General features: G+C 62.4%; 51 protein-coding genes, 1 tRNA gene and 1 pseudogene (2 of these 53 only partly in view). 17 read left to right on the forward strand and 36 right to left on the reverse strand.

Annotated elements, in window-relative coordinates; all coding sequences use genetic code 11:
• From ACVWYQ_RS13040 to ACVWYQ_RS13095, 12 genes and pseudogenes are all read right to left on the reverse strand, one after another.
• Positions 1 to 893, reverse strand: partial view of an MFS transporter gene (locus ACVWYQ_RS13040; RefSeq protein ID WP_275502663.1) — the 5' portion only. It extends 355 nt beyond the left edge of the window; only the first 893 of its 1248 coding nucleotides appear in the window; it begins with the start codon at positions 891 to 893; its stop codon lies off the left edge, out of view.
• A gap of 45 nt (positions 894 to 938) precedes the next feature.
• On the reverse strand, positions 939 to 1568 hold the full coding sequence (locus ACVWYQ_RS13045; RefSeq protein ID WP_271543848.1) for an NADPH-dependent FMN reductase: 630 nt from the start codon (positions 1566 to 1568) through the stop codon (positions 939 to 941).
• A 299-nt stretch (positions 1569 to 1867) separates the two neighbouring features.
• Complete coding sequence (locus ACVWYQ_RS13050) at positions 1868 to 2803, reverse strand: helix-turn-helix transcriptional regulator (protein ID WP_271543846.1); 936 nt, start codon at positions 2801 to 2803, stop codon at positions 1868 to 1870.
• Positions 2804 to 2819: 16 nt separating this feature from the next.
• The gene (locus tag ACVWYQ_RS13055; RefSeq protein WP_271543844.1) at positions 2820 to 3680 is read right to left on the reverse strand and encodes a helix-turn-helix domain-containing protein; all 861 of its coding nucleotides are present in this window, start codon (positions 3678 to 3680) and stop codon (positions 2820 to 2822) included.
• 247 nt (positions 3681 to 3927) lie between these two features.
• Positions 3928 to 5112: an FAD-dependent oxidoreductase gene (locus ACVWYQ_RS13060; protein WP_456725687.1), complete on the reverse strand. Its 1185-nt coding sequence runs from the start codon at positions 5110 to 5112 to the stop codon at positions 3928 to 3930.
• A 293-nt stretch (positions 5113 to 5405) separates the two neighbouring features.
• Positions 5406 to 6849, reverse strand: a pseudogene (locus ACVWYQ_RS13065) (aldehyde dehydrogenase).
• A gap of 33 nt (positions 6850 to 6882) precedes the next feature.
• A complete protein-coding gene (locus tag ACVWYQ_RS13070; protein WP_456725688.1) occupies positions 6883 to 7671 on the reverse strand; it encodes an SDR family NAD(P)-dependent oxidoreductase in 789 nt (262 codons plus the stop codon).
• A 31-nt stretch (positions 7672 to 7702) separates the two neighbouring features.
• Entirely contained in the window at positions 7703 to 8503 is an 801-nt protein-coding gene (locus ACVWYQ_RS13075; protein WP_456725689.1) for an SDR family NAD(P)-dependent oxidoreductase, read from the reverse strand.
• Positions 8500 to 9021 (reverse strand): VOC family protein, encoded by a 522-nt coding sequence (locus ACVWYQ_RS13080; RefSeq protein WP_271543834.1) that lies wholly within the window; start codon positions 9019 to 9021, stop codon positions 8500 to 8502. The genes ACVWYQ_RS13075 and ACVWYQ_RS13080 overlap by 4 nt, the downstream gene beginning before the upstream one ends.
• Before the next feature lie 35 nt (positions 9022 to 9056).
• A complete protein-coding gene (locus ACVWYQ_RS13085) occupies positions 9057 to 10751 on the reverse strand; it encodes a thiamine pyrophosphate-binding protein (RefSeq protein WP_271543832.1) in 1695 nt (564 codons plus the stop codon).
• Between the two features lie 66 nt (positions 10752 to 10817).
• Positions 10818 to 12026: an ABC transporter substrate-binding protein gene (locus ACVWYQ_RS13090; RefSeq protein WP_456725690.1), complete on the reverse strand. Its 1209-nt coding sequence runs from the start codon at positions 12024 to 12026 to the stop codon at positions 10818 to 10820.
• A 180-nt stretch (positions 12027 to 12206) separates the two neighbouring features.
• Positions 12207 to 12905 (reverse strand): GntR family transcriptional regulator, encoded by a 699-nt coding sequence (locus tag ACVWYQ_RS13095; RefSeq protein WP_271543828.1) that lies wholly within the window; start codon positions 12903 to 12905, stop codon positions 12207 to 12209.
• Positions 12906 to 13171: 266 nt separating this feature from the next.
• Here ACVWYQ_RS13095 and ACVWYQ_RS13100 point away from each other — a divergent pair, with 266 nt between their 5' ends.
• From ACVWYQ_RS13100 to ACVWYQ_RS13115, 4 genes are all read left to right on the forward strand, one after another.
• Positions 13172 to 13402, forward strand: a complete 231-nt coding sequence (locus tag ACVWYQ_RS13100; protein WP_271543826.1) for an alpha/beta fold hydrolase — start codon at positions 13172 to 13174, stop codon at positions 13400 to 13402.
• Between the two features lie 278 nt (positions 13403 to 13680).
• Positions 13681 to 14703 (forward strand): TRAP transporter substrate-binding protein, encoded by a 1023-nt coding sequence (locus ACVWYQ_RS13105; protein ID WP_404655538.1) that lies wholly within the window; start codon positions 13681 to 13683, stop codon positions 14701 to 14703.
• A gap of 10 nt (positions 14704 to 14713) precedes the next feature.
• Positions 14714 to 15187: a TRAP transporter small permease gene (locus tag ACVWYQ_RS13110; protein WP_271543822.1), complete on the forward strand. Its 474-nt coding sequence runs from the start codon at positions 14714 to 14716 to the stop codon at positions 15185 to 15187.
• Positions 15188 to 16492, forward strand: a complete 1305-nt coding sequence (locus ACVWYQ_RS13115; RefSeq protein ID WP_271543820.1) for a TRAP transporter large permease — start codon at positions 15188 to 15190, stop codon at positions 16490 to 16492.
• Positions 16493 to 17522: 1030 nt separating this feature from the next.
• On the opposite strand, the gene ACVWYQ_RS13120 is transcribed toward ACVWYQ_RS13115, so the two are convergent.
• Positions 17523 to 18323: a molybdopterin-dependent oxidoreductase gene (locus ACVWYQ_RS13120; protein WP_271543817.1), complete on the reverse strand. Its 801-nt coding sequence runs from the start codon at positions 18321 to 18323 to the stop codon at positions 17523 to 17525.
• A gap of 633 nt (positions 18324 to 18956) precedes the next feature.
• On the opposite strand from ACVWYQ_RS13120, the gene ACVWYQ_RS13125 reads away from it, so the two are divergent.
• Together ACVWYQ_RS13125 and ACVWYQ_RS13130 are read left to right on the forward strand one after the other, a co-directional pair.
• Positions 18957 to 19235, forward strand: a complete 279-nt coding sequence (locus tag ACVWYQ_RS13125; RefSeq protein ID WP_404655536.1) for a hypothetical protein — start codon at positions 18957 to 18959, stop codon at positions 19233 to 19235.
• Between the two features lie 7 nt (positions 19236 to 19242).
• Positions 19243 to 20166: a tyrosine-type recombinase/integrase gene (locus ACVWYQ_RS13130; protein WP_456725691.1), complete on the forward strand. Its 924-nt coding sequence runs from the start codon at positions 19243 to 19245 to the stop codon at positions 20164 to 20166.
• A 295-nt stretch (positions 20167 to 20461) separates the two neighbouring features.
• Here ACVWYQ_RS13130 and ACVWYQ_RS13135 read toward each other — a convergent pair.
• The 5 genes from ACVWYQ_RS13135 to ACVWYQ_RS13155 form a co-directional block, all read right to left on the reverse strand.
• A tRNA-Lys gene (locus ACVWYQ_RS13135) sits at positions 20462 to 20537 on the reverse strand.
• Positions 20538 to 20703: 166 nt separating this feature from the next.
• Positions 20704 to 21300: a Spy/CpxP family protein refolding chaperone gene (locus ACVWYQ_RS13140; protein ID WP_157284152.1), complete on the reverse strand. Its 597-nt coding sequence runs from the start codon at positions 21298 to 21300 to the stop codon at positions 20704 to 20706.
• A 198-nt stretch (positions 21301 to 21498) separates the two neighbouring features.
• Positions 21499 to 22503, reverse strand: coding sequence for a TRAP transporter substrate-binding protein (locus ACVWYQ_RS13145; RefSeq protein WP_271543753.1), 1005 nt, complete (start codon positions 22501 to 22503; stop codon positions 21499 to 21501).
• 290 nt (positions 22504 to 22793) lie between these two features.
• Positions 22794 to 24356 (reverse strand): 2-isopropylmalate synthase, encoded by a 1563-nt coding sequence (locus ACVWYQ_RS13150; protein ID WP_036037552.1) that lies wholly within the window; start codon positions 24354 to 24356, stop codon positions 22794 to 22796.
• A gap of 390 nt (positions 24357 to 24746) precedes the next feature.
• Positions 24747 to 25010 carry a hypothetical protein gene (locus tag ACVWYQ_RS13155; protein WP_271544286.1) on the reverse strand — a complete coding sequence of 88 codons (264 nt, stop codon included), beginning with the start codon at positions 25008 to 25010 and terminating at the stop codon, positions 24747 to 24749.
• Between the two features lie 179 nt (positions 25011 to 25189).
• Here ACVWYQ_RS13155 and ACVWYQ_RS13160 point away from each other — a divergent pair, with 179 nt between their 5' ends.
• The 4 genes from ACVWYQ_RS13160 (at position 25190) to ACVWYQ_RS13175 (ending at position 29821) form a co-directional block, all read left to right on the forward strand.
• Entirely contained in the window at positions 25190 to 26422 is a 1233-nt protein-coding gene (locus ACVWYQ_RS13160; RefSeq protein ID WP_036006753.1) for an SMP-30/gluconolactonase/LRE family protein, read from the forward strand.
• A 278-nt stretch (positions 26423 to 26700) separates the two neighbouring features.
• Entirely contained in the window at positions 26701 to 27804 is a 1104-nt protein-coding gene (locus ACVWYQ_RS13165; protein WP_404543298.1) for an NAD(P)/FAD-dependent oxidoreductase, read from the forward strand.
• 141 nt (positions 27805 to 27945) lie between these two features.
• Positions 27946 to 28362, forward strand: coding sequence for a P-loop NTPase family protein (locus ACVWYQ_RS13170; protein WP_404543299.1), 417 nt, complete (start codon positions 27946 to 27948; stop codon positions 28360 to 28362).
• Between the two features lie 148 nt (positions 28363 to 28510).
• The gene (locus tag ACVWYQ_RS13175) at positions 28511 to 29821 is read left to right on the forward strand and encodes an ABC transporter substrate-binding protein (protein ID WP_157284164.1); all 1311 of its coding nucleotides are present in this window, start codon (positions 28511 to 28513) and stop codon (positions 29819 to 29821) included.
• Between the two features lie 45 nt (positions 29822 to 29866).
• Here ACVWYQ_RS13175 and ACVWYQ_RS13180 read toward each other — a convergent pair whose 3' ends face one another.
• The 3 genes from ACVWYQ_RS13180 to ACVWYQ_RS13190 all read right to left on the reverse strand — a co-directional run bounded on the left by ACVWYQ_RS13180 (position 29867) and on the right by ACVWYQ_RS13190 (position 33086).
• A complete protein-coding gene (locus tag ACVWYQ_RS13180) occupies positions 29867 to 31036 on the reverse strand; it encodes a Gfo/Idh/MocA family protein (protein WP_404543300.1) in 1170 nt (389 codons plus the stop codon).
• A 116-nt stretch (positions 31037 to 31152) separates the two neighbouring features.
• Positions 31153 to 31998 (reverse strand): CmcJ/NvfI family oxidoreductase, encoded by an 846-nt coding sequence (locus tag ACVWYQ_RS13185; RefSeq protein WP_456725692.1) that lies wholly within the window; start codon positions 31996 to 31998, stop codon positions 31153 to 31155.
• 632 nt (positions 31999 to 32630) lie between these two features.
• Positions 32631 to 33086, reverse strand: a complete 456-nt coding sequence (locus ACVWYQ_RS13190; RefSeq protein ID WP_271543741.1) for a hypothetical protein — start codon at positions 33084 to 33086, stop codon at positions 32631 to 32633.
• A 340-nt stretch (positions 33087 to 33426) separates the two neighbouring features.
• Between ACVWYQ_RS13190 and glgC the strand changes: the two genes are divergently transcribed.
• Genes glgC through ACVWYQ_RS13205 form a run of 3 tightly spaced genes read left to right on the forward strand, consistent with a single transcriptional unit; the run spans position 33427 to position 36433 of the window.
• Complete coding sequence (gene glgC, locus ACVWYQ_RS13195; protein WP_157284691.1) at positions 33427 to 34689, forward strand: glucose-1-phosphate adenylyltransferase; 1263 nt, start codon at positions 33427 to 33429, stop codon at positions 34687 to 34689.
• Positions 34686 to 36140, forward strand: a complete 1455-nt coding sequence (gene glgA, locus ACVWYQ_RS13200; protein WP_271543738.1) for a glycogen synthase GlgA — start codon at positions 34686 to 34688, stop codon at positions 36138 to 36140. Before glgC ends, glgA begins: the two co-directional genes overlap by 4 nt.
• A 32-nt stretch (positions 36141 to 36172) precedes the next feature.
• Positions 36173 to 36433, forward strand: coding sequence for a SemiSWEET transporter (locus tag ACVWYQ_RS13205; RefSeq protein ID WP_036006700.1), 261 nt, complete (start codon positions 36173 to 36175; stop codon positions 36431 to 36433).
• 48 nt (positions 36434 to 36481) lie between these two features.
• Here ACVWYQ_RS13205 and ACVWYQ_RS13210 read toward each other — a convergent pair whose 3' ends face one another.
• A complete protein-coding gene (locus tag ACVWYQ_RS13210; RefSeq protein ID WP_404543302.1) occupies positions 36482 to 37276 on the reverse strand; it encodes a DODA-type extradiol aromatic ring-opening family dioxygenase in 795 nt (264 codons plus the stop codon).
• A gap of 154 nt (positions 37277 to 37430) precedes the next feature.
• Between ACVWYQ_RS13210 and ACVWYQ_RS13215 the strand changes: the two genes are divergently transcribed.
• Positions 37431 to 37610, forward strand: coding sequence for a hypothetical protein (locus ACVWYQ_RS13215; protein ID WP_036006694.1), 180 nt, complete (start codon positions 37431 to 37433; stop codon positions 37608 to 37610).
• A 7-nt stretch (positions 37611 to 37617) separates the two neighbouring features.
• On the opposite strand, the gene ACVWYQ_RS13220 is transcribed toward ACVWYQ_RS13215, so the two are convergent.
• Both ACVWYQ_RS13220 and ACVWYQ_RS13225 read right to left on the reverse strand, forming a co-directional pair.
• Positions 37618 to 39102, reverse strand: a complete 1485-nt coding sequence (locus tag ACVWYQ_RS13220; RefSeq protein WP_456725693.1) for a carboxylesterase/lipase family protein — start codon at positions 39100 to 39102, stop codon at positions 37618 to 37620.
• A 77-nt stretch (positions 39103 to 39179) separates the two neighbouring features.
• On the reverse strand, positions 39180 to 39428 hold the full coding sequence (locus tag ACVWYQ_RS13225; RefSeq protein WP_036025032.1) for a hypothetical protein: 249 nt from the start codon (positions 39426 to 39428) through the stop codon (positions 39180 to 39182).
• 191 nt (positions 39429 to 39619) lie between these two features.
• Here ACVWYQ_RS13225 and ACVWYQ_RS13230 point away from each other — a divergent pair, with 191 nt between their 5' ends.
• The 3 genes from ACVWYQ_RS13230 (at position 39620) to ACVWYQ_RS13240 (ending at position 43116) form a co-directional block, all read left to right on the forward strand.
• The gene (locus tag ACVWYQ_RS13230; RefSeq protein WP_271543731.1) at positions 39620 to 42304 is read left to right on the forward strand and encodes a flavin-containing monooxygenase; all 2685 of its coding nucleotides are present in this window, start codon (positions 39620 to 39622) and stop codon (positions 42302 to 42304) included.
• Between the two features lie 134 nt (positions 42305 to 42438).
• Positions 42439 to 42711 carry a hypothetical protein gene (locus ACVWYQ_RS13235; RefSeq protein ID WP_271543725.1) on the forward strand — a complete coding sequence of 91 codons (273 nt, stop codon included), beginning with the start codon at positions 42439 to 42441 and terminating at the stop codon, positions 42709 to 42711.
• Positions 42712 to 42795: 84 nt separating this feature from the next.
• Positions 42796 to 43116 (forward strand): hypothetical protein, encoded by a 321-nt coding sequence (locus ACVWYQ_RS13240; protein WP_271543723.1) that lies wholly within the window; start codon positions 42796 to 42798, stop codon positions 43114 to 43116.
• 301 nt (positions 43117 to 43417) lie between these two features.
• Here ACVWYQ_RS13240 and ACVWYQ_RS13245 read toward each other — a convergent pair whose 3' ends face one another.
• The 12 genes from ACVWYQ_RS13245 to ACVWYQ_RS13300 all read right to left on the reverse strand — a co-directional run.
• Entirely contained in the window at positions 43418 to 43573 is a 156-nt protein-coding gene (locus tag ACVWYQ_RS13245; protein ID WP_172787410.1) for a hypothetical protein, read from the reverse strand.
• A gap of 103 nt (positions 43574 to 43676) precedes the next feature.
• Positions 43677 to 44195 carry a septal ring lytic transglycosylase RlpA family protein gene (locus tag ACVWYQ_RS13250; RefSeq protein WP_456725694.1) on the reverse strand — a complete coding sequence of 173 codons (519 nt, stop codon included), beginning with the start codon at positions 44193 to 44195 and terminating at the stop codon, positions 43677 to 43679.
• Between the two features lie 388 nt (positions 44196 to 44583).
• The gene (locus tag ACVWYQ_RS13255) at positions 44584 to 46236 is read right to left on the reverse strand and encodes an NAD-dependent malic enzyme (RefSeq protein ID WP_456725695.1); all 1653 of its coding nucleotides are present in this window, start codon (positions 46234 to 46236) and stop codon (positions 44584 to 44586) included.
• A gap of 355 nt (positions 46237 to 46591) precedes the next feature.
• A complete protein-coding gene (locus ACVWYQ_RS13260) occupies positions 46592 to 48916 on the reverse strand; it encodes a mechanosensitive ion channel domain-containing protein (protein WP_456725696.1) in 2325 nt (774 codons plus the stop codon).
• Between the two features lie 766 nt (positions 48917 to 49682).
• A complete protein-coding gene (locus tag ACVWYQ_RS13265) occupies positions 49683 to 50720 on the reverse strand; it encodes a patatin-like phospholipase family protein (RefSeq protein ID WP_338122693.1) in 1038 nt (345 codons plus the stop codon).
• Entirely contained in the window at positions 50717 to 51646 is a 930-nt protein-coding gene (locus tag ACVWYQ_RS13270; RefSeq protein ID WP_404543307.1) for a polyphosphate kinase 2 family protein, read from the reverse strand. Before ACVWYQ_RS13270 ends, ACVWYQ_RS13265 begins: the two co-directional genes overlap by 4 nt.
• A complete protein-coding gene (locus ACVWYQ_RS13275) occupies positions 51606 to 52625 on the reverse strand; it encodes a branched-chain amino acid ABC transporter permease (RefSeq protein ID WP_404543308.1) in 1020 nt (339 codons plus the stop codon). The genes ACVWYQ_RS13270 and ACVWYQ_RS13275 overlap by 41 nt, the downstream gene beginning before the upstream one ends.
• Positions 52622 to 53503: a branched-chain amino acid ABC transporter permease gene (locus tag ACVWYQ_RS13280; protein ID WP_036006719.1), complete on the reverse strand. Its 882-nt coding sequence runs from the start codon at positions 53501 to 53503 to the stop codon at positions 52622 to 52624. Before ACVWYQ_RS13280 ends, ACVWYQ_RS13275 begins: the two co-directional genes overlap by 4 nt.
• 5 nt (positions 53504 to 53508) lie before the next feature.
• Positions 53509 to 54213, reverse strand: a complete 705-nt coding sequence (locus ACVWYQ_RS13285; protein ID WP_271543708.1) for an ABC transporter ATP-binding protein — start codon at positions 54211 to 54213, stop codon at positions 53509 to 53511.
• Positions 54214 to 54216: 3 nt separating this feature from the next.
• Positions 54217 to 54984, reverse strand: a complete 768-nt coding sequence (locus tag ACVWYQ_RS13290; protein ID WP_036037489.1) for an ABC transporter ATP-binding protein — start codon at positions 54982 to 54984, stop codon at positions 54217 to 54219.
• Between the two features lie 12 nt (positions 54985 to 54996).
• Positions 54997 to 56319: an ABC transporter substrate-binding protein gene (locus tag ACVWYQ_RS13295; protein WP_157284701.1), complete on the reverse strand. Its 1323-nt coding sequence runs from the start codon at positions 56317 to 56319 to the stop codon at positions 54997 to 54999.
• Between the two features lie 93 nt (positions 56320 to 56412).
• Positions 56413 to 57000 carry the 3' portion of an NUDIX hydrolase gene (locus tag ACVWYQ_RS13300; RefSeq protein ID WP_271543706.1) on the reverse strand. Its footprint extends 117 nt past the window's final position, so 588 of the gene's 705 nt are visible here — the last part of the coding sequence; its start codon lies off the right edge, out of view; its stop codon occupies positions 56413 to 56415.

The raw sequence follows: 57000 nt of genomic DNA on the forward strand, positions 1-57000 counted from the left end.
GGGGCAATCACGCCAACGAAGCCTGACAAGATGAGGATCGGACGGCGGCCAAATCGATCCGACAGCGCCGGTACGATGATCGAAGACGCGGCCGTTGCGATACCGGTCGCGGCCAGGGCAACGCTCATCGCGCTGGGCGACAGACCGCGGACCTGCACCAGGTAGATCGGGAGGAACGTTATCTGGATCAGGAGCCAAGCCACCATTAGGCAGCTCACGATCGCGCAAACCCAGATGTTGCGATGTTTCAGCATCGTCGAAAGCGGGATCGTGTTGCGCGCAGAAGCAGTCGATATCGGAGCGCCCCCCGACGAAGGTTCACGGATAAACGCGACAATCAGGGCGGCTACCACGAAGCCAGGCACCGCTGCAATGTAGAAAGCGCTTCTCCAGCCGTAGATCTGCGCAATTGCGACGAGCAGCAGAGGAGCGGCAAAATTACTCAGGAGCGCGCTGAAGAAATTCTGCAGAACGCCCATGTTGAAGCCGCGACGGTGCTCCGACGATTCCGCCGCCATGATCGATTGCGCGATCGGAAGTACAGGCCCTTCCGCAAATCCCATGACGAGGCGCGCGGCAAGCAGCGTCAGAAACGAATTGGCGAGACCGGATCCTACCGAGCACATCGAGAAGATCACTATCGCGCAGACCAGGAGCGTCTTACGATTCTGAAAATAGTCCGAAAGAGTGCCGACCGCATAGCCGGCGATTGCCCAGGTCAGAGCCAGGCCAGCCGAGAGGGCACCCAGCTGGGTGTTGTTCAGTTGGAGCTCAGGCATCAGAAACGGAGATAGAAAATTCAGCGCAAGACGGTCGAAGAATACGAAGCCAAACGCTGACCCCATCAAGACGACAACGAGATTTTCATAACTAAGGATGCGATTCCTGCTCATGACCCCTCCCTATTGTTTCCCGTTATGGTCGTTTGCGGCCGCGTTCTAGGCGCATTGCGCCGGCGCGGCTTCTGATATTTCTTGAGGCGCCAGCCCATTGCGCCGGCTCTCGTATAGCCGCCGCATCTTCGCGAACTCGACGACCTGCTCGGCCACGAATGCAAGCTGTTGCGCTATGATCGGATCACTGCACGCACCATCTGCAGAAAATGGCCTCTGCGCGGTGTTGATCACCGCTGAAAATGGAGTCGGCCAACCCCGTAGCGCGTGAACGATGGTCCGCAGAGTTCCGAGCGTCGCTCCCATGGCTTGGGCTCCGCCCGCGCATACGATGGCGCCGACAGCGCGTCCGGCAAGATAGCTGCGCGCGTCCGCGCGGAGATCCTCGGTATAGTCTATTGCGTTCTTGACCAGGCCGGAGATCGAGCCATGATAGCTTGGGGTGGCTATGATGATGCCGTCTGCGGTGCGCAGCGCTTCGACCAACGACGTCGCACGCTCCGTACGTTCAATGCTGTCGTAGTGCGGGAGATTCAACGATTGCCCGGCGAAAATCTGCGTTCTCGCACCGAGCCGCGCGGCTTCCGTCAAAGCCAGGCGCAGCGCCCTCTCCGAGGTTGATCCGTCGCGCAACGTTCCGCCAATCCCGACGACGAGCGGAGACCAGCCCTTCATCGCAGCGGCCCACTTTCCTGCGCAGCAAGATCACCCGAGGTCCAGGGCTCCCCAAGCGAATGCTGGCCAATTCGGATATGCGAGCACCCTCGCCCGGCATCGAACAATGCCATGCGCGTCTCTCCCTATCGTCGGCGCCTTGATTGCGTCTGGCGCCTCTACGTGAGGTGAAAGTAGGACATGCCGGGTGGCTAAGCCTGCACAAACCGGACCGATTTGCAGGAAACTGACACAAACTGTCCGCTTCGTTTACAGGAAACGAACGAGCGTTCAGATCGAAAAGGCAGATCTTGGAGTCCTTAATTCATTGCCCGTCGATAAGCGCCTGGCGACAAACCCGTCATACGACGGAACGTGTTTGTGAAATGCTGCTGGTGCGCAAACCCGCACTGCCTCGCAATTTCCGCAAGGCCAATGTTTGGATCCGTCAGGAGCAGTTTCGCATGATGAATTCGCACCCCCACAACGTAGCGGTGAGGAGACACGCCCAGCGAAGACTTGAACACCCTTATGAAATACTCGGGACTTACGCCGCAGATCGCAGCCAAATCGTCCAGCTTGATGCAATCCGCGAGATTAGCTTCGACAAAATCACGAATCGAGCGGACGCTACGTGTACTCAGCTGGCGTTCCACAGCACACGGTGCTTTTCGCTCCCGTGCATTGAGGACGAAAAGGCGATTGGCTATTGCATGCGCAATCGAATCGGCCAGAAGGGAACACGAGGTATCGCCCTCACGCACCATTTCTTCCACCACGGCCAGGAGATTGCCGGTTAGGGGCTCCGGCTCACCCAACAAGGGCAAGAGGCCAAAATCGGAGTTCTGCGCTTTATCTTCAGAGCCAGAAAACAGTTCAGGACGCAGGTACACATGGATCGAATTCAACGGCGTATTTAGCGTCACCTCACAGTCGCGGCGCGGCGGTAGGAAAAAGATCCCCTTCTCCTGCAAGTGCCTGGATACGACACGCCCATCGATCCGATAGGTAACATCGACTGGTCCACCAGCTGCAGTCACCAGCAGGGCGTTGGCATTGGCTTCGAAGCGGCCCCTGAACGGCTCTTCCCGCTGAACCGATGCGAACATCGTCGACCAGCCGAGCCCCGCACTCGACAGTTGGCCTTTCACGGCGAAGTGTCGCAGTACGGAATGGAAATCGCCTCCGTCGAAAGGCCGCGCGGTATGCTTATTTTGCGCTGCGGCTGGCGATGGTGGATCGGAGCGTTTCTGCATTGGCCCTAGCTGCTTGTCAGTTGACACTGCGACGGTACCGACCGGGCGTTTGACCCGTCAGCCTGCGGAAGGCACGCGTCAAGTGTTCCTGATGGGAGAAGCCACAGCGGAGTGCTATCTCAGCGAGGCCTTCCTGGTCTTGCTCGATCAATCGCTTGGCCCGTTCGACCCGTGCCGCGATCACATATTGGTATGGTGATTTGCCGGTTGTTGCCGCAAAAGCTCGACCGAACGACTTTGTGCCGATGCCGCACGCGCTGGCCATCGCAGCAAGGGTGATCTCACCCTCGAGATTGGCTTCTATGAAATCCTTAACGCGCCGAAGTTCGTAGTCCGGCAGCCCAACCGTCTGAACCCGCCACGGTTCGCTGCTCCTGCTGATCGCGGAGACCCTATTCGCAAGCGCCCGTGCTATCGGATCGATGAAGAGATCTGAATTCGAGACCTTTTCGCAAACCGCCTGCTCAACCGCCTGCGCCAGATGCTGTATAACCACGTCCCGTTCCACCAGCAACGGTGTAACATTGTTGACAGAAACCAGGTTTGCGCGGAGATAAATGTGGAGAGTGTCCAGCGCCCCATGCAATCCCACCTCGCACGCATGACCTGCTGGCAAAAAAAAGATGCTTCCTTTTGGAATGCGACGTGAAGTGACGTGCCCGCCGGATGCAAAGGTCGTCTGCACGGGGCCGCTACGGTGCAAAACAATGAGGTCGTCAGCGATCGCTTCGAACCGCCCCTCGAAGGGATTCTCCCTTTGGATCGACGCGTAGATCGAAGACCACCCATGCCCCTCACTTGTTGCACGGATGTCGGCCCCAAACCGTTGCAGAACACCGTGAGTATCGGAGCCTCTGAACTCGCGCTTGGCTTCCATCTCCTGCTCCGCGTGTAGTCTGACGGGGCCCGCTGCAGCGCAATATGCGCCTCGTGGTGATGAAGAATAATTCGTTATAACAATAATGCTCTGAGCACGCTATGTCTTCGTTTGGCCACCCAAGAGGAAGCTGCCGTCGATCTGCTCGCCAACGAGCCGGAACGAGCCGCCTGCCTCGAAGCCGAACCCGTTGAAGAGGCGCGTTATCTACACTTCAGGCGTCGAACAGAGGCTTGGCCTTCAGACGCTACTGAGGTCTCGCCTCGCTGCGCATTTGCACCGTCAGCATAAGCCGGTCGAGCAGCACCTCCTTGTCCGTCAGACGGCGCAAGCGGATGAGATTGGCCTCGTGCTGCTCCGGATCTGTCGTGTCGAAGATGATCCGCTTGTTGTCGACCGCCGCGGGTGAGACGACCTCGAGGAAGATGCGGCGGCGCTCCTCGGCGTAGCAATCGAGGATAGCGTCGTCGACATCGCCGCGAACGACAGCAGCCAGCGCCTCGTACAGCGCAAATGCGTCGAACAATCCCGATGTGAGCCCGTAGGCGCCGCTGGGATTCGTTGCATGCGCTGCGTCGCCGGCCATCAACACTCTGCCAACACGGAACCGCTCGGCTGCCCGCTGATGCATGCGATAAGGCGCAAATGCAACGACCTCAATGTCGCGCGCTCCCGGAAGGATGACATCGAAGTACGCGGTCATACGCTCGGCGATGCTCTCCTCGGGTAGATCGAGCGGCTCGCTGTAGGTGCAGCGCCACAGATCGTCTCTATCGAGCTTTACGATGATTGCACCATGGGTCGGGTGAATCAGAAAGGTGGTGCGCGCGTAGCCGTGCTTCGAAAAATCGTGCCGGACGTTGGCCGCGATGAACCGCTTCGGCCATGTGATACCCTCGAACTCCAGATGCAAGGCCCTTCGAACGTTGCTCGTCGCGCCGTCGGCGCCGATAACCCATCCGGCACGGAGTTCGGAAGGGCCCTCAGGGCCGTCAACCGAGAGAGTGACCCCGCTGCCATCTTGCATCAGATCGCGCATTGTCACACCCCAGCGAACCTCGGCATGCGGAAACTGCTGGAGTCGGCGCAACGCAATTCCGGCAAGTAGATTCTGGCCGAGATGGAGATTGAAAGGGAACGGTGTCCGTCCGTCGAGAACGTCCAGGCTGTAGTTGATTTTCTCGCCGGTCGCGAAATCCAAGTAGGTATAGTCCTGCTTGGCGAACCCGACGTCTAGCGCCTCTTCAAGCAAGCCAAGTCGGTCGAGGCCCTCAAGTACAGACCAATGATAAACTATCGCGCGCGGCGAAGCGATGATTTCCGATGCACGCTCGATGACGACAACCGGGATGCCCGCCTGGGCGAGCCCAAGAGCGCTTAGCAAACCAACCGGGCCGGCGCCCACGATGGCGACTCTTGCTTCAACGGACATAATCCCTCTTCTATTTCCTACAGGCGTGACTGCCTTCTTGTTGCGATTGAGGCCTAGCCACATCATGCTTCGCTCAAGCCCCAGGGGCTGCCTTCGGCGCACCCTCGCGGAATGGCTGCAGAAGTCGATAGGTGAGACTATGCAGCGGCGTTGCTAAGCCATGCTTGTGCCCCAACCGGTCGATCTCGCCGCTCTGAGGAGCGATCTACAGTTGATGTTTTGTGCAGGCGGTCCAGCACCCGGATATTGTCGAGAGCTTTGCCGATGAACATGCTGGACCTCCTGGTCTTTCCTTAGAACGGGTAGTGCTGCGGACCTTCGATCGTTATCCAACGAAGCTCGGTGAATTCGTTGATGACGGCCTTTCCGCCGAAGCGGCCGTACCCGCTGGCCTTTGTGCCGCCGAACTGGCATCTGAGCCTCATCGGCGACGGTCGGCCCATTGATGTGGCAGATACCGCTCTGGATACGTTTCGCAATCGTCAGGGCACGGGAGACATCGCGGCCAAAAATCGCAGCGGACAGACCGTATTCAGTGTCGTTGGCGATGCGCACGGCCTCATCGACACCGGCGACACGAATGATCGATTTCACGGGTCCGAACGATTCCTCGTTGTAGATTTTCATTTCCGACGTCACGTGGTCGAGCAAGGTGGCTTCGACGACCGTTCCGTTGCGCTTGCCGCCCGCGACGATCTTCGCTCCCTTTCCGGTGGCATCCTTGATGAGCGCATCCATGCGCTCGGCGGGCGCCAGATCGACCAATGATCCCAGGACGACATGCTCACGCGGATCGCCAGCCGGCAATGTCGAGGCTTTGGCCGCGAGTCTGGCGACGAACGCGTCGGCGATCTTCTGATCCACAATAATGCGCTCCGTGGACATGCAGATCTGCCCCTGATTCATGAAAGCGCCGAAGGCCGCAGCATCGACCGCTTGGTCCAGATCGGCGTCATCCAGAACGACCAAAGGCGCCTTGCCGCCAAGTTCCAGCAGGACAGGCTTGAGATGCTCCGCCGCGAGCTTGGCGATGACGCGACCGACTTTGGTTGAGCCTGTGAAATTGACCCGGCGTATGGCAGGACTGGAAATCAACGCCTCAACGATCTTGGGCGCATCCGAAGGTGCATTCGACAGGACGTTGACGACTCCTTTGGGGAAGCCAGCATCATTCAGAACTTGGCCGATAAGATGATGCGTTCCGGGACAGGTTTCTGACGAACGCAAGATGACCGTGTTGCCGCAGGCGAGCGCCGCCGCGATTGCCCGCGTGCCGAGGATGACCGGGGCGTTCCACGGCGCCATGCCGAGGACGACGCCGGCCGGCTGGCGTACCGCCATCGACCAGATACCGGGCTTATCGGATGGGATGACTTCGCCGGTGATTTGGGTGGTGAGAGCTGCAGCTTCGCGCAAGATGCCGGCGGCGAGATGGACATTGAAGCCAGCCCAAGGCGCCGTTGCCCCGGTCTCCTCGAGCATCAGCTTGATAAAGTCGTTGGTACGGCTCTCCATAAGGTCAGCCGCCTTCAGAAGGAGGCCGCGACGCAGCGAGGGCCCTGTCCCTGACCAGGTCTCGAACGCTTTGGCCGCAGCAGCGACGACCTTCTCGACGTCTGCGAGCGTCGCAGCCGGCGCGCGTGTCGCGACCTTACCGGTCATGGGATCCTTGCGCTCGAAAGTGCCCCCTCCCTCGGCCGCAACCGCACCACCGTCAACGATAAATCCGATATCCATCGATACTCTCCTGATTTTCCAAGTATGCGGCCCTCAGGCCTGCGTTCCGCCGTCGATCGGAATGATCGCACCGGTCATGTATGTGGAAGCCGGCGATGCCAACAGCAGCGCGAGCCCCTTGATCTCATCCAGTTCGGCAAGCCGCCCTAAGGGTACGGTATCTGCGAACGCCGCGGCACCTTCGGGCGTATGCATCCGGCCATTGGCGATATTCGTCCGAAAAGGACCTGGCGCGATGGCATTGACACGCACATTGTGAGGACCGAGCTCGAGAGCCGCGACGCGCACCACCTGTGCAATGCCGGCCTTTGCCGCGTGGTAGCCGTAACTCGGTAGCGCCGACGCCCGCAGCGCCGCGACGGAACACGTCACGACGATCGATCCGTGCCGCCGTGGCTTCATATGCTTTGCCGCCACGCGAATTGTCCGAAAAGCGCCATCAAGATTGACCCGAAGGCAGGCGTCCCAAAGCTCCATGGACGCCGACTTGAGCTCGCCTTCGGGCTTGCCGTATCCGGGGCCACCGCTCACGCCTGCGTTCGCAAACACACAATCGAGCCGGCCATATCTTTCGACGTAAGCATCCACGACAGCTTCGACGCTGCCCGCCTCGGCTATGTCGATGCAGAAAGTGTCAACGGCTCCACCGGCTTCGTCGATGGCAGCCGCCGCCTGCATCAATTTGCCCTCGTCGATGTCAAGCATTGCGACCCGCCCTCCATTGGCTGCGATCACTTGCGCAATCGCGAGTCCAAGGCCAGACGCAGCGCCTGTAACGACGGCGATATGTCCGGACAGGTCAAACAGTTCAGCGGCTTTCATCGTGTCTCTCGTGGCCTAACGTTCGATCAGTTCAGTCAGCGCGACCAAGCAAGGCACCGCCATCGATGACGATATGGGTCCCGGTGATGTAGCTAGACGCTGGTGAAGCCAGGAAAAGCGCCAGCCCCTGTATCTCCTCGGGTCGACCGACGCGGTGAAGAGGACTGCCAGCTTCGAAGCGCTTTTTGAGGTCGGGCGTCGTGAGCTGGGTCAGAAACGGACCCGGCAAGATTGCGTTGACCAGAATGTTGTAGCGGGCGAGCTCAAGTGCGGCCTGCTTGGCGAGGTGCGACACACCCGCCTTCGATATCTGGTAGGGCATACCGACGATAGCGCCTGGCCTGATGCTCGCAATCGACGAGGTCAGGATGATGCGTCCGCCGTTCTGTCGCTTCATATGCGGAACAGCGGCTCGAATGGTCGAAAAGATCGAGGTCAAATTCGTATCGATGACCTTGTCCCACAGCCTGTCCGGGACGGCCTCGATCGCACCCTCCGGATCCCGTTCGCCGGCCATCGACAGAAACCCCGGTCCGGCGTCGATGCCCGCATTGGCGAACACGACATCGAGACGGCCGTTTCGTTCGACCGCTTTGTTGACAGCGGCCCTGACTGCATCGCGATCCGTAACATCGACGGCAACGCTTGCCACATCGCCACGCGCCTTGAGCTCGGACACGGCCTGATCAAGGCTCGCCTCGTCTTTGTCCAGCAAGACGACGCGTGCATCATTGTCGAGCATTGCCTCGGCGAAGGCCCGACCCATGCCTTTGGCACCGCCGGTAATGACGACAGAAAGGCCGGTGACGTCGAATAGATCCTGGGTTCTCACGTCGAGGCCCCTTGTTTGAGTGACCAGCGCCGGATGGGATCCTTGCCGTCCCAGCTCTGCGCCGCTGCGAAGTAGCTGTGATAGATGCCTTCAAGCGTCTCCGTCGTCTCGATCACCTCAAGCATGCCCGGCAAGTCGCGGCGGGTATCGACATAGACGATCCGCACACCGCGCGGCGAGAGATCGGAGAACACGACTGGATAGCCGGCAGCCTCGTAGCGGGCGACGTCCGCATCGAAGTCCTTGGAACAGACGGCCCAGTGATGGAAACCGTGACCTTCGACCTTGATCGTCTCTTGATAGACCGACGGCTTGGTGTCGTGCTGCTCAATAAGCTCGATCATCATGTGGCCGGTAAAGGCGACGGCGAGAGTCAGGCTCATGTCGGTCGGCTGGCCTCGATACATTCCCTTCGCAGGCACGAAAGGACCGCTCACAAACCAAGGCCCGATATTCAGCGTCTTCACATAATGCATCATCGCCTGATCGATGTTTTCGACCGTATAGGCTGCCTGCACTAATCCCCCGACCGGCTGACCGAATGAGAGTGGCTTCATCGAGCAAAAAACTCCCGACTACCCGCCAAGCGCTCTTTGGCGACCACAAAGTCGAGAACTGCCGGCTTACCGCTTTCATTGGCCACGAACGCCCGTCGTAGGGCGGCCTCGACCTGGTGGGGATCGGTGACACGCTCCCCGTAGCAGCCGGAGGCGATTGCAAGGCCCGCGTAATCGAGATCAAGGACGAATTCGGTCCCAATGAACCGCTCATTGAAAGCCTGCACTTGGATGTCGCGGATCGAGCCCAAGGCGTGATCGTTGAATATGCACCACGTGACACCGAGCTTGAGTTCGGCGGCAACGGGAAGGATATTCATCACCATCTGGAAGGATCCATCGCCCACGAAGCAGACGGCAGGCCGGTCAGGGTAGACAAGGCGTGCGACGGGAAAAGCCGATGCCGCGAAGCCCATTCCATAGAAGCTCGAGGGCACGATCGTGGCGCGTGGCTCAAAGATCTTAAAATAAGGAAATGCGCCACCCATCCCCTGCGCGAGCACGCCGACGTCGATGGCGACGGTTGCATTGCGTGGGAACACGTGCTGGATGCGATCGAAGATCCGAATCGGATGGATTGGCGTGGCATTAGAGCTCGCCATGCTTTCGCGCTCTGTTTCGAGCGCAGCACGCCGATTCGACAACTCGGCGAGCCACTCCTTGGAGGCCGCGCGCTGACCAGTACCCTTTGCTTTTAACTCCGTGAGAAGATCCTGGAGAACCAGGCGCGCATCTCCCGTGATGCCTATGGTCGCAATGACCGATCGGCCGAGTTCGTTTGGATCGATATCGATCTGGATATAGGTGGCCGCCGGCGCCGGAATATATTCTGGCTTCCAGTTGTTTTCCTGCTCCTCAAAGCGAGCGCCGATGCCGATGACAACGTCAGCATTTGGCAGAAGATACTTTGTGACGTCCTGTCGATGATGACCGATGCCGCCAGCCGTGAGTTCATGATCGTCAGGCAAAATGCCCCGCCCTGCGAGCGTCGTGACGACGGGGCTACCCAGCATCTCCGCGAGCTGACGCACTTCAGACGTCGCGTTTGCGGCTACGGCGCCGCCACCGGCGACGATTAGCGGCTTTCTAGCCGCGAGAAGAGCCGCCGCCGCGGTCTTGATACGATCGCTATCACCGCGGACCACAGCGGGTTTGCCGACTGGGAGATAGTCGCCGACGTCAAACTGCATTCTAAGAATATCCGCGGGGATATCGATAAGCACAGGACCCGGCTTACCCGAGCGGGCAATGGTAAACGCTTGACGCAGGCATTCGACAATGAGGTCCGGTCGATCGACCCGGACGCCCCATTTCGTGATAGCGGCAAAAATCTTGACTTGGTCGATTTCTTGGCTTGCGCCACGATGTGCGTTGCGAGTGGCACCACGCCCCGCGAGGATGACCATCGGCAACGCACCGACATATGCTTCCGCTACGCTCGTGATCAGATTGGTGGCGCCAGGCCCGGCCGTCACGCAGCACACGCCAGGCTCACCGGTAAGCTGCGCATAGCCGGCAGCCATGCTTGCAGCATGCTGCTCGTGCCGCACGAGAATGTGGGAGATCTGCTGTTGTCCGTAGAGAGCGTCGTAAATTCCGATTGTATGGCCGCCGGGCATACCAAAGATGAACTTCACGCCTTCCGCCTTCAGAACGTCAACGACGGCTTGGCCGCCACTCTTCATCACCATTGACTTGATCCAGTTTTTATCGTGGACGACCGCAGCCCCGCTTCGCGCGACGATTTGCTACGTTGACTACGGTTTGGCCGAGCCGGCCTTCACCAACGGGCATCCGCCATCTTGGAGCGGACGGAACGCTTCATCGCCAGGTACTGTGCCCACCACGTTGTAGAGGTCCCACTTTCCTTTGGACTCCTCGGGCTTCTTGACTTGGAGAAGATAGAGATTGCGCAAAACACGGCCATCGATACGCACCTTCCCGTCTTTGGTGGTGAAGTCATTGACCGGTAGCTCGCGCATCTTTGCGGCGACGGCGTCCGCGTCGCGCGATCCGGCGGCTTTGACGGCTTTGAGATAATGGAACACCGCGCTGTACGACATCGCAGGATCCCAATCCGGCGGATGACCTATCTTTTCTTCGAAGCGCTTCGACCAGGCACGTGTCTCGTCATTCAGGTCCCAATAGAAGGGATTGGCCAGAAGCAAGCCGTGAGCGGTCTTGAGCGTGATGCTTTGGACATGCTCGAGAAAGAGCACGTAAGCCGCGAAAGTCGCACCGTTAGAGGTGAGACCGAATTCGACGGCCTGTTTGATGGAGTTGACCGTATCGTCCGAAGAATTTGCAAGGCCGATCACGTTCGGATTGGTCGGCTGCGCCTGCAAGAGGAAGGAGGAGAAGTCGGAAGTGTTCAGCGGCGCGTAGACGGCGCCGAGGACCTTGCCCCCGTTAGCCTCAATAACGGCACTGGTATCGCGCACAAGGGCACGTCCGAATACATAATCGGCGCCGAGGAAGAACCAGCGGTTGCCGCCCCGCTTGAGAACAGCGGCTCCCATGACGTGCGCCAGCGAATACGTATCAACGGCCCATTGCGTCGTGTAATTATCGCATTTGCGACCAGTCACATCGGAACTCAGGGCGCCAACAAATAGCGAAATCTTCTTCTTTTCCTTGGCAAGACTTTGGACCGCGAAAGCAACCGCCGAGTTCGGAACGTCGACGACCGCATCGACCCCCTCAACGTCATACCACCGGCGCGCGATGGCCGAGCCGACGTCCGGCTTGTTCTGGTGGTCGGCAAAGATGAGCTCGGCATTCTTGCCGAGCACGGGCCCAGCGTCGTCGATTGCCATGCGGACGGCTTCAACAGTCTCTCGACCGCCGGCCACGGCATAAACCGAAGACATGTCGTTCATGACGCCGATCTTGATGGGCGCGTCGTCAGCGCGCGCCGAGCTGGCCCACATCAACGCACCCGCGAAAACCGCACCTAGCCACCTCATCGCAATCTCCTCCCAAGCGAGCTATCCTCCTCGGGAGCTCGTCATTTGTGATTTGTGATAACAAATCACAAATGAGAGTCAAGAGCCTTGAGCGCGCCCCAGCACGCACGCGCAACTACGGCAACGCAGCACTCCCAGCTTCGTGTTTGAATTTGGACAGATTGGTGGAAGGCTAGGCGGCTAGTGGGCCAGCTGCTTGTCCTGGATCAAGGCCGCGATGATGCGATCGCCACCTTTCATAAGATCTTCTGTTATCGCAGCCCTAGCTGCCTTGGCATCGCCTGCGCTTAGCGCAGCTATAATTCGATGATGGCCGCGGGCGCCCTCCGAGGTCAAGTTGATCGGAATATGGTTGAAAACAGGCCCGATCTGGAGCCACAGCGACTCGATCATGGAAAGTAACAACGGGCTCTTGGCCGCTTCATACACTGTAAAATGGAACTCCTGGTTCAGCGCCCAAAATTGACGCTGCTTATTTCCACTCAAGGATTTAATCTTCTCATGGATACGCTTGAGGGAAGCAATGACGTCAGGGCTAACGTACTGACATGCCAGGGCGGCGGCCTCGCCTTCCAGAAGAATCCGAACTCTGCGAATTTCCAAGAACTCATCGATCGTCGTTTCAGGTACGATGACGCGATGGTTGGGGAGCATTTTCAGCGCGCGTTCGACGACTAGGCGCCCAATGGCGTCTCGAACCGGCATCAGGCTAACATGTAGGCTTTGCGCCAGAGCTCGCAGCTTCATTTCCGAGCCGGGCGCGAAGCCTCCAGACATGATCATAGTCCGGAGTTCGCGGTATACGCGATCGTTGAGAGTCTCTCGTTCGACAGCGCGAATCGAGCTCTCGAGCCCGACCTTGTCTATCCCTTTAACCATTCGCTGAGCGGCCTCGTCCCCGACAATTCCATCACCTTATCAAGAGACGTTCGCTTGGCAAATCTGGCGCCTTCCCCGGATACATCCTAGCCGCTCACCGATGATTCGTGCTCCACTTCGCCCCGGCGATAGACGCGTATCGCCGTATCCTTGAAGAGTAACGCTTTTTCCGTGGCCGAGGCGCCTGATGCAAGCCGTTTGAATGCGTTACACAACACATGGTAACCGCAGCTCCGCCTAACCGCAGCCGCCAAGTGGAAAGCTGAATGGAATCCGAGACGCTAAGGCCCAAGGTCGATGGCGTCGATACGATAGTGAAAGCGATTGGCAGCGGGCCGTCGCTGCTTGCTTTCCATGGCGCAGCGACCATCGAGGGCTATCGGTGGGCCGAGGGGCTGGCGGATCGTTTTCGCGTTATCGTTCATCCCGGGTTCGGTGAGAGTGCCGCGGCACCGCATATTATCGGCATGCAGCACGTTACCCCAGCAAGCCAATAGACACGATTGGCAGTATTCTTGAACCGCACTGATGCTCGGGATGCGAGCCGTACGCACCTTGATTGGTCCGCGCGGGTGCCGGTGCAATTGCATTCTCTGATTGCGTCTACCTCGCTGCGCTTGGGAACAATTTTGCAGATAAGCCTTTTCAAGTGCACTTGCTTGTGATTTGTTATCACAAATTACGCGTCGCTCGCATCGGCCATCGAAAATTGCTGATACAGGCAACCAAGAGTCGGCAGAAGCCGAGATACAGAACTCCGAGGGAGGGGATCGGGATGCTAGGTTTGATCAAACAGGGCGGCTACGCCCTTTTGGCTTTCGCGTTGTCCGGTACGCTCGCCGTCGCTCAGGACAAGCCCATCGAATTGAAGTTGTCTCACTGGCTGCCGCTTGCGCACGTCAACCATCAACACGTTCTGGTGCCGTGGGCGGCGATGGTCGAGAAGAACAGTAACGGCAAACTGAAGATCACGATCTTTCCTGGCAGCATTCTCGGTAAGCCGGCCGACCATTGGGACATGGCGCAGAACGGCATCGTCGACATCGCATGGGGAACGCATAACTACACCGCCGGGCGCTTCCCGCTGACCGCAGCCTTCGATCTTCCGTTCCAGACTAAAACGGCAAAAGGCGCTAGCCGCGCGTTGTGGGAATACTACGTCAAGCACCTGGAAAAAGAGCATGCGCGCGTGAAGGTGCTGTGGCTGCAAGCTCCTCCACCCTTCCATCTTCAGATGGCGAACAAGCCGGTGCTGAAGCCTGAAGAGTTCGCCGGCCTGCGTATTCGGGTCGGCGGCGGGCCGGTTTCCGATCTGGTGAAGGCGCTCGGCGGTGTACCAGTCGCGTTGTCTGTGCCCGAAGGCTACAATGCATTGGAGCGGGGCATCGTTGACGGTACGATCCTTCCGCACGAAGCCCTTCACGGTTTTAAGCTTGCTGAGGTGACAAAACATCATATCGAGCTGCGCATGTTCACGACATCGCAGTTCCTCGTAATGAATCTTGCCAAGTACAACTCGCTTCCACCCGACCTCAAGAAGGTGCTGGACGAACTTGGCGGTGCATGGGGCGCGGAGTTCGCCGGAGCCGCATGGGACAAGGGCGAGCTATCGGGCGTCGATGCAGCCAACAAGGCCGGCGGCCATTTCTACAAGTTCACCGACGACCAACTGCAGCCATGGCGCGAAAAAGCCGCGCCGATCGTCGAGGAATGGCTGAAGGCGACCGAATCAAAGGGTCTGCCCGCAAAGCAGGCGCTTGGCGATCTCCGCGCCCTTATCAAGCAGTACGATCCCTAGGCATCAGCGAATGCCCATCCTGGAACCGGCCGCAAGGGTCTTGAATTTTGTCGCAATCATAGCCTTGGCCGGTCTCGTCGGAGTAACGGTTTCCGACGTGACCGGTCGCTACTTCTTCAGTAAACCGCTATTCGCGGGCGTCGAAATCACCGAGTTTCTTCTCATCTTCCTGAGCTTTGGCGGACTGGCCTGCGCGGAACTTCGCAACAGCAACATCAAAGTAGACTTCTTTACCCAGATGCTTCCCGAACGGGTTCGTACAGCGCTCGACGGCGTCGGTGCTCTGTTTGGAATGGTTTTCTGGAGTGTAATTTCCTGGCGGGCCATCGATCACGCTCAAGAGGTGCGCGAGAGCGGTGAAGTCTCACTCAACCTCGGCGTCTCGACGTTTCCCTTCTACGGCTTCCTCGCCGTGGGGTCCGCCCTCGTCGCGATCGTGCTCGTGCTGCGCATCGCGCGGGCGATCAACACCGTGAGCCGCTAAATGGACAATACGACAATCGGCGTCATCGGCTTCTTTGCAATGCTGTTGCTGATGTTTCTTGGCGTGCCGATTGGCGTCGCCATGGGCATCGTCGGATTCATCGGCTTCGCCGTCGTCAACAGCTGGGATTCAGCACTCAACCTGATCGGGCTCGCGCCCTACAGCGCAGTCGCCAACTACGTGCTGAGTGTCGTGCCGCTATTCGTCCTGATGGGCCACTTGGCCAATGAGACAGGAGTAGGCCGTGAGCTTTATGCCGCCTCGCAAACCTGGCTGCGTCATCGGCGCGGAGGACTCGCGATGGCGACTGTGATGGCGTGCGCCGGATTTGCAGCCATCAGTGGCTCCAGCCTTGCGACAGCCGCGACAATGACAACAGTGGCGCTGCCCGAGATGCGTAAATTCGGCTATGATCCACGGCTCGCCACCGGTTCGATCGCCGCTGGTGGCACGCTCGGAATTCTGATTCCGCCGAGCATCATTTTTCTGATCTACGGCTTCATCACCGAAACTTCGATCGGAAAATTGTTCTTGGCCGGCGTACTTCCCGGGATTCTATTGACGATCCTGTTTGTTCTCACGATTGCTGTCACGACGTTGAGGGATCCGACCCTTGCTCCCCGAACTGAAGTGAAGGCAAGCTTCGCCGAACGTGCTCGGGCTTTTCGAGATGTTTGGGCCGTTGCGATGCTGTTCACGTTGGTGATCGGGGGCATGTATGGCGGCGTCTTTACCGCGACCGAGGCCGCCGGCATCGGCGCATTTGGCACCTTGATCCTCGCGTTGGCGCGGCGGCGTCTGACCTGGCAGGTGTTGCTACGGGCATTGATGTCAACGGTCGAGACTACGGCCATCATTACCGTCATCCTCATCGGAGCGGTGATTCTGGGCTACTTCCTCGCCGTTACGCAGTTGCCTATGTCCTTAGCAACTGCGCTCGCCAATTCAGGATTGTCGCCTGCGGCCATCATGTTGCTCATCATAGCCGCATATCTGATCATGGGCGCATTCATGGACGAACTCGCCATGATTCTGCTGACCGTACCTATACTCTTTCCGGTTTGCGTTGCGCTCGGTTACGATCCGATCTGGTTCGGCGTCGTCATCGTTGTGGTGTGTCAGGCCGGCATGATCGCACCACCTGTCGGACTCAACGTGTTTGTCATATCGGGCATGGTGAGGGACGTGCCGATGGAGCAGATCTATCGTGGAATTCTGCCGTTCCTCGCCGCGATGGTACTCTTGCTGGGCATCCTGATGCTGATCCCCGATCTTGCGCTCTATCTGCCGCGGACGATGAGATAAGTATAGAGGCTAGCGAATGAATGTTCAGCTCATGATCCGCAGCTCTATGGCACCTGCCCCCGCATTCTTGCTGCAAGAGACCGGCAAGGACATCAACCCAGCTGGTTCGAGATTTGGGGCCACCAATCTGAGGTTTTCGAATACTGTCACTTCAGGAAACAAAGAGATCATCCTGCGCAGGTAGCTCAATGTCGGGGGTTCGAGTCGCTGGTCCGCTACATCGCTAGACCCACTATTTCGGAGGCCTTGTTTTCCTATCGAAGGGCAGTCTAACTGGCGAATTGAGCCCGCGATAGTTCGTCAATAGCCGTCGTTCGTACGCAATTCCTTGCCGGCGGAAATGGAGCGCAGCCAGGTTCAAATCCTGGAGCCGCAACTACCGATACCGACATTCAGTTCAAGTCCCGATCTGAGCGTGGGCTGCCCTGCGTCCCGAACGCAATGAACGTCTTCTAAGTTGTTGATTTTTCTCGGTGTGACATACACTTTCGTCCCGTTTTGTTCACGCTCGTTTCATCCAATTCGTTGCGATTTCGTTGCGGCGTTCTCGGCGAGAACAGTGGACGCCGCATCGATCACCTGAAATGGCACCCGAGCCACGTGAGCATAACGACGGCGCAGCCGGCACGTGGCACGAGTGCAGCGGCGAGACCGGTTAAAGAACACCCGGGAACGGGGCCGTGATAGCGGTTGCCGTAGGCGAGCCCCTTTTCCGAGTGCCCCCGGGCGAGGAGCTCTTTAAATCTTGCACGAGGGATCGGTGCGCGACGTGCCGAGACAGCATGGCTTGGTAAGCGCAGCGCATAGAGCCTGGTGCGCGGAGCGGACGTGCCGTATCAACGCGGCGCGCTGAAATCTTACGTAGTCAACCAGGCTTTGACGGGGCAGCCATAGCAATTCACCTTGCTCAAACTGCAGGCGTATCTCCAATGCACAGCCTGCGGGCACGGCGCGCCGATCGCTGGAGCGCACTTCTTTCGGCCCGCGTCGAGCGGTCCGGCATCTGCGGCGACGCGAAGCATTATAGGTCTCATACGACCGTGAAAGGAACGCGATAGAGAGCATTTCTCTTTCCGTCGTCCGGCTGACTCTCGCCGGAACGGGAGGTCGCGCGGGAAACGATGCTTTGTTGTCCCGCCGCCGCCTCGAAGTTGCACATGAATTGCGTCCACGAATGGCCGGTAGGCTTTTCGACGGCGCAGGCCTTCCAGGAAAGCCCCTCATCCAGGCTGATCTTCACGCCGGCCACGCCGCCATCCGCCCACGCCCAACCCCATGCCCGAACAACTGCCCCCTGCTCTATTGGAGTCCCGGGCGCGGGCCACACAATCACCGATTGCGGGGCGATGTTCCAGACCGGGCGCGTCACGCCTTCGGCGACGACATCGTTGTACCAACGTGTCGTAAAGGGACCAGGAGCGCGCTCTTTGCGAAGCTCGATCCTCCGGAGCCACTTCACGCTGTTGGTCCCATAGAATCCCGGTACGACCAGCCGCAGCGGATGACCGTGCTCCGGTAACAAAGGCTCGCCGTTCATTTCGTAGGCGAGGAGGACGTCGGCCCCCACGCGCGAGCGAGGGAGATCCTTCGTGTAATGCCCGCAATCCGCGCCGCCGAACTCACCCGAGTCCGCACCGATGGACCAGACAAAGGCAGCCTCCGGGTCCGGTTCGACGCGTTGGAGGACATCGTCCAGACGCACGCCGCCCCATGTCACGTTGCAAACACGCTGCGTCGGCTTGTCCGGAGCCAACGGGCTTCCCGCGCATTGGTACACTGAGGCGACGGTTACCTTCTGCATCCGCTTGAGATCCCGCACGGTGATGCGCATTGGGCGGCCGATCAGAAAGAATTCTTCGCTTTGTGATCATGTTGCCTCGCTCCGTCCTCAATATGACAGGAGCGTAACTGCATCCGGATTTCCGCCAGCATTGGGAATCTTCGCAAGGCCTCGTGCGGAGACGAACCCGCCTGCCCGTTTAATGCGCCTTGGCTGCATCCATGCGATGCATCGTGCCGACTAACGCGCCGCGTTTGAGGTGGCCCGGGGAAAGAAGCACGGGCTCTTCGGCGGTGCAGGATAGCCGTCACTGGAAACGAGATCTTCGGCCGGCGTCTATAATTTTAACGCTCGAGCAGCGAAAACCATTGGATATGAAGCTCGCCGATCGATAGTGGGTGATCGCTGTCGAGGATGACGTAGTCATACTTACCCAAAAGTTAGATCACCGGTCCGTCTGACGCCGGACAAGATCACCGCACCAGAGACAGATGGATTTCAGATCCCGGAGTAGATTCCGGCGCCGTTGGCGCACATAGGTCGGTCCGATTTCCACTCCACGCTAGCCGAATCTGCGAGCTCTACAGTCCCGCTCTTTTGTCACCAAGGTTTCTCGGCCTTGATCAACTACGGTCCTGCCGAATTCAGCACCGCTACTTTGATTGCCGGCAGTGGGAGCAGCGAATGATCGAGCCCCGTGGCATGTCCAAAGAACAGGCTGCCGCTTACGCAGGCTGCGAGTCCCTTTCAGCGATCAACGAATGGGTTCGACGCGGAATCATGCCGAGGGCAATACCTGGAACACGCAAATGGGATAAAAAAGCGATTGACGTAGCCCTTGACCGGTTATCTGGTTTGCAGCCTAAAATTGAAGCTCAACTGGCACCATACGACGCGTGGAAGGCATCCCAGAATGCGAGTGCGGCTGAAGGGGATCAACTGGTCCATAAAAAAGCTCGGTGACGGTACGTTGAAGACCTACTGGTATGCGTGGAAGGGAGGCCCGCGCATCAACGCGACACCCGGCACACCGGAATTTATGCGCCTCTACAATGAAGCAGTGGCGTCGTACACGAAGAAGAACTCCGAGACGTTTAGCTCACTTATCGACTACTTCAAGGACTGCAGTGAGTACAAAGATCTTGGTGGCAAGAGTAAGCGCGCTTACGACGGATACCTCAAGCTTATCGAAACCAGGTTCGGTTCGATGCCGATTGGCGCCCTCGAGGACAAGCGCACACGGGGTGACTTCAAGGAATTTCGGGATTCATTCTCCGACACGCCACGCAAGGCGGATTATATCTGGACGACAATTGCGCGTGTTCTGTCCGTTGCAAAGGATCGTGGCAAGATCTCAGTGAACGTCTGCGAGCGCGGTGGCCGGCTTTATGAATCCGACCGGTCTGAATTAATTTGGTCGGCCGAGGACATCAGGGCCTTTTGTGGCGTTGCGTCGGTTGAGCTACAAGCCGCTCTCCTGCTCGCATTATGGACAGGTCAGCGCCAAGGAGACCTGCTGCGCCTGACCTGGAAAGATTACGATGGCACGTATATCCGGATGCGCCAATCGAAGGGCCGCGACAACAAGGGCCGGCGCCGTGTGACTATACCGGTGGGACCGCCGCTGAAGGCGGCGCTTGACGCTGCATTGAAGGAAGAGCGCTCGGCCGTGACTATATTGGTCAACTCGTTCGGCCGGCCATGGACGGAGGACGGTTTCAGGACGAGCTGGGACAAGGCTTTCAAGAAAACGTCGTTGAAGGATCTGCACTTCCATGATTTGCGCGGCACTGCTGTTACGCGCCTCGCGCTATCCAATTGCTCGGTTCCGGAGATCGCCTCGATAACTGGCCATTCGATGAAGACGGTGCAGGAGATCCTCGATGCGCACTAACTGGGCGGCCGGCTCGAACTCGCCGAGTCAGCGATAAAGAAATTGAGTGAAGTATACGGGTAGGAACAGTGAGTTCGGGATGTGGATCGACTCCAGGTGAAGGCGTCCTCGGTCGCCAAGGCTTCTGCGTGAGAGAGCGCTCCACGCCGCCGGGGAACGAGCTAGCCGCTGCGGTAACGCGCAGCCATCCCGCCATCCTTCAACTTGGCGTACAGACGACGAACAGATTTCTCAAACCGGACGTCAAACCGACTGGTCCGTTCTGGTGCGCACTGCTGTAAGTGCTTGATTTGCTTGGTGGGCGCACCAGGGCTCGAACCTGGGACCCGCTGATTAAGAGTCAGCTGCTCTACCAACTGAGCTATGCGCCCGAAAGGCGGTCAAGGCCTTGCGAGGCCGGTCGTTTAGCAAAGCGATCCGGGTATGGCAAGCGATCGGACGTAAGTTTTCCAAGGTCTCGTCCACAGGAACGGAAATGCGAAAAGCCGCTGGATTCCAGCGGCTTCGCCAGGGTTTACGGCCTGAGAACCGGTCCGTTCAGAGCCGGCCCTCCCGGTCCCGGTCGGGACCGCGGTCACGGTCGAAGCGGTCATGGTGGAAGTGGTCCATGCCCCGTTCCATCATGCGGTCCATGCGCTCCTTGAAGTGGTAGTGGCGCGGGCCGTCCTCGCCGCCGCCGAACGGGCCGCGGTGCCGGGTCAGCACGGCGAGACGCCGCTTCTGGCCCTCGTCGAGGGTCTTGTAGAGCGGATCGGCGGCATCGGCGATCTTCTTCAGGGCGGCGGAGCTGGCGCCCATGTCCTCGGCCCGCTGGCGCAGGCGGGCGATCGGATCCTCGGCCCTGTCGGCATCGCCCGGCCCGGCATTCATCCGCGCATTGGCACGGTCGATGCGCAGCTTGGCGAACTCCCGCACCGCCGCCTCGACCGGCGGCCACAGCTTCTCCTGATCTGCGTTAAGCCTCAAGCCGGCATGGACGGCGGCGATCCGCGCATCGACGAAAGCGGCCCGGTCCTCGGGGTTCATGCGCATGTGGCGGACGTGCTCCATCCACGGGCGATGATATTGGGCGTAGACCGCGCCCGAGCCGGCGATGCTGAGCACGGCGATGGCTGCGATGGTGAATTTCTTCATCCTGACCTCCTCTGGAAAGGTGCCCGTGAGGATGAGCGCGAGGGGGCTGACGCGCAACTTACAACTTGGACAGGAAGGGGTCCTTGCAGAGATGTAACTGCCGTGAATGTCCGTTCAGATGCAAACTGAAACGATCTGCAACAAAAAGGGCTTCCGTGCGCTGCGCGGAAGCCCTTCGTTGGGGTCGCCCCGTCGAGGTCAGTTCGTCGGGCTCTTGGCTTCCTTCAGGAACTCGTCGATCAGCCCCTGGCCGATGCGGCCCGCGGCCTCCTTGTAGACCGGCTCCATCGCCTTGCGCATCGCCTCGTCCTGATCGGCCGTCAGCTTGATGATCTCGCTCTTGCCGCTCTTCTTGATCTCGGCCAGCGCGTCATCGTTCTCCTTCTGCGACTGCGCGTTGCTGAATTCGGTCGCCTCTTTCATCGCCTTCGACAATGGGTCACGGATGTCGGCCGGCAGATCGTCCCAGAACTTCTTGTTCACGATCACGACGTAGCCGATGTAGCCGTGATTGGTCTCGGTGATGTACTTCTGAACCTCGTGCATCTTCTGGGTATAGATGTTCGACCAGGTGTTCTCCTGGCCGTCGACCACGCCGGTCTGGAGTGCCTGGTAGACTTCCGAGAACGCCATCACCTGCGGCAGCGAGCCGAGCGACTTGAACTGGGCCTGGATCACGCGCGAGGATTGGATGCGGAATTTCACGCCCTGATAGTCGGCCGGCGTGATCAGCTTCTTGTTCGCGCTCATCTGCTTGAAGCCGTTGTCCCAATAGGCAAGGCCGGTGATGCCCTTGGCATCCAGCAGCTTCAGCAGTTTGGTGCCGAGCGGCCCTTCCGTCACCTTCCGCAGTGTCTTGATGTCGGGCAGGATGTAGGGCAGGTCGAACACCTCGAACTCGCGGATGCCGAGCGGGCCGAACTTGGAGTTGGACGGCGCCAGCATCTGCACGCTGCCGAGCTGGAGCGCCTCGAGCTCTTCCTTGTCCTTGTAGAGCGTCGAGTTCGGATAGACCTCGACCTTGACTTTGCCGCCGGTGTACTTCTCGGCGAGCTCCTTGAACTTCTCCGCGCCCTTGCCTTTCGGCGTGTCGGTGGCGACAACGTGGCTGAATTTGATGATGATCGGTGATTGGGCCGATGCCGGCCCGCTCAAGCCAAGTGCCAGAACCGCGATGGAGGCGGCGATCGCCAAGGTGCGCATAGTCTCTCCCTGTTGTTCGTTTGAGCCCCCGGCGGCGCCGGGTGACCAATCTTATGCCGGCTACATCAATAGCGGCTCGCCTGCAGGGCCGCTATTGGCTCTTAGCAGGACAGGCATTCATGGTGAATACCGCAAGCACTGCTGCGCTCCCTCTCCCGCTCGCGGGAAAGGGTTGGGGAGAGGGTGTCTCCACAACGGGACAATCCTCGGGAAGAGAGAGCCCTCACCCGGCGCTACGCGCCGACCTCTCCCGCAAGCGGGAGAGGAGTAAGAACTCGCAGCTTCGCTTGTCAGCTCGCCGCCGCCGTCGTCACATTGTCGCGCTGGCGCTTCATGACGATCTTGTTGAGCGCGCCGAGATAGGCCTTGGCCGAAGCCACCAGGGTATCCGGATCCGCCGCGCGCGCCGTCATCGAGCGGCCGTCCTGCGCCAGCCGCACCGACACTTCCGCCTGCGCGTCGGTACCTTCGGTGACTGCGTGCACCTGGTACAGCTCGAGCTTGGCCTCGTGCGGCACCAGGCGCTTGATGCAGTTGAAAACGGCATCGACCGGCCCGTTGCCCTCGGCTTCCTCGATCTTGATCTGGCCGTCGACGTCGAGCTTCATGGTCGCGCGCTGCGGGCCGTGGGTGCCGGCGATCACGGTCAGCGAGGTCAGCTTGATGCGGTCGTGGGAGGCCGCCATCTCCTCGTCGACCAGCGCCTCGATGTCCTCGTCGTAGATGTCCTTCTTGCGGTCGGCCAGCGCCTTCATCCGCGTGAACGCATCTTCCAACTGGTTCGGACCGAGCTTGTAGCCCATCTCCTCCAGCTTGTGCACGAAGGCATGGCGACCGGAATGCTTGCCCAGCACCAGCGAGGACTGCTTCAGGCCGACCATCTCGGGGCGCATGATCTCGTAGGTCGAAGCGTCCTTCAGCACGCCGTCCTGGTGAATGCCGCTCTCATGCGCGAAGGCATTCCGGCCGACGATCGCCTTGTTGTATTGCACCGGGAACGAGGTCGCCGCCGACACCAGCTTCGAGGCGCGGGTGAGCTGGGTGGTGTCGATCTTGTTCCAGTAGGGGAATTTGTCGTTGCGCACGTTGATCGCCATCACGATCTCTTCGAGCGCGGCATTGCCAGCGCGCTCGCCGATGCCGTTGATGGTGCACTCGACCTGGCGCGCGCCGCCGGTGATGCCGGCCAGCGAGTTGGCGACCGCCATGCCGAGATCGTTATGGCAGTGCACGGAGAACACCGCCTTGTCCGAGTTCGGCACGCGCTCGATCAGCGTCCTCATGAAGTGGGTATATTCCTCCGGCACCGTATAACCGACGGTGTCGGGGATGTTCACCGTTGTAGCGCCGGCCTTGATCACGGCCTCGACGATGCGGCACAAAAAGTCCATCTCGCTGCGGGTGCCGTCCTCGGCCGACCATTCGACGTCGTCGATCTGGTTGCGGGCGCGCGCGACCATGGCGACCGAGGTCTCGATCACCTGCTCCGGGGTCTTGTTCAGCTTCACGCGCATGTGCAGCGGCGAGGTCGCGATCACGGTGTGGACACGGCCGCGCTTGGCGAACTTCACGGCCTCGGCGCAGCGGTCGATGTCGGCGGGATGGGCGCGCGACAGACCTGCGATGACGGCGTTCTTGGAGCGGCGGGCGATCTCGCTGACCGCCTGGAAGTCGCCTTCGGAGGTGATCGGAAAGCCCGCCTCGATGACGTCGACGCCCATATCATCCAGCAGTTCGGCGACCTCGAGCTTCTCCTCGAAGGTCATGGTCGCGCCGGGGCACTGCTCGCCGTCGCGCAGCGTGGTGTCGAAAATGATGACGCGGTCCTTCTCGGACTTGTTCACGGTGGCCATTCCTAGATTTCCTTTTGAGCGTTTGCGCCGTTCAGAGCCCGTTTCAGTCCCTTGGCGCTTGAGGTGTCCGTTGATCTCGACCAACCCCTGAGCGCCCAGGCGCATGGCGCCCAGCCGGCCCTCAGGGGCAAGTAAGAAGAAGGCCGCCAATAAGGAGGGTGGGCAGCAGTGCAGCCGGGATCGCGGCGGCGGCCAGAGCCACCTCCCCCGAAATCCCCTCGATTTGGCCGCGAATCAGCATTGCCAGACCCTGCAGAGCCTCAAATCCTCGGTCAAAACCATTGACGGTTGGTTTCCGGGAGGGGCCCGATGTGGCCGTTTCTAGACGAGAAATGGCCGCAACTGCAACGCCAAAAGATGGTCAACATAGGTGACCTAAAAGCGATAGGCCTACGCCGTGCCGGTGCGGCGGGCGCGCGCCCTGTTCTCCCAACGGTTCAGCATTTGGCCGAGCTCGCCAGTGGGCGCAGGGGTGCCGGTCTTCGCGATCTCGTTGGTGTTGGCCGGCGCATTGGCTGAGAGCCAGTCCGGCTCAGCGTACTCGCGCCAGCGGCGTGCCTCCGCGCGCCTTTTTCGGGAGACGTAATCTCGCGTGAAATAGCCAGCCGCAAAGGCAAACGAGAGAAGGATGACCAGGATGACGACTTGCACAATGAGCTCCGGCTTTATCCCCTAGCGCCCTTCAATCCAAACGCACTCGAAGGTGACGAAATTGCGACCCGCGATCACGCCGCGGTTTCAAGTCTGCCCCTCGCAACCTGACGCGGACCGGACTAACCTTCGCCTCGCTCGGCCGGATCAACCGGCGGGCCGAACATGACCGGGAGGACACGATGACACGCCAGGAGGCTCCTGAGCAGGAGCAGCGTGCGCACGATGCTGCGCTTTCACGACGAACGCTGGTCGGGGGGCTGGCGCTCGGCGCCGCGGCCACGTTGGCGGGCCCCGCGCTGGCCCAGACCGGGCCCGCCGCACCGCCGACGACGATCACGACGCCGCCGCGCGATTTCGGCCCGGGCGGCGCGCCGACGACCTATTTCTGGGACCCCGACATCATCGCGGTCGATCCGTCCTTCAACGATCTCGCCCAGCCCAACACCGCGATCAAGCGTCTCTATACCGGGCTGCTCTGGGCCGAAGGCCCGGCGTGGAGTGCGCAGGGCCGCTATCTCTTGTGGAGCGACATTCCCAACAACCGGCAAATGCGCTGGACCGAGGACGACGGCCGCGTCAGCGTGTTCCGCTCGCCCTCCAACAATTCCAACGGCAACTCGTTCGACTTCCAGGGCCGCCAGCTCTCCTGCGAACACCTGACACGGCGGGTGACGCGCTACGAGCATGACGGCACCGCCACCGTGCTCGCCGAGTCCTACCAGGGCAAGAAGCTGAACTCGCCGAACGACATCGCCGCGCATCCCGACGGCAGCTATTGGTTCACTGATCCGCCGTATGGCGGCCAGCTCTACGAAGGCGAGCCCGACGTCGCGGGCGGCCCGAGTAATGCCGGCGGCAAGCTCAATCCGCGGATCGGACAGCCGGCCGGCTTCGTGCCGGGCAAGCGCGAGCTGCCGACCAACTGCTATCGCATCGATCCCTCCGGCCGCATCGACCTCGTCGTCACCGAAGACCAGGTGCCCGATCCGAACGGGCTGTGCTTCTCGCCCGACTACAAGAAGCTCTACATCGCCTCGACCGGCAAGGGACCGGGCGACACCGGCCCCGGCGGCAAGGGCGAGATCTTCGTGTTCGACGTCGGCAGCGACAACAAGCTCTCGAACCTGAAGAAGTTCACCGATTGCGTGATCGATGGCGTGAAGTGCGGACCGGATGGTCTGCGTTGCGACGTCAACGGCAATCTCTGGGCCTCCAGCAATGCCGGACGCGCCGTCGGCTACAGCGGCGTCACGGTGTGGTCGCCGGAGGGCAAGCTGCTCGGCCGCATCCGTCTGCCGGAAGTGTGCGGCAACGTCTGCTTCGGCGGCCCCAAGCGCAACCGCCTGTTCATGGCCGCAAGCCAATCGCTCTACGCCGTGTATACGGCGACACAGGGCGCAGGGCCGGGCTGAGCGAAGAGTGCACCGCTAGCGTAGGGTGGGCAAGGGAAGCGTGCCCACGATCACTCCGATACGGGACGAGATGGTGCCCACCTTACGACCCTGAGAGATTTACGTGAATTGCGAGAGGCGCCGGCGTCGACGCCTTTGCATGAGAAGCAGTCATTCACAAGAACAGCGACGAGGCCTTCGATCCCATGCTGCCGCCGCAGGCATCGCACTAGCAGCGGCAGTATGCTATGCGAGCCAGATTGTGGCCGCAACGATCGGCTCCTCGAGGGAAGAAGGCGATGCGTGTTGTAATCTGTGGCGGCGGCGTCGTCGGAGCTTGCACTGCTTATTTCCTCCGCCGGCATGGTGTCGATGTCATCGTCGTCGAACGGACCGCCGTGGCGGCTGCAGCCTCCGGCAAAGCCGGCGGCTTTCTGGCGCGCGACTGGTGCGCGGGCACGCCCCTCGACGCTTTGGCCAGTCGCAGTTTTAAGCTTCACGCGCAACTGCCTCGGGAGCTTCCTGGGCATTGGGACTACCGGCCGATGAGCGCATACAGCGGCCGGGTCGTTCCCGAAGGTGATCCGCGCCGGAACACGCGCTCTACATTCGACTGGCTCAGCAACGGCATCCACATCGCGCAGCGCATCGGCACGACCGAGACGACCGCCATCGTTCATCCCCAGAAGTTCACATCGGCCATGATGAATGCGGCGATCGCGCAAGGCGCCGAGCTGCGCCATGGCCTCTTCACGGGCATCCTGCGCGAGGCGGGTTGCACGACCGTCAAGGGCATCGGGGTGGGCGATAGCATCATCGAGGCCGACGCCGTGGTGATCGCAATGGGTCCATGGTCCCTGCTCGCCACGAAGTGGATGAGTCTGCCCGCCCTGTATGCGCAACGCAGCCCCAGCATTGTCTACGACACGGGCACACATGTATCCGCAGACGCCCTGTTTCTCGAGATGGAGATTCGCGGCCAAGTCACCCCTATCGAGGTGTTCCCCCGCCCGGACGGCACCACCTATGTGACCGCTTGTCCCGACACAGACACCTTCCCTACGGATCCGGCCCGTGTGGAGCCCGAGCCAAATCTCATGCACAGGCTGCAACAGATCTCAGAGCGACTTTCGCCGCTGTTCCGACCGGAGAAGATCATCGCCAAACAAGCGTGCTACCGCCCCGTGACAGCGGATGGCTCCCCGTTGATTGGCCGCGTGCCGCAGGAAGAAGCGCTCTACGTTGCGACTGGCCATGGGGTCTGGGGTATCCTCAATGCCCCTGCAACCGGCGAAGCACTCGCAGAGTTGATTGTCGAAGGCGCGACGCGCAACGTCGACCTCGCGCCGTTCGATCCGGCCCGCCTTCCGCCACTTGATCTGCCGCGAAGGCAGTGGTCATAAGGACTCGCTCCCTGCGTTGTAAGCGCACGCCCATCGAAATCTGAACGCTTTTGGCTTCGTCAGGTCATAACGGTCCCGCCGGCATCAACGGACCCATCCTGCGATCCTGCCGTTAATCCCGACGCGGCCGGGAGCAGCCAGATGGACGATCGACCAAGACAACCCGACCTGATGCAGGACGACGGCTTCGTGCGAGTCCGGGGCGCGCGCGAGCACAATCTGAGAAACGTCGACGTCCGCATTCCTCGCAACGCCCTCGTCGTGTTCACGGGCGTATCAGGCTCGGGGAAATCCTCGCTCGCCTTCGGGACTATCTACACCGGCCTTCACCCGCGCGACGTCGAGCGCCTGATCGCGCAGCTCGAACGGATCGTTGGCAACAGCGTGATCGTGGTCGAGCATGACATGGACGACGTGGCGCACAGCGACTGGATCATCGATCTCGGGCCCGGTGCCGGTGACGAAGGCGGCAATATCGTCGCATCGGGAACGCCGCATCACCTGGCCAAGGCCGTTGGAAAGACCGCGCGCTATCTGGCGCGGCGCTTGGAGCAGTGATCGCGGGTGTGCGGGGGTCCCTTTCGCAATTGCACTCCCGGCCGCGGAGGACGAAACTCGACTTTCGCGATGTTGACTTTCCGCCGTCCCGCTCCCCATACTTTGTGAACAACAACAAGATCGAACGACGGATTTGAGGGAGGATAGGATGCCGACTTCACGCAGGCAGCTGCTGAAGACATCGGCGGCTGCCGCCGCCGCACTCAGCCTCGATTGGACGCGCGCCCAGGCACAAGCGGAGACTATACGCATCGGCCTGATCTACGACCTCACCGGCCCCTTCGCCGCCGGCGGCTCGGTCGCCTCCTCGATCGGCGCGCAGATCGCCATCGATCTCGTCAACGAGAAAGGCGGTGTCGGCGGCAAATACAAGGTTGCTCCGGTCGCCGCGGATTCGCAGAGCAAGCCGGACGTTGCGATCAACGAGGCCGAACGCCTGATCAGCCAGGAGAAGATTGACATCCTCAACGGCGTCTATGCGAGCTCGCATGCGGTGCCGCTCGCGGCCAAGGTCGAGCAGCAAAAGAAGATCCTCTGGATCACGACCGCGGTCTCGACCGCCGTGTTCAAGGACAAGAATCTGCAACACGTATTTCGCGCGCAGATCCATTCGGATCAATACGGCCAGGCCTTTGCAAGCTTCCTCACCGAGCATGCCAAAGCCAAGCTCGGCATGGACCCGAAGGAGGTCAAGGTCGCGTTGATCCACGAGGACGGCCCCTATGGCGTCGGCGTTGCCTCCGCTGACGAGGCCTATGCGAAAGAGGCCGGCATTCCGGTGGTGCTGCGCGAAGGCTATTCGGCCTCGGCGCCCGATCTCTCGGTGCTGGTGACGAAGATCAAGCGGGCCAAGGCCGACGTGATCTCGCATGCGGGCTACAACCCTGACATCACCCTGTTCCTGCGCCAGGCGCGCGAGAGCGGCCTGCGCTTCAAGATGCTGTTCGGAGCCGGTGCCGGCTACAGCCAGCTCGACAAGCTGCGCGCCACGTTCGGCGCCGACATCGACCATTTCTGCAACATCGACCCGGTGCCGGCGCAGCTGCTCGATCCCGCCAAGCTCGCGCCCGGCATGGGCGATCTGATCAAGACCATGGTCAGTCGCTACCAGGCCAAGACCGGCGCCACCGACGTGCCGCCGCACTGCTCGATGGGCTTCAACCAGACCTGGGTGCTGCTCAACAACGTGCTGCCGGTCGCCAAGGAGAAGTACGGCAGCTTCGAGCCCGAGGCGATCCGGAAAGCGGCGCTCGACGTCGACATCCCCGCGGGCGGCACGATCCAGGGGTATGGCGTGAAATTCTTCCCGCCGGGCACGCCGCTCTCCGGCCAGAACGAACGTTCGACGCCGGTCGTGATGCAGAACGCCGGCGCGCACATCTCCGTGGTGTGGCCGACCAACATCCGCACGCAGGACCCGGTCTTCCCGCTGCCGAAGGGCTCGACTTACGGGGCGTGAGGGGGCGGCGCACTCCCCACCCTCCCCTGGAGGGTAAAGAAGCCCTTACAACACCACCCGCCGCCCCTCCTCCGCCGCCCAATATCCCGCGTAGTTCACCTTGATCGTCTCATACGCCAGCGCGAGGTCCGAAAGCGGCTGGCGCCCGGTCGCAACGCATTCCATGAAGTCCTGGATCTCCTGCAAATAGCCGCGAGTCCATTCCTCCTCGAGGCAGACATATTGCCAGCCGGTTTTGCGGTCGACCTTCTCGGTGATGTAGACGGAAGCGAGCTTCTCCTCGTTGGTCTGATAGCTCATCAGATGATTGTTCGGCGTGATGTTGGCGAACAGGGAGCCGCCGCTCGTATAGGTCTCGATCAGATTGCGCACGCCGCCCATGATCATGTCGCCGGAGAACACCGTCGCCTTGGTGCCGTCCGAGAAAGTGGCGGTGAGCGTGCCCCAGTCCTCGACGTCGAGGGGATTGGCCTTGATGTAGCTGCGCTCCTCCGGCTTGAGCCCGGCGGTGACGTTGCCGACATCGCCGGTGACGCTGTCCACATGGATGCGCTCGCCGCGCGCCTTGGCTTCGACCTGCTTCAGATACAGCACGGCCGAGAGGGGATGGCAGCCCATGCGGATCAGCGAGCCGCCGCCGGTCATCGCCCATTGCGCGGCATGCGCGGCGTGCGAGCCGGAATGGCTCTCCTCGCCCTTCATGAACAGGATCTTGTCCTTGGTCGCCTTGATGATCTCGGCGGTCTTGGTCACGGCCGGCGCGTAGATCCAGTCCTCGGCATACATGAAGAGCTTGTCCGTGCGCTCGATCGCGGCGCGCGTCCTGTCCATCTCCTCGATCACGCGCTCATACATCAGCGCCTTCGGCACGTGCTTGCCGATCGGCTGCTGATCGCCTTCGCGGCCGAAATAGCCGGCGAACGGCTTTTCGCAGATGACGTGCCTGCCGGACTGCATGGCGGCGACGATCATCTCGGCGTGAAGATTGGGCGGGGTGCAAACGTCGACGACGTCGAGATCGCGGTCGGCGATCAGCTCGGCGAAGCTCCGGTAAACACGCGGGATATTGTGATGCCCGGCAAACGCGACAACCTTGTCGCCGCGGGCAGCAACCGCCGCGACCTCGACGTCAACGCCATAGACGCGCCGGAACGCATACATGTGCAGCTCCGACACGAAGCCGCAGCCGACGAGTCCCACCCTGATCCGAGTCATAGCGCCCCCTGTCTTGCTTTGGGCGGCACTATAGCGTGCTCGGGGGCCTAATCCACCGAGACCTGAACGACGCCCGCGCCCATGATGCATGGACCCGGCAGGGGCATCACACTTTGTTACTGCTGGTGGAACACCAGCGTGCGGACCTCGATGCTCTCGCGGGGCGCGGCATCGGCCGGCGTGGTCGGATCGACGAATGCGGTATGCGGCCCGAAACGGGTCCGGCCGTCGGTTGCGGAATCGTAGCACTTCAGCAGCAGCGCCTCATCCGGCGTCATCTCCGGGAAATAGAACCAGCGGTGGTTCGGATTGTACTTCACCGAATAGGTCTCGCCGCGGCGGTTGGGATAAATCAGGTCGGAAGCGACGAGGTCTTCCGGCTTGACCGTGGTTCCGTCGGCCATGGCGAGCGGTGAATCCCGCAAGGGACCGCGGATCGGCCGCCACAGATTGATCACCTGCACGCGCCCCTTCAGCAGCTCCTCGGCTTCATCAGGCAGATGCTCGCGGACGCGGTTGGCGCCGGACGTGATGGTCTGGTCGACATGGACGCGCGTGGCAGGCTGACGCGGGCCGCCGTCGCGGATATCAGGCGCGCCCTCAACACGCTTGCGCACGGTGTGATCGAAGATGACGACGCGGTCGGCCTTCAGCGTCGCGCGCAGAAAGGCCTCCACGGCGGGATAATAGACCGCCCTCACCTCGTCCTCGTTGTAGAAATCCTTCACCTGCGTCGGGTGACGCACCAACGCAAAGCCCTCTCGATCCAGCGAGAAGTTCTGCGCGATAAGCCGCGCATCGAAGATCGGCACCTTATGCGGCTCCGGCAGCGAAGTGCTCTTGGGCTCACCCGGCGGCGGATCAAACGCGTAGGTACGCGGCTTGCCTTCGATCGGTGCGAGATAGTTGAGTTCGGCAGTGACGAAGGGAAGCGATTCGATTTTTGTTTCTTGCAGGCCCATGGCCGGTCTCCCGATGTGGTCGTCGGATTGATCTTTGCGGGAGTGCGCCGTGCCGCAAGAGCTGCGGTGCAAATAGCAATGAGGGTGTTGTCGGGCCGTGAGAATGCAGAAGGAATATTTCGAAGAAGGCGATTGCGCTGGAACGTGCTCGTCGCGCTTCACGAATGCTTGAGTGACTCGTGAGCTCTCACACCCACAGTCGTCATTCCGGGGCGCCCGAAGGGCGAGCCCGGAATCCATCGAGCCGCAATGTCTGTCGATGAATGGATTCCGGGCTCGCGACTTCGTCGCGCCCCGGAATGACGACGGAGCATTACATTTTCGCCTTCGATTGCGTCCGTGAATGAACGGCCCACGATCTCCGCTGCGTCCAGCTTCTGCTTGATCAGTCCCAGCGGAAATACAGATCGATCGTAGCCTGCGCGTCGGCGCCCACGCCATCATCGATCGGTCGGCCAGTTCGTTGACCGCCGCCGCCGACCGCAGCTTCGCAGCCGCGGGATCGAACTAGGCGGAGGCGGCGGGATGCGCAGGCTTCACCTCAAGCCCGCCATTGCATCTCGCCGCGATCCTGCTCATGCATGTTGCATGCATGAGCCTGATCGTGTGGCTGCCATCTAGCCGCGCGGTGCTCACCAATAGGCGCGGTAGTAGGGACGGGGATAAACACCGAACGGGCGGTGATAAACCCGGTACGGCCGGTAATAGCCATAGCTGTAATACGGACGGTACGGCCGATAATATCGCGGATAGACCGGTGCGTAGCCGTAGCCGCCGTAATAGGCGGGGGCGTAACCATAGCCGTAGCCCGGATATCCATAGCCGTAGCCACCGTAATAGGGTCTGCCATAGTAACCGTAAGGCGCGCTGCTGGCGATGGCGCCGCCGATGAGCGCGCCGGCTGCGAGACCACCGAGGGCAAAGCCCCAGCCACCGCCGCGCCAATGCACCGGTGTGACATTATCACCGGCCGCAGCCTTCATCGTCGCAACGTTGGTCGGCATCGGGGCCGCCGTGGCCTGCCCGATCTGGGCCACCATGACCACGCCGACCAATGAACAGGCAATCGCCGTCTTCCAGATCCTCATCGTCCTACTCCCTGTCTGACCTTTCGCTTGGAAAAAGGATCGCAGCGTCATGATCGGACATCCTTGCGCCAAGTCAAAGCATTGAATTTCAAAGCTTGGAGTTTGCGTGCACCGCACAAGACGCTTGCCTCCGTTCTGATCAACCGGTGCCCGGCGACGTCGCCGCCTGTGACAGCCGCGCGACGGTGGCTGAGGCCCGATCACCCGGCAAGGCATTAAGCTTCCCGTGCATTCGCAACCAACAACCACCTTCACGATTTACTATTCGTGCCATTACTATCGGTTCCAATGTGCGCGGCCGGGAGGCTTCTCGCGAGCGCCAGAGTTGTGGGAGGATCACATGAGTGCCGCGAGACCCGAGCCGCTTGCCCGTCAGGCGCTGGCCTTTGTCCTGGCCGGAGGACGCGGCAGCCGCCTGCTGGAGCTGACCGACCGCCGCGCCAAGCCGGCGGTCTATTTCGGCGGCAAATCCCGCATCATCGATTTCGCGCTGTCGAACGCGGTGAACTCCGGCATCCGCCGTATCGCGGTGGCGACCCAATACAAGGCGCACAGCCTGATCCGGCACCTTCAGATGGGCTGGAACTTCTTCCGCCCCGAACGCAACGAGAGTTTTGACATCCTCCCCGCCAGCCAGCGCGTCTCCGAGAGCATGTGGTATGTCGGCACGGCGGACGCGGTGTACCAGAACATCGACATCATCGAATCCCACGCCTGCCGCTTCATCGTCGTGCTGGCCGGAGACCACATCTACAAAATGGACTACGAGGTGATGCTGCGCCAGCACGTCGAGAGCGGCGCCGACGTCACCGTCGGCTGCCTCGAGATGCCGCGGACCGAATCCTCCGGTTTCGGCATCATGCATGTCGACGAGAACGGCTGGATTCAGGAGTTCCTGGAGAAGCCGAAAGATCCGCCGCCGATGCCGGGCAAGCCGGACGTCTCGCTCGCCAGCATGGGCATTTACGTGTTCGACGCGAGATTCCTGTTCGATCAGCTCAAGCGCGATGCCGAGGACCCGAACTCGAACCACGATTTCGGCAAGGACATCATTCCCTACCTCGTCAAGAACGGCCGCGCGATGGCGCACCAATACTCGACCTCCTGCGTTCGCTCCGGCACCGACACCCCCGCCTATTGGCGCGACGTCGGCACGGTCGACGCCTATTGGGCCGCCAATATCGACCTCACCGACGTGGTGCCCGAGCTCGACCTGTTCGACCGCGCCTGGCCGATCTGGTCCTATGCCGAGATCACGCCGCCGGCGAAATTCGTCCATGACGAGGAGAGCCGGCGCGGCCAGGCGGTGAGTTCGCTGGTCTCCGGCGGCTGCATCATCTCCGGCGCCTCGCTGCGCCGCTCGCTGCTGTTCACCGGCGTGCGCATCAACTCCTACGCCAATGTCGAGAACGCGGTGATCATGCCCTACGTGAATGTCGGCCGCGGCGCCCGCTTGAGGAACGTCGTGATCGACCGCGGCGTCGAGATCCCGGAAGGGCTCGTCGTCGGCGAGGATCCCGAGTTCGACGGAAAGCGCTTCCGCACCACCGAGCAGGGCATCTCGCTGATCACCCAGCCGATGATCGACAGGCTCAATACATGATGCCTGTTCGCGTCCTCGCGGTCGCCTCTGAAGTCTATCCCCTCATCAAGACCGGCGGCCTCGCAGATGTTGCGGGCGCGCTGCCGGTTGCGCTGAAGGCGCATGGCGTCGAGATGCGCACCTTGCTGCCGGGCTATCCCGACGTGATGCGCCTTTTGTCCGGCACAGAGGAACTGCGGCGCTGGCCGGATTATTTCGGAGGCCCCGGCCGGCTGCTGGCGGGCTCGCATGCCGGGCTCGATCTGTTCGTGCTGGACGTGCCGCATCTCTATGCGCGGCCGGGCAACCCCTATGTCACCACCGATGGCATCGACTGGGCGGACAACGGCGTGCGCTTCGCCGCGCTGTCGCGCGTGGCGGCCGATATCGGCCACGGCCTCGCGCCGGCCTTCGTGCCCGATGTCGTGCACGCCCACGATTGGCAGGCGGGGCTCGCGCCGGCCTATCTGCACTACGACAATCGTCCGCGGCCCGGCACCGTGATGACCATTCACAACATGGCCTACCAGGGCAAGTTCGCCCCTGAGCTGATCGGATCGATCGGCCTGCCCTGGCATGCCTTCAACGTCAGCGAACTGGAATATTTCGGCGGCATCAGCTTCTTGAAGGCCGGCTTGCGCCTTGCCGATCGCATCACCACGGTATCGCCGACCTACGCGAAGGAAATCCAGAGCGACGAAGGCGGCATGGGCCTCGGCGGCCTGCTTCGTGAACGATCGAGCGTGCTGAGCGGCATCCTCAACGGCATCGACACCGAGGTCTGGAATCCGCAAACCGATCCGCACATCGCCTACCGCTTCGGCGCGGAAGACCTGACCTTCCGGGCCGCGAACAAGGCGGTGCTGCAGCAGCAGTTCAATCTCGATTCCTCGGACGAAGCGCCACTGCTCGGCGTCATCAGCCGGCTGTCGTGGCAGAAGGGGCTCGATCTCCTGATGGAAGCCATCCCAACCATCCTGCGCGAAGGCATGCAGCTCGCGCTGCTCGGCAGCGGCGACCGCGATCTGCAGGATGGCTACCAGGCCGCGGCCCGCTCCAATCCGGGCCGGATCGGCGTCGTGATCGGCTATGACGAAATCCTGGCGCACCTGATCCAGGCCGGCTCGGACGCGCTGATCGTGCCGTCGCGCTTCGAGCCGTGCGGCCTGACCCAGCTCTGCGCGCTGCGCTATGGCGCGGTGCCGATCGTCTCGCGCGTCGGCGGCCTCGAAGACACCATCGTCGATATCGGCGAGGCCGACGCGTCCGGCCACGATGCCACCGGCTTCAAGTTCGCCCCCGTGACGGCGGATGCCCTCGCCGGCACGCTGCGCAAGGCCAACACCGCCTTCCACGACAAGCTGACCTGGCGCCGCTTGCAACGCAGCGGCCTTGCGACCGACGTCTCCTGGCGCAACCGCGCCGGCGACTATGCCGCGCTGTACCGCGGGCTGATGACGGCCCGCGCGTGAGGCAGAGCCGAATCCATGCTATAGAGCCGGACATGGACCCCTTCGCGATCAAGCTGCTCGGCTTTGCCGCCGCCACCTGCACCACCGTCGCCTACGCGCCGCAGTTCATCAAGGTCTGGAAGACCCGCTCGGCGCGCGACATTTCCCTCGGCATGTTTCTGGTCATGATGCTGGGCCTCACGCTCTGGCTCATCTACGGCCTGCTTTCAGGCGATGCCCCTCTGGTCGCGGCGAACGCCGTCACCATGGTTCTTGCCGGCGGCATTCTGGTAATGAAGCTGAGATATGGGTGAGGCTTTTCTTCGCCTCTCCCCGCTTGTGGGACGACGGAGAAGAGATCATTACCCAAACACATACGAGGCCATCGCCACATGCGCGACCTCGTCGACGAAGACGCGCCGTCCGACGTCGCTTCCCGCAGCACCGGCCGCCACCATCAGCGGCAGCAGATGATCCTCGCGCGGATGCGCAAGGCGGGCGCTCGGCGCATTCTCCCAATCGACCAGCATGGCATTGCGGCGCGCCGCATCGGGGTTGCTGATTGCCTCGTTCAGGTAGGCCTCGAAATCATACGAGACGGGCTTGGACTCCGGACGGTTGAAGCCGCGCATGTTGTGATAGGTCAGGCCGCTGCCGACGATCAGGATGCCTTCGTCGCGCAAGGATGCGATCGCCTGCCCCACCTTGACGTGCTCGGCCGCGTCATAGCTGGACTTCAGCGACAGCAGCACGATCGGCATGTCGGCATTCGGATACATCAGCCCGAGCGGAACGAACGTGCCGTGATCGAAACCCTGGTCGGGATCTTCGCGGCAATCGAGGCCGGCATGCGCGAGCAGCGCCTTCACTTGCGCGGCAAGCTCGGGCTTGCCCGGCGCCGGATATTTGAGCTGGTAGGTATGCTCGGGGAAACCGTAATAGTCGTACACCATCGGTGGATGCGGCGAGGTCGAGACCGTGAAGGCGTCGGCTTCCCAATGCCCGGTGATGACCAGCACCGCCTTCGGCCTCTCGGGCAGAAGCTGCGGCAGGTTCGCGAACGCCTCGGCAGTCCTGGCGTATTGCACCCGCCTGTCCTCCATGAAGGGCCAGGGGCCGCCGCCATGCGACAGGAACAGGGTCGGAAATCGCGTCATCGGCTCGTCTCGTTGACAACAGGCGCGTGCGAGCGGTCCGCACGATCGGCGGTGAGCATAGGCAAAGCGGCATGGTTAGCAAGTCGTTAACGATTTGCCGCCCAGAATCCCCGCTGGGCCGAAGCAGTCGGCCTGAAGACAAGTGAGACGTGCGATGAGGAAGTTTGCGCTGGGGGACGTCGTCAACAGTGACAAGGGCCGCCGCGGTGTCGTCCGCGCCGCCTTCAAGTCGCGGGATGGCCAGCAGTTCTATGCCGTCGAGAAGGACGGCGCGATGGATTATCTGGAGGAAGACCGGCTCAGCCCGGCGCCGCGCGTCGAGCTCGCGGCTTAAATGCGATTCATCTCCTGCCCTCATTTGCGAGCCGGTCGAGGCGATCCGCGATTGGATCGTCACCGCTCGCGATGCCATCGTTCGTGATCAGCAGCAGGCGATCGCCGCTAGCTGCGTCCCAGCGTGGCAGATCGGGACCATGTAGGTCGGGACCATTGGGATCGCCACTTCGGGCGAAGTTTATCCAATAGGCGCGCATGCGGCCTGCGACCTCGCGATCGCGCCGCGACAGGATGCCCGCACCGGGCACGCCTTCCGCACCGAAGATGAACTGCAGCTCGCGCCCGTGGCCGACGTCCGGATTGGCGCGCCTGGCCTCCGGCACATAGGCAAAGCGATAGCGAAAGGTCGGCGCGCCGCCTGCCGCGTGCAGACGTGCCAGCAGCCGCACCGGCTCGGAAAAGACCTTGTCGGTGTAAATTCTTGCCGCGAGATCCGACGGTCTGGTGAGATCGGGATAGAGCTTGCGCAATTCGCCGCCGCCTGCGCCCGGCGGCGCAAGCTCCTCCTTGATCGCGGTCTCGTTCTCCAAGCCGGTCTCATCCTGGTTCGAGCCGACGATCAGGGGAATGCGGCTTTGGCGTCCGGCCGCAAAACCTGCGGCGAGGTCCTCGCTCACAAGACGTCCATCCATCATCGGTGCAAAGCTGCTTGGCGATGTCTCCAGCAATTGTTTCTCGGCGGCCAGCAGGCGCCGCGGCTCGACTGCGCGCAGATCCGTCTTCGGCGAAAGCGCGGCCACGAACTCCCGGCCGACGGCCTCGGCCTCATCTGCCGAACGCAGGCGCGCGCGGCCGGGCACCGATTGCAGAATGGCCTTGTGGAAGAGATCGCGCGCTTGCGCGGACAACATCAGCAGCGCGATCGATGTCGCGCCTGCATCGCTGCCGAACAGCGTGACGTTGCCGGGATCGCCGCCGAAGGCCGCGATGTTGTCGTGCACCCAGTGCAGCGCGGCGATTTGGTCCATCAGGCCGAAATTGCCGGAGCCGGCGTCCGACAGCGCGGGATGCGAGAGCCAGCCGAGCGCGCCGAGGCGATAATTCACGGTGACCACGATGAGGCCCGCCTGCGCCAGCTTGGCGCCATCGAATAGCGGATCGTTCGCGGTGCCCGTGACGAACGCGCCGCCAGGGATGAACACCATCACCGGCAACGGGCCGTCGACCCCGAAAGGACGAAACACGTTCAGCGTCAGGCAATCCTCGCTCGCCGCCGGCAGCGCCGGCTGAAGGCACGGCGCGCCGTATTCGTAAGCGGTGCGCATCTCCGAGCTTTCGGTCGTCGGCTGCGGCGGTTGCCAGCGCAGTGCCCCGACCGGCGGCGCCGCGTAAGCCAGGCCCTTGAACGAGGCCACCTCGCCTTCCACGGCACCGAGCATCTGCCCTTCACGGGTCAGCGCGAATGGAAACTGCCCGACCGGCTGGGCGGCGGCCGAACCGGCGCCACACAAGACTGCAATAGCCGCAACGAATGCAAGCAAGGCCCGCATCTTCGCAACCATCTCGATGAAGGGTTTCGGCAGGTTATGTCCAGAGCCGTCGGCAAGGCAAGCCTCGCGCCTTGAGCCTAACCGCCTTTGCCAATCAGCTCCGCGAGCGCGTGGCGCGCGACGATGCCGAGCTCGCCCAGCGTGGAGTGGCCCGCCCGTGCCGCCTCGATCAGGCGCTCGGCGATGAACCTGCGGCTGTCGTGATCGCCGCCATGCGGCAGTTGCCGGCACGTCTGCTCGAGGACGACGTCCATGTTCGCTCTGGTTCGCTCACTCAACTCTGTCATGACGCCCGGGCGGTACGCGTGGCTTGTAAGCGCAAGCATACACAGAAGGACGATGGCTGATTACCCCGGGCGATCACGGCCATTGTGCATCGCGGTGCGTGTGGTGCCGCAACCTTCGCGCGGTCACGAAGCCGCCGCAAACGACCACCCTAAGATTGCACTTGCTGTAATGACAAGCTGAGCCTGCGGCTATAGCCTGCCGCCAAAACAAGACATCCGGGAGGAATACCATGCCTGACGCAATGGTTGCCACACGTGCCTCCGATGAGCGCGGAACCGCTCAGCAGGTCGATGTTGCCGTGGTCGGCGCCGGATTTGCCGGCCTCTACCTTCTCTATCGCCTGCGCAAGGCGGGGTTCTCGGCAGTCGGGCTCGACGAGGCCGGCGATGTCGGCGGCACCTGGTACTGGAACCGCTATCCGGGCGCGCGCTGCGACATCCAGACCATCGACTACAGCTACACGTTCGATCCGGAGCTCGAGACCGCCTGGGCCTGGTCGGAGAAATACGCGACCCAGCCCGAGATCCTGCGCTATCTCGGCTTCGTCGCCGATCGCTACGATCTGCGCCGCGACATCCGTTTCAAGACCAAGGTCACCGAAGCCAGATGGGACGAAGCGTCCGAGCGCTGGCTCATCACCACGGACAATGGGCCACCCGTCTCCTGCCGCCATTACATCATGGCGACCGGTTGCCTCTCCGCGCCGAAGCCGCCGGAGATCGACGGCGTCAAGGACTTCAAGGGCGAGGTCTATTTCACCGGGCGCTGGCCGCATGACGGCGTCGATCTCACCGGAAAGCGCGTCGCCGTGATCGGCACGGGCTCCTCGGCGATCCAGTCGATCCCTGTGATCGCCGAGCAGGCTGCGCATCTGACGGTGTTCCAGCGCACACCGAATTTCGCTTTGCCGGCGCATAACGGCCCGGCGCCCGCGGACCGCATGAGCCTGCTGCAGAGCGACCGCGCGGCCTATCGCGAGCAGGCGCGGCAGTCGATGGCCGGCGTGCCCTACCCGCAGCAGACGGTCGTGAGTTGGCAATTGAGCGATGCCGAGCGCCGCGAGCGGTTCGAACGCGCCTGGGCCGCCGGCGACCTCGTCCACATCCTGACGCAGCTCTGGGCCGACCAGGCCGTCGACGTCGACGGCAACAAGATCGTCCAGGACCTGATCCGCGAAAAGATCCGCGTCGCCGTCAAGGATCCCGAGACCGCCGCGGCGCTGATGCCGGACGACCATCCTTTCGGCGCGAAACGCCCCTGCCTCGAGACCAATTATTACGCAACCTACAACCGGCCGAACGTCACGTTGGTCAATCTGCGCAAGGAGCCGATCAAGGCGATCACCGCGAGCGGCATCTCCACGAACGGTCGCAGCTTCGACGTCGACGTCATCGTCTTCGCAACCGGCTTCGACGCCATGACCGGCGCGATCCGTGCCGTGCATCCGATCACCGGGCGCGGTGGCAAGTCGCTGTCCGATGTCTGGGCGCAGGGACCGCAGACCTATCTCGGCCTCACGGTCGAGGGCTTCCCGAACTTCTTCATGATTACCGGACCCGGAAGCCCGTCGGTGCTGTCAAACATGGCGGTGTCGATCGAGCAGCATGTCGACTGGGTGGTCGATCGCCTTGCATCGCTGCGCGATGCCGGCTTCACCACAATCGAGCCGACCGAGACGGCACAGGCCGGCTGGAACAGGCACATGGCCGACTGCTCGATGCTGACGCTGCACCGGCTCGCCAACACCTGGTACACCGGCGCCAACGTGCCGGGCAAGGTGCAGGGCCTGATGCCCTATACCGGCGGCGTCGGCCCTTATCGCAGCATCTGCGACGAGGTGGTCAGCCGCGGCATGCTCGGCTTCAAGCTCACCGGCCCCGATGGCGCCGCGCAATGCAATGACGGCGAGGTGGTGCGCCTGCAGCCGGACGTGCGGCTGGTGCTGAACCTGCTCGCCTCGCTCAACCTGCCGCCGATCGAGTCGATGGGCGCGCTCGGCGCCCGCGCCTTCGTCAACGAGTTCAACAAGGGCCGGCCTGCGGGGCGGCCGATCGGCGAGATCGTCGACGGCACCCTGCCTGTCGCCGACGGCGCGCTGCCCTACCGCGTCTACAAGCCGGCAACGCCGGGACCGCATCCGGTCGTGGTCTATTTCCACGGCGGCGGCTGGGTGCTCGGCGACGAGCAATCGGACGAGCCGTTTTGCCGCGACATGGTGCGGCGGACCGGCATGATGTTCGTCAGCGTCGGTTATCGCCACGCACCGGAGCATCGCTTCCCGACGGCTGCGGAGGACGGCTATGCGGCCACGCGCTGGATCGCCGAGCACGCCGCCGAGCTCGGCGGCAGGCCGGGCCCGGTGCTGGTCGCCGGCTGGAGCGCCGGCGGCAACATCGCGGCCGTCACCTGCCAGCTCGCGCGCGACCGCGGCGGGCCAGCCATCGCCGGCCAGCTTCTGGTCTGCCCGGTCACCGACTGCAGCTTCGAGCGGCCCTCCTACAACGAAAACGGGACCGCCTACTTCCTGACGCGCTCGCTGATGTACTGGTTCTGGGACCTCTATTGCTCGCCGGCGGACCGCACCGACCCGCGGGTCTCGCCGCTGCGCGGCAAGGTCGCCGGCCTGCCGCCGGCCCTCGTGGTCACCTGCGAGTTCGATCCGCTGCGCGACGAGGGCATCGCCTATGCCGAGGCAATGGCCGCAGCGGGCGTGCCGGTCGAGCAACTGAAGGCGCGCGGCCACTTCCACTCGTCCTTCGCGATGGTGGACGTGGTGATCACAGGCGTGTCGGGCCGGGTGCAGATGGCGGAGGCCTTGCGGCGCTTTGCCGGGCTGCCGCCGGAGGTCCGCCGCGGCGAGAACAACCAGGAGCATGACAGCCCCGGGCGCAGGATCGCGGCGGCCGCGAGCTGAGTGGCGACAGGCCGCCGGGAACCTTTTCCCGGCTGCCGCGTTGGGGTTTCGTGGCATTGAGATGCAGCGATAGGCTTATGGGCCCCGGCACGCGAGCACGTGTGCTGGGGTCGTGTTTTGCGTGAGGCAGGGCGATGGGGGACGTGGTCGGGGATTCAAAGGTCGATTTCGGCGCGCTTGCGGCGCTGCATAAATGGCCATCACTTGCCAATCAGCGCCAGCCTGACCGGGAGCCCTACCAGCTCATCGAAGGCACGCTCGACGATTGCATCTCGGCTTTCATGCAGAAGCCGGCGACGACCCGCCATCTCTACGAGATCCGCACCGTGGCGCAGCCGCCGCTCGTCACCGAAATCCTCTCCCCCGAACACGTCCTCGAGCTGTCGCGCTTGAGAGAATTTCTCTGACGCCCCTCACAAGCGCGCGAGCAGGAACCTTCTTCCGGTTCTTCCCGTTGTCAGGGATCAAAGCAATGACGTGAGCGCCTCGAGATGTTTGACACCGGCGTATCATCACCGATCGTGCCTTACGGAGCGGACCAGACCCTGTTCGTAGTGGTCGATCGCCGTGACGAGGCGACCGAAATCCGCATCGAGCGCAGCGATCTTGACACCACGATCGGCGAGCTCGTCGCCGGCTGCTTCAATGACCCGATCAAGGTGATCTCGTTCAACACGCTCGAGCACTGGATGAAGGATATCTCGTGCGACGTCGCCGGCGAGATCCGCGCACGGTGCGACATCTATGGAATAGAGCTCCCCGATTATCTCAGCGACTTCATCGAAAGCCACTCTCAAAGCGCGATGAAATGAAGCTCGCTTGCAGAAAGGACGGAGGTGCGCTCCCTCCCTGCTTGCGGGAAAGACTATCGCACGTCCATCCTTCGAGACGCCCGCTTTGGGCGGGCTCCTCAGGATGAGGGCGGAGTGCGCGTCAGCAGTTTCAACGAGTACTGATGCTGATTAGCCTCATCCTGAGGAGGCGCGTCAGCGCCGTCTCGAAGGACGAGGCGTGCGCGCAGGCCGCCGTCACAAGTCGTATGCGATAGCCCTGCGCTTTGCGGGAGAGGAAATGCACCTTCCTTGTAGCAATCAAACCTGACCGCATCGCGCTTTAGTTGCGGCGGTGCTTGCCGGCGATGACCTCGATCTCGCGGCGGCGTTCGCCCGCGAAGGTCAGCAGCTTTTCGATCGTCAGCGTATCCGTGATCCGTTTGGCGAGCCGCTCGGCGCGCGCAGCCTGATCTTCGAGATGCTGGATCGTGTTCAAGCGCCGCCTCCCCCAAAGTCCCCAATTGTGCGGGCAGCCATGGTGCTTGAGAAGCCGCTAACAGCCGGTTAAGCGCGCCGCATCGGTCGCGACGCGTGGCGCCCTATTGCACGACCTCGAGCCTGACATTGGTGATGCCCTTGTCGACCATGCCGAGCGCCTCGGCGGCGGAAGGCGAGATGTCGACCACGCGTCCGCGCACGAAGGGCCCGCGATCGTTGACCCTGACCGTAACGAAACGGCCGGAGGAGGTCTCGGTAACGCGCAGCTTGGTGCCGAACGGCAGGGTGGGATGCGCCGCGGTCAATTCGTTCCTGTCGAACTTCTCGCCGCTCGCGGTCTGCGTGTCCGAATAGAAGCTGGCGATGCCGTGCGAAGCGGTTTGCTTTGCGTCACGGTCGGGGACGCGCGCCCGGCTGATCGGGCGCGGATGCAGCGCGGCCACCCTTTGCGGGCGCTCCACCGCGGCTTGCCGGGTAGTTCCGGCGAGATCGGCTTTCTGACGGCCGACCGGCGATTGCGAGCAGGCGGCGAGCGATGCGGCCCCAAGGATTGCGACCAACAACCGGCTCGAGCTCGCCAGCGACATCCGGGCAGTTTCGGCACTTGCAATGCGAGACATGATGCGCCCTCCGAACAACCCCAAGTTTCGGTGGGCAATGAGGGCAGAACCTTGTCGGAACAAAAGCGGCTCTGGGGCCGCCTTCGTTTCGCGCCAGCTGTGGCGATTCCACCACAGTGACCTGTTCAGAATCGGGACAGATCGGCCCCCTTTAGGCGCGATGAAATGAGGCTTGATCGCGCAACGACGGAGGTCCGCTCCCTCTCCCGCTTGCGGGAGAGGGTTGAGGAGAGGGTGTGCTTCCGCAATGGGACAATCTCCCCAAGAGGAGAAAGCCCTCTCCCGGCGCTTCGCGCCGACCTCTCCCGCAAGCGGGAGAGGTGAACGAGCCGCGGCAATACCAAAAGCCTGGCGAGTGCCTAACCAGATCAACCGTCGGCCTGGTCCCTCAGTACTTCGGCTCGTACATTTGCGACTGGACCAGGGCCTTCACGTCGTTGGGCGCGGGTCCGTCGGCGAGCGCGCGTTGATAGGCCACATCCGCAACCGCCGCCGCGATGCGCACGGAGACCTCGCGGATGCGCGGCAGTGCCGGATAGAGGCTGCCCTGAGCGAGGTCCTCCTTGCCGACGCAATCGGCGAGCGCGTGGGCCGCCGCCATGAACATTTCGTCGGTCACGAGGCGCGAGCGGCTGGCGATGACGCCGAGGCCGACGCCCGGGAAGATGTAGGAATTGTTGCCCTGGCGCGGCACGAAGCTGCGGCCGTTGAGCTTGACCGGATCATACGGACTGCCGCAGGCGAACAGCGCGCGTCCCTCCGTGTAACGATAGGCATCCTCCGCCGAGCACTCGGCTTTCGAGGTCGGGTTGGAGAGCGCGAACACGATCGGCTGCTCGTTGAGCTCGGCCATCGCCTTGAGCACGTCGGGCGTGAAGGCGCCGCCGACCGCGGCGACGCCGATGATCGCCGTCGGCTTCAGCGTCTTGATCGCGGTGAGGAAGTCGGCGATCGGCGCCTGACCGGCATGGGCATAGCGGAGCTTATGGCCAGAAAGGCCTTCACGGCCGCTGACGACGAGACCGCGGGAATCCACCAGCCAGTTGCGGGAAAGCGCGTCCGCCTCGGACGCGCCTTCCGCCATCATGGCGGAGACCACGAGATCGGCGATGCCGGTCGCCGCCTCGCCCGCCCCGAGGAACAGGATCTTCTGATCCTTCAGCTTGCCGCCGGAGATGCGCAGAGCCGAGAATAGGCCGGCGAGCGCCACCGCCGCGGTGCCCTGGATGTCGTCGTTGAAGACGCAGGCCTCGTCGCGATATTTGTGCAGCAGCTTGAACGCCGAATGATTGGCGAAGTCCTCGAACTGGATCAGCACGCCCGGAAACGTCTTTCTCGCGGCCTGCATGAACTCGTCGACGAAGCTGTTATAGGCCTCGCCCGTCAGCCGCCGCTCGCGCAGGCCGAGATAATAGGGATCGTTCAACAGCTCTTCGTTGTTGGTGCCGACATCAAGCACGATCGGCAAGCACGCTTCCGGATGCACGCCGGCGCAGGCCGAATAGAGCGAGAGCTTGCCGACGGGGATACCCATCCCGTTGGCACCGAGATCGCCAAGTCCCAAAATGCGCTCGCCGTCGGTGACGACGATCAACCTGGCCTGGTAGGGCCAGTTCTTCAGAATCTCCGCGATCTGGCCGCGGTCGCGCGAGGAGATGAACATGCCGCGCGGCCGCTGGAAGATCAGGCCGTATTTCTGGCAGGCAAGCCCGACCGTCGGGGTGTAGATGATCGGCTGGATCTCGTCGATATTGTCGACGACGACGCGGAAGAACAGCGCCTCGTTGCGGTCATGCAGCGCATTCAGGGCAACGTATTTTTCCAGGTCCGTCGGCAGCGTGCGTAGATTGGTGAGCACGCGCTGAGCCTGGGTCTCCATCGTCAGCACGCAGGGCGGCAACAGGCCGCGCAAGCCGAGTGCGGCGCGCTCTGCTTCCGTGAAGGCCGTGCCCTTGTTGAGCAGGGGGTCGCGCAGCAGCGTCATGCCGTGCGCGATCTCGGATGATGTCGAATGGGCGCTGACCCGAGCAGGTCTATTCACGATTCCCCCAAGGAGTTTCTTATTGAACCGCGGCCATTGTCGGCCAGCGTTCAGTCGAGATCAAGGACGTAGCGACTCCGGCCGCGATCGTGATCTCGCACCGCAGCAGATTTTTGCAAACGCCTGGCACTTGCGCGCGAAAGGTTAACACGCCAAGGCTTTTGCTCCCATGATGAGGTATTGGGATCGGCGCGTCCTCTCTACCACCGTCATTCCGGGGCGCGCGTCAGCGCGAACCCGGAATCCATCGCGCAACGATCTCCGCCGCCGAATGGATTCTTTGCGACCGGTTGCGCCGGGGAATGGCGAGAGCCCTCGAGAGCCTTCAGGGACGAGGACGCATGATGCGGCGCGTCTATCCCGCCGCCCGCCGGGGCGTCAGATTGGCAGCGCTGTCTGCCGGCGGCGCGATGTGCATCAGGATGGTCTGCCCCGACGATGCGACCTCGATGCCGTTCTGCTGAAAGCGCAGCTTCATGCGGCGGTTGAATTCGCGCTGGACCGGCCAGCGGCCGGCCTCGGTGCAGCGGATCTGCCCGACGATCGACACCATCGCGCCGTCGACCTTGTCGACGCCCCACAGCTCGAGGTCGCCGCGGATGAGCGCGCGGAAATCCGCTTCACGGCGCATCTCGTCGACGATGTCCTTGAGGATCTGGCCGGCGCGGTCGGTGTCTTCCTTGTAGGCGACGTTGACGCTAACCGAGGCGTTGCCGGCGCCGCGGCTGGCATTGGTGATGGTCGTGACCGCGCTGAACGGCACGATGTGCACGGCGCCGTCGCCCGCGCGCAGGCGGATGGTGCGGATCGAGACGTTCTCGACGACGCCCGACAGCCCGGACACGCTGACGGTGTCGCCGACCTGCACCGTATTCTCCAGCAGCAGGAACAGGCCGGTGATGAGATCCTGCACCAGCTTCTGCGAGCCGAAGCCGATCGCAATGCCGACGATGCCGGCGCCCGCGAGCAGCGGGGCGACGTTGACGCCGATCTCGCTCAGCGCCGTGAGGCCGACGATTGTCGCGATCAGGCAGAGCAGCGCGGTGCGCAGCATCGGCTGGAAGGTGCGCAACCGCGCGGCGCGGGCATAGTGCCCGTCCCGCGACAGCGTATTGATCTGGCGGTCCAGCAGCGCATTGCTGGCTTCCCAGATCGCTGCAGCGATGAGTACGGCGAGGCCGATGGTCACCACGGCCGAGATCAGCCGGCTGCCGATCTGGCCGCCATAGAACCAGACGATCGCGTCCACGCCCCAGACCTCGAGCACCGCCACGAAACCGATGAAGGCGATCACGCCGGATACGATCCTGCGGAGCAGCGGCAGATAGCGGTTGGCACGGATCTCGAGGCCGGGAAAGCGCTGGAGGATTTCCGGCTTGATGCGGAAGCCGTGGTCGATCAGGCTCAGCGTCAGCATGATGACGACACGCGTGACCAGCGCCACCGCGATGGTGCCGACGAAATATTGCAGCAGCAGCGAATAGCCGTTGCGGATGTTGAGCGCCCACACCGCCCAGAGCGCGAGGTCGAGGGCGATGGCAAGATAGTGCCAGCCGCCGGCGATGCGGTTGCGCAAACGAGCCGCGATCCCCTGCCGCTCGGCCGGCGCGCGGATGGCATCGGCGACCTGGCGGCGGCATTGCAGGATGATGACGGCGATGAAGAGGTGCACGACCAGCATCACCATGCGCAGCAGCGCGGCGTAGCCGGCGCGGTGCAGGCCGAGCAGCAACGCCACATTGGCAAAGGCGATGCCGGAGATGCCGACGCCGACGATGCGGCGCGCCCAGATCTCGACATAGGCGGCGGTCTCCGCGCGCACCGGAAACAAGCCGAACGGCCCCGCCAGAGCCCGAACCAGGCAGATGAGCCCGCGCGAGAACGCATAGGCGTTGACGACGGCGAGGATCACGAGGCGGACGGTTGTCGGTTCTCCAATCTCCGTCCCGAGCAGCGCGGTGGCGACGCCGACGAAGATGAGCACGGGAAGCAGCTCGAGTACGAAACGCCCGAACACGAAGGGCAGGCGCAGCATGATCTGCCAGACCCGCGCAAGGCTGTGGCGTCGCTCCTGCATTTCAGGTGCAGGCGTAACGTCGGCGACTGATGATGGCGGATCGGCAAGCGGCAACGCGGGTGCCGGCAGGCGCGCGGTTTGCGGCACGCGTCCCTCCAGGAACGCGACCGGCCGGCGGATCAGGCGGAAGATCACCCATTCGGCCGAGAGGGCGCAGCCGAGCACCAGCGCCAGCTTCCAGGCGATCTCGATCAGAAGATTGTAAGCCGCGGGATCGTTCGCGGTGCGCACGATCCAGTAGTAGAACGCGGGAAAGTGCGTGAGCGTCCGCGCGATGCCGGCGATCTCACGCGAGATTTCGCCGATCTCCTCCGAGACCGTGAGCATGAGCTGCGCTCCGAGGCCGTCGGCCGAAAGCGGGATCGGCGAATTCGGCTGCGGCCCGGCCTGTTGCGGACCAGACGCGTTGGCGATCGCACGGAGCGTATCGATCATCTGCGCGCGCTTCTTGTCGTCCTGAAGCGTGTCCAACGCACGCCTGGCTTCGTCAGGCGATAGCGCCGCGGCACCGTTCGCGGCTGGCGCATCGGCGCGGGCGCAGGAGAGAGAAGAGATCGCAAGGAAAAGAGCGGCGAGAAGCGCCGGGACAAGCTTTTGCGACACGCAGATTCCCTGGAAAAGTGAATGTGCTCGCAGGTAGCGTGGCCGCCACCGCCGAAGCACATCCGTCATGTCGGATCGGCGCTATTCGCCCCCAGCCTGTGTCGGAAGTTGGCCTTTGGGACGACATTCTCTTGGCATTTGCCGCAGCGCAGGATCGGGAGCTGATGTCCCGTCAGCGCGCACAAAGACCGTTTGCGGATCAGACAACAGGATTAAGACGAGCGGGGTGTCAAAAAAAAGCGGTGCGGCGGCCTTCACGGCCATCCGACACGATCAAAATACAGCGCCGGGAAGGTAGGGGCTTTGCCTCACTGATGCAGCCCGCTAAACCTTGTCCCGGCGTGCCGTTCGCGGTTTGCGCCGCTATGCGATAGTCCGAACGAGCTCCATCGCAATTAACGCGGCTGGATTTGCGGAGGTGGTGTCATAGACCTCCCCTTGCTCATGAGGTGGACGTTGCGCGTCGCTTGTTGGCGACCAGGGGCATGGTCCCCCTGCGACACAAAACTGTCAAGCAGGATCAATGATCTGACGATCACATTTGACGGCCCGAGTTCCGCTGTGCAAATCGCTTCCGCGCGAAGTGAGGGATTTCCGAAGGCAGCCGGCATGGTGACATCATGCCCCTGTTTTGCCCGACGATGCAAACGAATTTCGTGAAATCCGCATCGCGGATGATAGGACCCGATAAGCCATTGATACCGCTATTCCTGGCTACTGTGCATGGGGTTGTTTTCGCACTTTTGGTCGATGGCCACCCGGCCAACTAGAGAAACATCTCCGCGAGGTCGACCGTCGAGGCCTTCCCGATCTGGTCGAAGTTTCGCGCCAGCCAGTTGCGCGCCGCCGCGCGGCCCTCATCGCGCAGGCGGCACAACAGGCTCCATTCGGGGTGGAACTGCGTGGCCGTGCCGAGCTGCGACATCAGCGCGTCGTTGCCGATCCAATGCATGTACATGCGGCTATGCTTGTTGCTGTCGAGCTCGCCATCGTCGATCAGCCGGGTGGCGAAAGCGACCGCGCGCATCTCGCGCATCAAGGACGAATTGAAGCTGATCTCGTTGATTCGGTGCAGGACATCGGCGGCACTGGCCGGCAGCTCGTCGCGCCGGATCGCCGTCACCTGCACGATGACGACGTCGTGGCTGCCCTTGCGGTAGATCAACGGATAGATCGCGGGATTGCCGAGATAGCCGCCGTCCCAGTAATGCTCGCCATCGATCTCGACGGCCTGGAAATAGGGCGGCAGGCAGGCCGAGGCGAGCACGGTTTCCGCCGTCAGCAGCGGGCTCTGGAATACCTTGATCTTGCCGGTGCGGACGTTGGTGGCGTTGAGAAACAGCTGCGGCGCCTCGGGCGAGGAATTGAGCCGGTCGAAATCGATCACGCGCTGCAGCAGCGCGCGGAGCGGATTGAACTGAAAGGGATTGAGCAGGTTGGGCGGCAGCGTGTGCGTCAGCGTGTGGATGAATGCGTGGACCGGATGATATTCCGGCGGCAGCTTCAGGGCCTGAATCCACTGGTTCAGCGGCGACATCAGGTCGTATGCCATGTCCATGCGCGAGACTTCGTACCAGAATGCGTGCAGGCTCTCCCGCGCGGCCTCCGCGCCTCCATGCGCCATGCCGGAGGCCATCGCCACCGCATTCATGGCGCCGGCACTGGTCGCGCTGATCGCCTCGATCGCGAGCCTGCCGTCCTCGAGCACCTGGTCGAGCACGCCCCACACGAAAGCGCCGTGCGCGCCGCCGCCCTGGAGCGCGAAGTTGACGTTCTTGCAGTTCGTGGTCCCGCTGGCTGTCACTTTGCTTGCTTCCTGCCGCCCGTCCCTTCTCTCTCCAGAGCCTTGCGCACCTGCTTGAACTCCTCAAGCGAGGCCTTGTCGGCGCGGGGGAAGCGCAGGTCGAGCTTTTCCAGCTCGGCATTGATCACCGAGCCGATCACGACGCGGGCGAACCATTTGTGGTCGGCGGGCACGACATACCAGGGCGCATGGGACGTCGCCGTGTGCCGGACGATGTCCTGGTAGACCGCCTGGTAGCGCGGCCACAGCGCACGCTCCCTGATGTCGTCCATGGAGAACTTCCACTGCTTGGCCGGATCGTCCAGCCGCGCGAGGAAGCGCTCGCGCTGCTCTTCCTTGGAGAGGTTGAGGAAGAACTTCAGCACCACGGTGCCGTTGCGGCAGAGATAGCGCTCGAAGGCGGAGATGTCCTCGAACCGCTCCTTCCAGATGTTCTTGGTGACGAGCTTCGGCGGCAGCTTCTGCTTGGCGAGAATCTCGGGATGCACGCGCGTCACCAGGCATTCCTCGTAGTGCGATCGGTTGAAGATGCCGATATGGCCGCGCTCGGGCAGCGCGACCGCATGACGCCAGAGGAAGTCGTGGTCGAGCTCCTTGCTGCTCGGCGCCTTGAAGGCCGTGACCTCGCAGCCCTGCGGATTGATGCCCTCGAAGATCGCCTTGATCGCAGAATCCTTGCCGCCGGCGTCCATCGCCTGGAATACGATCAGGAGCGACCAGCGATCCTGCGCGTAGAGCTTCTCCTGAAACGCGATCAGCCGCTTCTTGTTGGCGTCGAGGATCGCGAGCGCCTTCTCCTTGTCGAGATCGCCCCTCTCGTCGGTCTTGTGGTCCTTGAGGTGAAACTTGCCCGAGCCATCGTAGCGAAACGGCGTGATGTAGCGGTCAAGCTCCTGGGCGAGCGACTTGGACGGCTTTTTGCTCATGAGCGCGGGGCACCTTGCGTTGCAACTTCAATCGGTCGAGCAAGCTACCAAGGATGCCCTTGGGAAGGAATATGATGAAAAGCACGAGCAGCACGCCGTAAACGAGATTATCCCAGCCGACCGCCTTGGTGCCGAAACCGATGCGTAGCGTTTCCGCCAGCAGGATGGTGATGATGGCGCCGACGGTCGGGCCGAGCGAGACGAACAGCCCGCCGACGATCGCGGCGAACACCATCTGCAGCGAGACCGCGATGCCGCTGACGGTGTCGGGCGTGATGAACATCTGGTACTGGCAGTAGATCGCGCCCGCCAGAGCCGTCATCAACGCGCTGAGCAGCGTGATCTTCAGCTTCTCGGCGGTGACGTCGACACCGGCCGCGGCGGCGGCGTCCTCGTCCTCGGAGATCGCCTCCAGCGCATAACGCGCCATGCTGCGGTCGACCCAGTGCCAGACCACGATGCCGAACAGCCACACCGCAAGCGCGATCAGGTACCAGGTGGTCTTGTCGTCGAATTGCAGCGCCAGCAGCCTGTTGCCGGACGCGCGGTTCGGGGTGTAGCCGAGCGAGCCGCCGGTATAGTCGCGCGTCGCGGTGATGACCTGGAGCACGATGCCTGACAGCGCCAGCGTCACCAGCACGAAATAATGCCCGGTGATACGAAAGCGAAAGCAGGGATAGCCGACGATCATCGCCAGCGCACCGGCCGCCGCCATGCTGATGGGAATGCCGATCCAGGGCGACAATCCTGCGTGATTCCACAACAGCGCGGTGCCGTAAGCGCCGATCCCCATGAAGCCGCCATGGCCGAGCGACACGAGGCCGAACCTCCCCATCATCGACCAGGACGTATAGGCGAACGACCAGATCAGGATCAGCACCAGGATGTGCAGATGATAGGGATCGCGATAGACGAAGGGCAGCGCGACCAGCGCCGCCAGCCCCACGCCCCATGCAGCAAGCCGCCCCTGCCCCATCATCGGCGCCTCGCAAGCAGGCCCGCGGGCCGGATGAACATCATGACGATGAAGAACGCGAAGGCCAGCACATAGCCCCATTCGAGGTCGGAGAACAGGCCCCCGAGCGAGATGATCTCGGCGAACACGAAGGCGGCGATGAAGCCGCCAATGAAATTGCCGAGGCCGCCGAGCACGCAGATCAGGAAGGTGATCGGCCCGAAGGACAGGCCGACGAAGGGATGCACGTCGTATTGCAGCACGAGGAGGCAGGCCGCGAGGCCGGCGAGCGCGCCGCCGAGCGCCGACGTGATCAGGTAGATCCGCTTGGTGTCGACGCCCATCAGCGCCATGATCTGGCGGTCCTGCGAGATGGCACGGATCGCAGTGCCGGTGAAGGTGCGCGTCATGAACAGATAGACGGCGACCATGCCGACCAGCGCGGCGACGAACGAAAGCAGTCGTGCGTAGCTGAAATTCATGTCGCCGAAGGCGAGCACCGGCAGGCGGATGCCGAGATTGCGGAAGTCGATGCCGAAGGCGACCGTGGCAAAGCTCTGCAGCACGAACAGCACCCCGCCGGTCGCGAGCAGCTGGTTGATCGGTGGCGCGGTCAGCAGCGGCGCAATGACGAGGTAGTGCAGCGCCGCACCAAGCACGGCGACCAGCAGGATGGTGAGCGGGGCAGCGACGAAATAGCTGACGCCATAATACTGCACCATGAAATACATGCCGTACATGCCGATCATGACGAGCTCGGCGTAGCAGATCCAGGTCACGTCGATGACACCGAAGATCAGGTTGAGCCCGAGCGCGAGCAGTGCCAGCACGCCGCCGAGCAGGATGCCGTTGATGACGGCCTCCAGCAGGTAGATGTCGAATACGTCCAGGAACGCCTGCATACCCATCACACCCCGAGATAAGCTTCCTTGACCGTGTCGCTCGCCAGCATCTCGGCCGAGGTGCCGGACGTGCGGATCGTGCCCGCCTCGATCAGATAGGCGCGGTCGACCACCTTCAGCACCTGCTGCACGTTCTGCTCGACGATCAGCACCGTCAGCCCGCTGGCGCGGATCCGCTTCACCAGCTCGAACACCTGCTGCACCACCACCGGCGCGAGCCCCGCCGAGGGTTCGTCGAGCAGCAACAGTTTCGGATTGGACATCATCGCGCGGCCGATGGCGCACATCTGTTGCTCGCCGCCGGACATGGTGCCGGCCATCTGGTGACGGCGTTCCTTCAGGCGGGGGAACAGGTCGAACACCACCTCCAGCCGCTCGGCGTAGTGGTCCCGCGCCTCCTTCATGAAGGCGCCCATCTTGAGATTGTCGTCGACCGTGAGCTGCGGAAACAGCCGCCGGTTCTCCGGCACATGCGCAATGCCGAGGCTGACGATCTTGTGCGACGGTGTCGCGACGAGGTCGACGCCCTCCATCTTGATCGATCCGCGCGAGGGGCGGATCAGGCCGGAGATGACGCGCATCAAGGTGGTCTTGCCGGCACCGTTCGGGCCGATCACGCCGACGGCTTCGCCGGCCTTCACGTCGAGATTGACGTCGAACAGTGCCTGGAAGGTGCCATAGCCGGCATTGAGGCCGCGAAGCTCCAGCATCACCTAGCCTCCCGCGCGGCGGCGCGCTTCGGCGGCCGCGGCCTGCGTGGTCTCGGCGTCGGTGCCGAGATAGACCTCGATGACGCGCGGATCGCCGGCGACCGCGCTCGGCAGGCCTTCCGAGATCTTCTCGCCGTGATCGAGCACCATGACGCGGTCGACGACGCGCATCAGGACGCCCATGATGTGCTCGACCCAGATGATGGTGATGCCGAGTTCGTCGCGGATGTTGCGCAGCATGTCCGCAGCCTGGTCCATCTCGGCCTCGTCGAGACCGCCGAGGCTCTCGTCGGCGAGCAACAGCTTTGGCGCGGTGGCGAGCGCCTTCGCCAGTTCCAGCTTCTTCAGCCCCGCCGCGCCGAGCCCATCGACGCTGGCATGGCGGTCGGTCGGCAGGCCGACCATCGCCAGCGACCGCTCGGCCGCCTCCTCCGCCTTGGCGCGGCTGTGGCGGCCCTGGCCGTAGAAGCCGGCAAGCGCGACGTTCTCGAAAATGCTGAGGCGGCGGAACGGCCGCGGGATCTGGAAGGTTCGCCCGATGCCGCTGTTGATGATCCGGTGCGGCGCAAGGCCCGCAATCTCGTGCCCGGCGAACAGGATCGATCCGGAGGTCGGCGCCAGCGTGCCGGACAGCATGTTGAAGATCGTGCTCTTGCCCGAGCCGTTGGGACCGATCAGGCCGAGGATCTCGCCCTGATCGACCCGGAACGAGACGTTGTTCACGGCGGTGAAGCCGCCAAACCGCTTCACCAATCCGCTGACTTCCAACACCGCAGAACCCCGCTATTGGTTGCTGTAGGTGGTGCCCTTGGGCAGCGGCAGCACGGCCTCGCGCTGCGCCTGGCTCTTGGGCCACACCACATAGGACTTGTCGTCGACGTATTGGATCACGACCGGGAACGAGCGCTCGTTCTGGCCGGCCATTGGCGAGCCCTCGCCGTGGAATTTGACGCCGAAGCCGAGCATGGTGCCGCCTTCGGGTATGTCGGTGTCCAGTGCTGCCTTGCGCAGGGAATCGGGATCTACACCGCCATATTTCTTGATCGCTCGCGGCAGCACGTCGTTCAGGAACAAATAGGTGTTGGACGCAGCCATGCCGACATGGGCCGAACGGATGGCGACACCCGGCTTGCGCTTGTCGAACTCCTCGCCGACCGCCTTGATGATCGGCGGCAGCTTCGGATCCATGCTCTTCTGGTTGGCGAGCCAGATCGAGATCGGATCGGTGTTGAAGACATAGTTTACGTCGGCGCCCAGGCCTTCCTTCAGCTTCTCATAGACCCCGTAGCCGGCGCCATGTCCTACCAGCGCGCCGAACTTCAGCCCCTGTTCGCGGGCTTGCCGAAGCAACAGGGTGATGTCGGGATTATAGCCGGTATGGAACACCACATCCGGCTTGGCCCGCTTCAGCTTGGTGACCAGCGCAGACAGATCCGGGGCCGTCGCCGAATAGCCCTCTCTGAGCACGATGTTGAAACCGGCCTTCTTGGCACCGGCCTCGTTGCCTTTGGCAACGTCGACGCCGTAGGCGCCGTCCTCGTGGATGATGGCGACCCGCAGGTCCTTCGGGTCCTTGCCCAGCTTTTCCTTGGTGTTCTGCGCGATGAAGTCCATCGTCATCATGCCGAACTGGTCGCCGGAGGCCTGCGGGCGAAACACGTATTTGTAGTTCTTGTTCTCCAGCACCGCCGACGAAATGCAGGTCGTGATCCACATGAACTTCTTCAGCTGCTCGACCCGCGCTGCCACCGGCACGCATTGCGCCGAGGAGAAGAAGCCGAGCAGCATGTCGACCTTTTCCTGCTCGATCAAACGGATCGCTTCATTGATGGCGATATCCGGCTTGCTCTGAGCATCGGCATAGATCGCCTCGATCTTGTAGCCTTCGACGTCTTTCGTGCTGTACTGATCCAGCATGATCCTCGCGCCGGTGTACTGCAGCTCCGAACCGCCGCCGGCGAGCGGGCCGGTGAGATCGTAGATGACGCCGATCTTGAGCTTTTTCTCTTGAGCCTTGTCTTGGGCCGCGGCAGACACCGCCAAGCCCGTCGCTGATATCGCGACCAACAACCCACGTACCAAGCGGGCAGCCATGCGCAGGCGCATCAAAACCTCCCTGGACGATTTGTGCATTGCATTCTTGGTGCAATTCTTCGGCCCATCACATGGGCTGCGCGCGGCGATGTCAAGCCTCGCGCATCAGCGCGCTGCGAACTGCTGCTCGACGAAGGCCGTGACAAATCGCGGCATGGACGGCCTGAGATCGCTGGTCCCGCGCACGAGGTGAATGGCGGACAGCTCCGGCTCGGTCTCGCGCGCAAGGTTGGCTTCGATCCGGGCGCGAGCCACATCGCCCGGCATGCCCAGGTTGATGACCTGCAACATCGCGATCGTGGGGCCCGTGACCACGCAATGCCAGCCCGGCTCGATCCGATAGTCGGCCGCGGTCAGGCCGGTCTCCTCGCCGAGCTCGCGGACGACACTGCCGGGAATATCGAGCGCGCCGTCGCTGACATCGTGGAGATCAGGCGTTCCCGAGGGGAAATAAATGCGGCCGGCATTGGCGGTGTGGGGCGCCATCTCGCCCATGATGAAGGCGCCGTCGGAGGCGCGCAGCGCGCCCATGCCGAAGCCGTTGAACACGGCCTTGTCGGGAAAGCCCCAGTCGCGCCAGGCGAGGAAGCTTGCGAAATCCGTCTCGAAATAGGTCGCCGTCAGGTGACCGTCGTTGAACACGGCGTCACGCCCGAGCAGGACGCGGCCGTTCCAGATTTTCGGCCGCTCGCG

This window comes from Bradyrhizobium sp. USDA 3397, assembly GCF_054060965.1.

What these genes read in the sequence shown, in the direction of transcription:
- ACVWYQ_RS13045 (WP_271543848.1), bottom strand. Translation starts at nt 1,568, where the DNA reads ATGAAGGGCTGGTCTCCGCTCGTCGTCGGGATTGGCGGAACGTTGCGC.
- ACVWYQ_RS13050 (WP_271543846.1), bottom strand. Translation starts at nt 2,803, where the DNA reads ATGCAGAAACGCTCCGATCCACCATCGCCAGCCGCAGCGCAAAATAAG.
- ACVWYQ_RS13055 (WP_271543844.1), bottom strand. Translation starts at nt 3,680, where the DNA reads ATGGAAGCCAAGCGCGAGTTCAGAGGCTCCGATACTCACGGTGTTCTG.
- ACVWYQ_RS13060 (WP_456725687.1), bottom strand. Translation starts at nt 5,112, where the DNA reads ATGTCCGTTGAAGCAAGAGTCGCCATCGTGGGCGCCGGCCCGGTTGGT.
- ACVWYQ_RS13070 (WP_456725688.1), bottom strand. Translation starts at nt 7,671, where the DNA reads ATGAAAGCCGCTGAACTGTTTGACCTGTCCGGACATATCGCCGTCGTT.
- ACVWYQ_RS13085 (WP_271543832.1), bottom strand. Translation starts at nt 10,751, where the DNA reads ATGGTGATGAAGAGTGGCGGCCAAGCCGTCGTTGACGTTCTGAAGGCG.
- ACVWYQ_RS13090 (WP_456725690.1), bottom strand. Translation starts at nt 12,026, where the DNA reads ATGAGGTGGCTAGGTGCGGTTTTCGCGGGTGCGTTGATGTGGGCCAGC.
- ACVWYQ_RS13095 (WP_271543828.1), bottom strand. Translation starts at nt 12,905, where the DNA reads ATGGTTAAAGGGATAGACAAGGTCGGGCTCGAGAGCTCGATTCGCGCT.
- ACVWYQ_RS13100 (WP_271543826.1), top strand. Translation starts at nt 13,172, where the DNA reads ATGGAATCCGAGACGCTAAGGCCCAAGGTCGATGGCGTCGATACGATA.
- ACVWYQ_RS13105 (WP_404655538.1), top strand. Translation starts at nt 13,681, where the DNA reads ATGCTAGGTTTGATCAAACAGGGCGGCTACGCCCTTTTGGCTTTCGCG.
- ACVWYQ_RS13110 (WP_271543822.1), top strand. Translation starts at nt 14,714, where the DNA reads ATGCCCATCCTGGAACCGGCCGCAAGGGTCTTGAATTTTGTCGCAATC.
- ACVWYQ_RS13115 (WP_271543820.1), top strand. Translation starts at nt 15,188, where the DNA reads ATGGACAATACGACAATCGGCGTCATCGGCTTCTTTGCAATGCTGTTG.
- ACVWYQ_RS13120 (WP_271543817.1), bottom strand. Translation starts at nt 18,323, where the DNA reads ATGCGCATCACCGTGCGGGATCTCAAGCGGATGCAGAAGGTAACCGTC.
- ACVWYQ_RS13125 (WP_404655536.1), top strand. Translation starts at nt 18,957, where the DNA reads ATGATCGAGCCCCGTGGCATGTCCAAAGAACAGGCTGCCGCTTACGCA.
- ACVWYQ_RS13140 (WP_157284152.1), bottom strand. Translation starts at nt 21,300, where the DNA reads ATGAAGAAATTCACCATCGCAGCCATCGCCGTGCTCAGCATCGCCGGC.
- ACVWYQ_RS13145 (WP_271543753.1), bottom strand. Translation starts at nt 22,503, where the DNA reads ATGCGCACCTTGGCGATCGCCGCCTCCATCGCGGTTCTGGCACTTGGC.
- ACVWYQ_RS13150 (WP_036037552.1), bottom strand. Translation starts at nt 24,356, where the DNA reads ATGGCCACCGTGAACAAGTCCGAGAAGGACCGCGTCATCATTTTCGAC.
- ACVWYQ_RS13160 (WP_036006753.1), top strand. Translation starts at nt 25,190, where the DNA reads ATGACACGCCAGGAGGCTCCTGAGCAGGAGCAGCGTGCGCACGATGCT.
- ACVWYQ_RS13165 (WP_404543298.1), top strand. Translation starts at nt 26,701, where the DNA reads ATGCGTGTTGTAATCTGTGGCGGCGGCGTCGTCGGAGCTTGCACTGCT.
- ACVWYQ_RS13170 (WP_404543299.1), top strand. Translation starts at nt 27,946, where the DNA reads ATGGACGATCGACCAAGACAACCCGACCTGATGCAGGACGACGGCTTC.
- ACVWYQ_RS13175 (WP_157284164.1), top strand. Translation starts at nt 28,511, where the DNA reads ATGCCGACTTCACGCAGGCAGCTGCTGAAGACATCGGCGGCTGCCGCC.
- ACVWYQ_RS13180 (WP_404543300.1), bottom strand. Translation starts at nt 31,036, where the DNA reads ATGACTCGGATCAGGGTGGGACTCGTCGGCTGCGGCTTCGTGTCGGAG.
- ACVWYQ_RS13185 (WP_456725692.1), bottom strand. Translation starts at nt 31,998, where the DNA reads ATGGGCCTGCAAGAAACAAAAATCGAATCGCTTCCCTTCGTCACTGCC.
- ACVWYQ_RS13190 (WP_271543741.1), bottom strand. Translation starts at nt 33,086, where the DNA reads ATGAGGATCTGGAAGACGGCGATTGCCTGTTCATTGGTCGGCGTGGTC.
- glgC (WP_157284691.1), top strand. Translation starts at nt 33,427, where the DNA reads ATGAGTGCCGCGAGACCCGAGCCGCTTGCCCGTCAGGCGCTGGCCTTT.
- glgA (WP_271543738.1), top strand. Translation starts at nt 34,686, where the DNA reads ATGATGCCTGTTCGCGTCCTCGCGGTCGCCTCTGAAGTCTATCCCCTC.
- ACVWYQ_RS13205 (WP_036006700.1), top strand. Translation starts at nt 36,173, where the DNA reads ATGGACCCCTTCGCGATCAAGCTGCTCGGCTTTGCCGCCGCCACCTGC.
- ACVWYQ_RS13210 (WP_404543302.1), bottom strand. Translation starts at nt 37,276, where the DNA reads ATGACGCGATTTCCGACCCTGTTCCTGTCGCATGGCGGCGGCCCCTGG.
- ACVWYQ_RS13215 (WP_036006694.1), top strand. Translation starts at nt 37,431, where the DNA reads ATGAGGAAGTTTGCGCTGGGGGACGTCGTCAACAGTGACAAGGGCCGC.
- ACVWYQ_RS13220 (WP_456725693.1), bottom strand. Translation starts at nt 39,102, where the DNA reads ATGCGGGCCTTGCTTGCATTCGTTGCGGCTATTGCAGTCTTGTGTGGC.
- ACVWYQ_RS13225 (WP_036025032.1), bottom strand. Translation starts at nt 39,428, where the DNA reads ATGCTTGCGCTTACAAGCCACGCGTACCGCCCGGGCGTCATGACAGAG.
- ACVWYQ_RS13230 (WP_271543731.1), top strand. Translation starts at nt 39,620, where the DNA reads ATGCCTGACGCAATGGTTGCCACACGTGCCTCCGATGAGCGCGGAACC.
- ACVWYQ_RS13235 (WP_271543725.1), top strand. Translation starts at nt 42,439, where the DNA reads ATGGGGGACGTGGTCGGGGATTCAAAGGTCGATTTCGGCGCGCTTGCG.
- ACVWYQ_RS13240 (WP_271543723.1), top strand. Translation starts at nt 42,796, where the DNA reads ATGTTTGACACCGGCGTATCATCACCGATCGTGCCTTACGGAGCGGAC.
- ACVWYQ_RS13250 (WP_456725694.1), bottom strand. Translation starts at nt 44,195, where the DNA reads ATGTCTCGCATTGCAAGTGCCGAAACTGCCCGGATGTCGCTGGCGAGC.
- ACVWYQ_RS13270 (WP_404543307.1), bottom strand. Translation starts at nt 51,646, where the DNA reads ATGAGCAAAAAGCCGTCCAAGTCGCTCGCCCAGGAGCTTGACCGCTAC.
- ACVWYQ_RS13275 (WP_404543308.1), bottom strand. Translation starts at nt 52,625, where the DNA reads ATGATGGGGCAGGGGCGGCTTGCTGCATGGGGCGTGGGGCTGGCGGCG.
- ACVWYQ_RS13280 (WP_036006719.1), bottom strand. Translation starts at nt 53,503, where the DNA reads ATGCAGGCGTTCCTGGACGTATTCGACATCTACCTGCTGGAGGCCGTC.
- ACVWYQ_RS13285 (WP_271543708.1), bottom strand. Translation starts at nt 54,213, where the DNA reads ATGCTGGAGCTTCGCGGCCTCAATGCCGGCTATGGCACCTTCCAGGCA.
- ACVWYQ_RS13295 (WP_157284701.1), bottom strand. Translation starts at nt 56,319, where the DNA reads ATGCGCCTGCGCATGGCTGCCCGCTTGGTACGTGGGTTGTTGGTCGCG.